The organism is Lactococcus lactis, assembly GCF_029023865.1.
In the GTDB taxonomy this organism is placed as follows: Bacteria; Bacillota; Bacilli; order Lactobacillales; family Streptococcaceae; genus Lactococcus; species Lactococcus lactis.
Genome location: NZ_CP118969.1, coordinates 1,901,359 through 1,959,029, shown reverse-complemented (window position 1 = coordinate 1,959,029; position 57,671 = coordinate 1,901,359). Strand labels below are relative to the sequence as shown.

Below are 57,671 nucleotides of genomic sequence, written 5' to 3'. Positions count from 1 at the left end.
AATTTCTGATAGTGAAGAAATGCTTGGCGAAGGTGGACTTGATGATGATATGAAAGAAATGCTCAAAGAAGAACTTTCATCAGCAAAATCACAAAAAGAGCTTTTGGAAGAAGAAATCAAAATTTTGCTTTTGCCAAAAGACCCAAATGATGGAAAAAATATTATTTTAGAAATTCGTGGAGCTGCTGGTGGTGATGAAGCTGCACTTTTTGCTGGTGATTTGTTGAATATGTACCAACATTTTTCTGAATCACAAGGTTGGAAGTTTGAAATTATGGAAGCAAACATCACCGGAATTGGTGGATATAAAGAGGTTTCAGCTTTAATTTCTGGTCCATCTGTTTATTCAAAATTGAAATATGAATCTGGTGCTCACCGAGTACAACGTGTTCCTGTAACCGAAACACAAGGGCGGGTCCATACATCAACGGCTACTGTTCTTGTTATGCCTGAGGTTGAAGAATTTGAGATGACAATCGACCAAAAAGATTTACGTGTGGATATTTACCATGCCTCTGGTGCTGGTGGACAGAATGTCAATAAGGTTGCTACTGCGGTACGTATGGTCCATTTACCAACTGGGATTAAAGTGGAAATGCAAGAAGAACGGACGCAACAAAAAAATCGGGATAAAGCTATTAAATTGTTGAATACAAAAGTCTTTGATTACTATCAACAAATTGAATTGGATAAGCAAAATGCAGAACGTAAATCAACTGTCGGAACTGGGGATCGTTCTGAGCGGATTAGAACTTACAATTTCCCACAAAACCGTGTGACTGATCACCGGATTGGCTTAACTTTACAAAAGTTGGATAGTATTTTATCTGGGAAAATGGATGAAGTGATTGATGCTTTGATTGTCTATGACCAAACTAAAAAATTAGAAGAATTAAATAAATAATAAATTTTGAATTTGAAGATTTTGTTATTCGAGAAGTGGGACATGAAAATAGGAAAATGCAAACTTCGAAAAAGGTGAATAATGTTTCAACAGATGTGACTATTTTTAAGGTCAAAGGCTTTGATTTATCTTTTGATTTACTTTATTGTAGGGGGGGAAATGGAGATGTTTGGGTAGTTGCTGAAAAGATGGAGTCTCTTTCTAAGCATTTGCACCGAGCGCAAAGAACTCGGATGTCAATTGAAAATTATAAAGAAAAGCAATATTGTCGACTTTGGCAAGAAGTAAAAAAAGATGAAGACTGGAGTCGGACCAATAAAAGTTTACCTTTGTCTGAATTGGGAAAATATAGTAAAAATCCTTTACGTCAATCTTTCTCAGAACTTGGAGCAAAACTTGGAACTTTAGAAGAGTTGGTTTCCGAAACAAATCAAAATCGAAAGCAGTATGCTTTGCTTTTTCCAGCTCAAGAAGTAAAAATCCCTTTATGTGCTTATCTTTTAACTCGAATTTCACCTCTTATTTAGTAGAGAATCTTGTAAAATAATGATTATTTATAAAAATTATTAGTAGTGAGGAACTTATTTTGATGAATGATGAAACAATCATGAATCCAACGATTGAAAAAATGTTGCTCCACGCATCAGTTCGTGATTTTAAAGAGAAGCCTTTGTCAGCTGATGTCAAGGAGTTGTTGCTAAAAGCTGCACAGTCTGGAGCTTCATCTAATTTTCTACAAGCTTATTCAATCATTGAGATAGCGGATAATGAATTACGTCGTGAACTGGCTAGGATATCAGGTTCAGATGATTATGTGAATCAAACAGGTGTTTTTTATATATTTGTGGCTGACTGGTATCGACAAGCTCAGATTTTACAGACGGAAAATAAGGACGTGAAGGCTCTCCAGAATATGGAAGCATTGACGGTTGCCATTGTTGATACTACAATTGCTGCACAGAATATGGCGATAGCTGCAGAATCTATGGGGCTTGGAATCTGTTATATTGGTGGGATTCGTAATGATATTGCTAAAGTGGCAGAGTTACTGAATTTACCAGAATTGACTGTTCCACTTTTTGGTCTTACAATTGGGATGCCAAAAACACGAAATGAAGTTAAACCACGTTTACCAAGAGCAAATATTTTGTCAGTTAATGCTTATAATCGTGTGACAGTGAGTGATTTACAGGCTTATAATGAACAAACTTCAGATTACTATGCCAATCGGAGTCATCATCAAAAGTCTACTGATTGGACGCAGGAAATGAGCAATTTTCTGACAAAGCCACGGCGTGAGGATGTTGCCAAATTTTTGAAAAAGCAAGGATTTACATTAAACTGAAAGATTGATTAAGCCTGATTTTATTGGGCTTTTTTGCTATACTTGGAAGAGTAATTTAAAAAGATATTAGAAAAATAATTAATATTGGAAAGTAGAAAAAGAAAAATGCTTTGGATTGAAGCTGTGCGAACTTTGTCAGCAGATTTAGAAGACCCTTTTGAGTTGGAATTTGTCTGGCGAAATTTACATGAACTTGATAAATTATCTTGGTTGAATTTGATGCGAGAAAAAATTACTGACCAAGAATTAAAATTACTGACAGAAGTGTCAGAACGTCTTCATCAAAATGAGCCTCCACAATATATAGTGGGTTGGGCAGAATTCCGTGATTTGAAATTGAAGGTCGATAAGCGTGTTTTAATTCCTCGTCCTGAAACTGAAGAATTAGTGGAAATGATTTTGGCTGAAAATGAGAATGATTCCCTCAAAATTTTAGATATTGGAACAGGGTCAGGAGCGATTGCCATTTCTCTAGCTCAAGCGCGTGAAAATTGGACAGTAAAAGCTTCTGATATTTCTAAAGAGGCACTAACTTTAGCAGCTGAAAATGCTGAAATAAATCAGGCTAATTTGGAATTCGTTCAATCAGATGTACTAGATAAAATTACTGACAGCTTTGATATTATCGTTTCTAATCCGCCATATATTGCTTTTGATGAAACTTACGAAATGGATAATTCTGTCATTAAATATGAACCTGATTTAGCGCTTTTTGCGGAAAATCAGGGATTAGCAATTTATCAAAAAATTGCTGACCAAGCGGTCAATCATCTGACCGATAATGGAAAAATTTATTTGGAAATCGGCTATAAGCAAGGGCAAGCTGTGCAAGCTATTTTTCAAGAAAAATTTACTGACAAGCTTGTTAGTATTCATCAGGATATATTTGGAAAAGATCGAATGATTAGTGTCAAGTGATAAAAGCTACTGTTGCAATATTTAAGGAGAAAAATGAATTCTTTAATTTTTGAACAAGTATTTCAGCAAAAAGAAGATTTTTTACCAATATTATTATTAGCTGATGATGGACCACATTTAGAAAATTATCTGGAAAATGGAGATTTATTTACTCTGTCTTTAAAAAATGGCAAGACCGTTGCCTGTGCTGTAGTCATAAAAAAACAAAAAAATACTTTTGAAATTGAGAATTTCGCGGTAGAAACTAGTTTTCAAGGACAAGGATTCGGTCAGCAAATGATGAAACAACTCATCACATATTTGAAAGAAAATTTAGCAGCTGATGAGCTAATTCTTGGAACAGATGATGTTTCAAACAATGTAGCTTTCTATGAAAAATGCGGCTTCACAATTACTCATAAAATTTCCAATTATTTTCTTGATAATTATGATCATCCTATTTTTGAAGGAAAAGTTCAGTTAAAAGATAAAATATATTTAAGAAAGAAGTTAAAATGAAAGTTGAAAATGATTTACGAACAATGTCCTCTTTTTTGCAAGTGCAATTAAAAGATATCAAAACTTTGGTTGAGTCAAACAAGATAGACCAAGCTAAAGAAAATTTGAAGTTCGTGCAAGGGGGACTCAATAATTTTGCTAACGAACTTGAAAAAGTCGAAGGTGGATTTTATGGTATTATTGGCTTTCTTTTTCGTCGTCCCTACAAAGTACCAGATGATTTGAAAAATATTAGAGAAAATCTTTTTATTGAAGCAAAAACATTACAAAAAGAACTAGACAAGCAGTCAGAAAAAGAGAATAATAATAAAAACCGCTTATCAGCTAGAGCTATCAAAGCACTAAAATCTGGTCAGTTAGCTATTTTACCGACAGAAACAGTTTACGGTCTCTTTGCAGATGCGATGAATGAAGAAGCAGTCCAAAAACTCTATTCAGTCAAAGGACGTCCAACAGAAAAAGCTTTAAATATGAATATTTCAAGCTTTGAAGATATTTTAAAATATTCAATCAATCAACCAGTTTATCTTCAAAAAATTGTGGAAGCCTTTCTTCCTGGCCCTTTAACTATTATTTTAGAGGCATCTAAAGATGTTCCTGAATGGATTCATATTGGAAAAAGTACTGTTGGTTTTAGAATGCCAAATATTGCAGTAACTAAAAAAATTATCAAAGAGGTCGGTGTTTTGGTCGGACCTTCTGCCAATTTAAGTGGTTCTAAAAGTCCAAGTTTCTTTGCCGATTTAAGTCCTGAAATTTTAGAAAATGCCGCAGTCGCTGTTCAAGATGATAGCATCTATGGACTAGATACAACAATCATCGATTTGACGCAAGAAAAACCAAAATTACTGCGTCAAGGGGCTGTTACTAAAGAAGAATTACTTAAAAAAGTTCCTGAACTTGGTCAAATTGAATAAAATAAGCTGAAAAAAGTAATCTAAAAATTTCCGAACATTCTTTGGCAATGATGAGATTTACAAGCCAACTTATTTCAAAAAAGAGCCTTTAGCCGATATAATAGTTTTAGAGTTGAAAGTTTGCTTGCGAAAGTAAACTAAAATTAACTGATTAAGTTTATAGCGCCAATGACTATAAAATTCTACTTATATTTTTTAAAATATCCCAAAAGACATACAAGGAGAACCAATGATTTTTGATAAAGAAGATTTTGAAAGTTTTGACCCAGAATTGTGGGCAGCCATTCATGCTGAGGAAATTCGTCAGCAACAAAATATTGAATTAATTGCTTCAGAAAATATTGTTTCAAAAGCAGTTATGGCAGCACAAGGTTCTGTTTTGACAAATAAATATGCCGAAGGTTATCCTGGGAAACGTTATTATGGCGGAACAGAAGCGGTTGATGTTGTAGAAAATTTGGCTATTGAACGAGCAAAAGAACTTTTTGGTGCAAAATTTGCCAATGTTCAACCTCATTCAGGTTCTCAAGCCAATGCGGCAGCTTATATGGCATTAATTCAACCTGGAGACACAGTCTTAGGAATGGATTTAAATGCTGGCGGTCACTTGACTCATGGAGCTTCAGTCAATTTTTCAGGAAAAACTTATCATTTTGTTCCTTATGGAGTTAATTCTGAAACTGAGCTTTTAGATTATGATGAAATTTTAAAAATTGCTAAAGAAGTTCAACCTAAACTGATTGTTGCTGGCGCTTCTGCCTATTCACGCCTGATTGATTTTGCTAAGTTCCGTGAAATCGCTGATAGTGTTGGAGCAAAATTAATGGTTGATATGGCACATATTGCTGGATTGGTAGCGACTGGTGCGCATCCTAATCCACTTCCTTATGCTGATGTCGTTACAACAACAACTCATAAGACACTCCGTGGACCACGTGGTGGAATGATTTTGACTAATGATGAAGCTTTGGCCAAGAAAATTAACTCTGCAATCTTCCCTGGAACTCAAGGTGGGCCTTTAGAACATGTCATTGCAGCAAAAGCAGTAGCTTTTAAAGAAGCACTTGATCCAGAATTCACAACCTATATTGAACAAGTCATTAAAAATACGCAAGCAATGGCTGAGGAATTTGCTAAAGTGGAAGGCTTACGATTGATAGCTGGTGGTTCAGATAATCATTTGCTTAATCTTAAAGTTTTAGACTTAGGAATTAATGGGAAAGAAGCTCAAGATTTATTGGATAGTGTTCACATCACACTCAATAAAGAAGCAATTCCTGATGAAACATTATCACCATTTAAAACTTCAGGGGTGCGAATTGGAGCAGCAGCGATTACTTCAAGAGGATTTAAAGAAGTTGAAGCGAAAAAAGTTGCACAATTGGTCTCAGAAGCTTTGGTTAATCACGATAATCAAGAAAAACTTGCGGAAGTTAGGAAAGCAGCTTTAGAACTGACTCGTCAATTTCCCTTATAATATCAAAAAATTAGACAAAGAAAATTTGTCTAATTTTTTAATGTTAAGCTAAATTTAAAAGAGAAGTGTTATAATAGAACATATATAAAAAATGACTGCAAAAAATAATGATATGTGCTAGTAAAGAATAAGAGCAGTCAGAAAATTTAGGTAAGTGAAATGTTTAAAAAATTAATTGGATTAATAGTACTGATACTTCTTGTATTCAGTGGTTTTTATGTTTACCGTATGCATGAAAATGTGAAACACGTAATGTCTTATGAGGCAGAGGTCAAAAAAAGCCTTAAAGCACAAGGATTGAGTGGTGATACAAAGTTGGCTTTGGCAATTATTTATACAGAAACTAAAGGAAAACAAGTTGATATTATGCAATCAAGTGAAAGCTTGAATGGCACAACAAATACTTTCTCAACAGAACAAGAAAGTATTAAACAAGGTATTTCTAATTTGTCAAAAGTTTTAGAATACGCTTCACAAAAAAAGGTCGACGCTTGGGCAGGAGTTCAGGCTTATAACTATGGGAAAGCCTATGTTGATTACATAGCTGCCCATGGTGGAAAGAATACTATCGCTCTTTCTAAGGATTATTCTCGTGATGTCGTTGCGCCAAGTTTAGGAAATACAACGGGTGAAACTTATTATCATTTGACTCTGGATTCATTGATTTATAATAAAGGAAAACTCTACTCTAATGGTGGGAATATTTTCTATGCCAAAGAGGTTGAATGGAACATGCTCTTACTTGATTTATTAAATTGGTAAATTACTGTTAAGATAGAAAAACACAGTTGACTGTGCTTTTTTGTCGAACAGTATTTTTTTATATTTGAATTATCAGAAAATTATACTATAATAGTGATTAATAAATAATTTGAGGAAGTGAAATCGATGATTTATAATTTTGGCGCAGGACCCAGTGTACTTCCAAAGGAAGTCTTGAAGAAGGTTCAAGAAGAACTGTTAGACTTTGAAAAAAGTGGTATGTCAGTGATGGAAATTTCGCATCGCTCCAAGGCTTTCCAAAAAGTAATTGATGAGGCTGAGAACGATTTGCGTGATTTGATGTCGATTCCTCAAAACTATAAAATTTTGTTTTTACAAGGGGGAGCTTCCAGTCAATTTTCAATGGTTCCAATGAATTTGGCAATTGGCAAAAAGGCTTATTACAATATTTCGGGCGCCTTTGGTGAAAAGGCTTATGATGAAGCGGTGAAATTGAGTCATTTCCTTGATTTAATACCGATTAGTTTGGGCTCAACTAAAAAAGATAATTATAATCATCTATTGAAAATTGATAAATCTAAAATTGATGAAAAAAATGGGGCCTATCTCCATTTGACAACGAATAATACGATTGAAGGAACAAGTATTTTTCCTGAAAATTTGCCTGAGTTTGCAAGCCTTCCTTTGGTTGCTGATATGAGTTCAAATATTTTGGCGGTTGATTATGATGTGAGTAAATTTGGCTTAATTTACGCTGGAGCTCAGAAAAATTTAGGTATTGCTGGTTTAACCATTGTCATTATTCGTGAAGACTTATTGAATGAAGCTGAAAGCCTCTCATCAATGATGGATTATCAGATTTTGGTTGAAAATGGCTCGATGTACAATACCCCGCCGACTTTTGCTATTTATGTGGCCGGGCTGGTTTTCAAATGGGTAAAAGCGCAAGGTGGCGTAAAAAAACTCGAAGAAATGAATCAGAGAAAAGCTCAATTGTTGTATGATTTAATTGACCAATCTGACTTTTATCAGAACCCAATCAAAAATAAAGATGAGCGGTCGATTTGCAATGTTGTTTTTACAAGTCCAAGCCAAGAATTGGATGAGCTATTCACCCAAAAAGCTGAAGAAAAAGGTTTCAAATCACTCAAAGGTCATCGTTCCGTGGGAGGAATGAGAGCAAGTATTTACAACGCTTTTCCTTTAGAGGGGGTTGTTGAATTAGTGAAATTTATGAAAGAATTTGAAGAGGGATATAAATGACTTATCATATCAAAACAATTGGAAATAATATCGACCAAATTGCATTAGATGAAATTGGCGAAGGCTTTCTTGTTAATCAAGTGTCAGAAGCTGAATCTGACGCATTTATTTGTCGGGCTCAGCCTTTCCACGATTATGAATTTTCCAAAGCGCTTTTGGCGATTGGACGTGCTGGTGCTGGTTTTAATAATATTCCGATAGAAAAGTGTGCTAGTAAAGGGATTGTAGTCTTTAATGCGCCTGGTGGGAATGCCAATGCGGTTAAAGAATTAGTTTTGTCAATGATGATTTTTGGAACGCGTAATTTAAAACCAGCAAACAAATGGTTGACTGGTCAAAAAGGCGATGATAATACCATTGATGGGGCGGTTGAACATGGGAAAAAGGCGTTTTCTGGTTCTGAAATTTCAGGAAAAACTTTAGGGGTAATTGGCCTTGGGAATATTGGTTCAAAAGTTGCCAATGATGCACAGCGTTTAGGAATGAAAGTTATTGGTTATGACCCTTATCTTTCAATTGAGCACGCTTGGAACTTGTCACATCATGTTAAAAGAGTGAATGATTTGGCTGAGATTTTTGAGAAGGCAGATTATATCACGGTTCATACGCCAGCGACGGATGAAACGACGAAAATGCTCAATTGGAAAAATTTATCTAAGTGTAAAAAGGGAGTGATTTTGCTCAATTATGCACGAGATGAGATTACGGATAAAGAAGCAGTGCTTAAAGCGATTGATGAGGGAATTGTCCGCTTTTTTGGAACGGATTTTGGTTCTGAAAAATTTTATCATCATCCACAAGTTTTTTTAACTCCTCATTTAGGTGGTTCAACGGCGGAAGCCAGTTTAAATTGCACAAGAATGGCTCTGGATTCTGTTCAAACTTATTTGAAAACTGGCGAAATTATTAATTCAGTCAATTTTCCACGTGTTTTGCAAGAGTTGAATACGCTTTATCGTGTGACCTTAATCAATAAAAATGTGCCTAATGTTGTGGCTCAAATTTCACTTGCGGTGGCAGCAGAAAATATTAATATTGCTAATATTGTTAATCGTGGTCAAGGAGATTATGCCTATACTTTACTTGATTTGGATGAAAAAGATGAAGGAAAGTTGGCGGCTTTAGTTTCACGTTTTGAGGCTGCTGATAATATTATTCGTGTTCGCTTAATTGAAAATCAGAGTATAGTTTAAAAAACGAATGGAAAAGGAAGAAAATGGCTGCAAAAGGATTACTTGTGATGGATGTGGATAGCACATTGATTGAAGAAGAGGTCATTGATCTCTTAGGGGGAAAAGCGGGTATGGGTGATAAGATTTCAGAAATTACGGCTGCCGCCATGTCTGGCGAAATTGATTTTAAGGAATCTTTGAGAGAAAGGGTGGCTTTGCTTTCTGGTTTGCCCACAACTATTTTTGACGATGTTTACAAAGAAATTCATTTAACTAAGGGTGCAACGGGATTAATTGAAACTTTGCATGCGAAAGGCTGGAAAGTTGGCCTTGTTTCTGGTGGTTTTCATGAAATAGTGGATAAAATCGCAAGAGATTTAAAAATAGATTATGTTTTTGCTAATCGTTTGTCTGTGGAAAATGGCCATTTGACTGGAAAAACTCATGGGACAGTTGTGGATAAAGATTTCAAAGTTGATAGGCTTAAACAATGGGCAAATGAAAATAAGTTGAATTTATCTGAGGTTATTGCTGTAGGTGATGGCGCAAATGATATTCCAATGCTAAATACAGCTGGTATTGGGATTGCCTTTTGTGCAAAACCTGCGGTCAAAGCTGCTGTTTCCTATCATATTGATAAGCGAAATTTACTGACCGTTTTGGAATTTGTGGATAAACTTGCTGATAAAGAATAAAATGTAAATGTAAAAAATTACTGACGGAATTTCCGTCAGTAATTTTTCTTATCTGCCGCTTCAATGCTCGTTTCAGTCGCATTGAACTGACAAGCTTTTTGTTAGTATTTTTTAATTTCTAATATTTGATATTGAAGTCTGTGAAATCAGGAAAATTTGCAGGGATTGATTTGACATCAGTGACTTTAGCAAAGGGTGAAAGACGTCCTTTACTTGATTTTTCCCCACGAACAATGGCAGTGAATTCTTCTAATTTTTTTTCGTCCTCTGTTTGCGCGAGAATTTCAACTGTACCGTCATCATTATTCCAAACACGCCCTAAAATGCCCAGTTCACGCGCACTTATGATAACAAAATAACGAAATCCGACGCCCTGAACGCGCCCAGAAACAATCATTTTTACTTTGAACATCTTAAGACCTCCTAGCTTTATGTTGTTGAAATGATAATAATTGAAACGTTTTCTTTTATTATAACATAAGCACCAGCAAGATTGACAAAAATCTGATAAAAGTTTCACTGCTTATGCTTTGCTGTCCAAACCAAAGGGATCTATGTTTTTCATAAGTCACAATCACTCAGTGGGAAATTATCCTTTTTAGATGAAAGAACTAGCATATCTGTAAGCCAGTAAAGTGGCGACAGCTATCTTACACTTCATTTGATTATCAATGCAATGGGATACTGGCAATGTAAAACTTTGTTTCGCCTTACTGGCTATGATATAATTGGAGAATGGAAATCATCAGTTCAAAAGATAATAAAAAAATTAAAGAAGCAAGAAAATTGCTGACAAAAAAATACCGCAAAAATTCATATCTCATCGAAGGATTTCATTTGTTGGAGGAAGCGCTGAAAGCTGGTCGTTCAATAAAGCAAATTTTTGTTGAAGAAAATAAACTGACTAAACTGACAGAAATGATTGGGTCTGAAAAATCACTGACAGACTTATCTGTAAATCTGGTCAGTAAAGAAGTGTTGAAATCTTTAGCTGACAGCGAAAGTCCACAAGGACTGATTGCTGAAGTGACAAAAATTGAAGAAGTCATTGATTTTTCAGCAGCAAAATTTTTACTTTTAGAAAACGTACAAGACCCAGGAAATGTAGGGACAATGATTAGAACAGCTGATGCGGCTGGATTTTCGGCTGTTATATTACTTGGCGAAACCGCAGATATTTACAGTCCAAAGGTCATGCGGTCTATGCAAGGCTCAAATTTTCATTTGCCTCTTGTACGAATGGCTAAAGAAGATTGTTTTGCTCAACTTAAAAAAGCAGGCATTTCAATATTGACGACCACGCTGTCAGCAAATTCTGTGTCTTATAAAATAATCAATGAACCACGTTTTGCATTGATTATGGGAAATGAAGGGGCTGGAGTTTCTGACGAAGCCATTAAAGCTGCTGACAAACTCGTTCATATTGACATGCCAGGACAAACAGAATCTTTAAATGTGGCTGTAGCAGCTGGAATTTTGATGTTTTCATTATAAAATTACTGACAGAAACTCCTAGCATATTCGTAAGCGCTCAAGCGCTAACGACTATCCTATGACAGAAATTTTCTCGGTGCTGTCAGTAAAAATGGAGGTGGATATGAAGATTTACACTGCAAAAATGGACCGCCCAATGGGTTATGTTCATCATGGAACAACTTATCCAATAAATTACGGATACATTGAAGGAATAATTGCAGGAGACGGCGAAGAACAAGATGTTTATATTTTGTCAAATTTGCCCGAAAACCAAAAAGCCCTTCAGACATTCACTGGAAAACTTATTGCTATTGTCCACAGAAAAGATGATGTTGAGGACAAATGGGTACTGACCAGTCCAACTGAAAATTTCACAAAATCAGAAATTGAAAAAGCAGTTCATTTTCAAGAGCAATATTTTGACAGTGAGATTGAAATGGTCAAATAAATAAAAAATTACTGACAGACATCAAAAAAGTTACTGACGGAAATTCCATCAGTTCAATGCGACCAACGTGAGCATGGAATCGGTGGATAAGAAAAGCTACTGACGAGATTTTCGTCAATAGCTTTTTCATTCCCATTTTCTTTTTGTCAGTAGATTTTACGGATTTAATCTTAGCTCAATCAGTTAAAGTGAGCCGCCAAAGTTTCCGCAAAGGCTTCGAGATGAGCTTCGTCTTCATCTTCAGGAGACAAGTCAACACGAACAAGTTCAGCTCCTTTTGTTGCGCCAGTTTTTTCAAATTGCGCTTCAAACATATCGACACAGATACAGAAGTCATCATAGAAAGTATCACCTGACCCGAAACAACCGTAAATTTTACCAGATAAATCAACCTCAGCTAATTCTTCATAAAAATCGACAATTTCGTCAGGTAATTCACCGTCACCGTAAGTGTAAGTTCCAACGATACAAAGATCAGCATCAGCCATCTCATCGGCATCAACAGAAGAACATTCGTCAAGTTCTACTTCAAAACCTAATTCTTCAAGTTTATCAGCGACAATATCGGCACAAGCTTCAGTATTTCCTGTCATACTTGCATATACAATTTTTGCTAATGGCATTTTTTCACTCTCCTATAAGATGCAAGGAGCCATACAATTTAGCGCTCCAAGCTCAGTTAATTGATTAAAGTTCATCTATCTATTATTGAGATAATTCAATTCAATTATATCAAAAAACAAGTGAAATCAAAGCTAAAAACTACGAATTTTATTTGTTGACCTTCTTTTGTGAAAGGAACATGGCTGGAATAGCAATCACAATTAAAACAATCGAAGAGACAAGAAAGCCAAGTTGATAACCATTAAGCGTGACCGCTTTTTCAACAGAAGTTTTTGCTCTTGCAATGACAGTCGGTGTTAAATTGGTGTGCATCGCCGCTAATTGATGTAGTTTAGTTGTCATCTGTTCAGCAATTTCAGACGTCACAACCGCCGTCACAACTGCCGAGATGACGGCTGAACCAAAAGATGAACCAACGTTTTGAATGATTCTTTGTCCTACTGATGCACCAGGGATATCTTGTTTGTCTAAACCAATGAAAATATCAGTCATCATTGGCATTTGCAAACCACCAATTCCCATTCCACGAACAAATAAAACCAATCCCAACCAAATCAAATTTGTATTTTCGTGAACAAAAATGAAAGGAATTGTTCCAAGAAGGGAAATAGCCAGGGAAACAAGTACTACAGGACGAGCTCCCATACGGTCAATCATCTTCCCAATCAATGGTCGTGTCACCATCATACCAATCCCTTGAGGAATCAACATTAGACCTGCTTCAACGGCTGTAAAGCCTTTTATATTTTGAAAGAAAAGTGGCAGTAAAAGCATAGGTCCATTAGAAGCAATTCCAGCTAAAAAGATTCCAATATTCGCTGCAGTGAAGTTTTTAGATTTGAAAAATCTGAGCGGAAGAACAGTATTATTTTTGCGAATGCGATTATAAATTCCGTAAATAACAAACAAGGCTAAGCCAATGATGACAAAAGTAATCATTTGACTATTGAAAAAATTTTTAGCATTAGTTGAACCCTTCATCATTCCGTAAATTAATCCCACAGAACCGCCAGCCAAAAGGAGTGTTCCAAACCAATCTAGTTTAGCTTTAGGGTTGAAAGGTTTGAAAGAACTTAGATAAAAATGATTAAGGAGGACTGCAATAATTACTACCGGAATATTAACATAGAAAATCCAGTGCCAATTTGCTCCAGATACAATTGCACCACCAAGTACTGGCCCGATAATTGGTCCAAGAATAATAGGAGTTGAGACAACAGCCATCAATTGACCAAGTTTATCTGGAGGCGTAATTTGCATTAGCAGGGTTGTCATCAGTAAAGTGATAAAACCAGCTGAAAATCCTTGAACAGCTCGGAAAATGATAAAACTATCAATATTCCAAGCAATTCCAGATAAAAAGCTAAAAAGTCCAAAACTAAGGAGTGACCACTGCATTACTTTTTTTCCATCAATGTGATTGACAACATAACCACAGACAGGGACGGCTACAGCAAGTGCAAGAACGTAGCCTGTAATTGCCCACTGAATCATGTCTAGTGAAGTATGTAAGTCACTTTGAAGTTTGTTGATTGCGATATTGACCATGGTTGAATCAAGCATTGGAGCAATAGCACCAATGGCTAAAATCCAAGCATTTCGCGTCAATTCTTTTGGCAATTTTTCTTTTTCATTCTTTTTTGATTTTGCCATGTTAATCCTTTCTTTCGTCTGAGCGAAAACTAAGTTATCAAAACTTAGGAATTATAATTTAAAAATAACATACATTTTGTATCTTAAATACAAAATTATTATAAACCTAAGAATAAGTTTTGTCAACAATAAGATTCTTTTTGTATCTAATTTGATTTGTTGGTATTAGATAAAGATGATGTTATAATAGAATTAAGAAACACGAGGTCTCTTATGTTTGAAGAAAAAGAAAAAAAATCACCTAATCATTCTCGAAGAAGAGGGGATGAACTTAAGAAAGCAATTTATAAAGCTGCAGTTCATATTTTAGAAAATGAAGGCTATGAAAAAGTAACCTTTCAAAATGTTGCAAAAGAAGCCAAAACCACACGAAGCGTACTTTATCGTTATTGGGATGATGTTTTTGACTTAATTTTTGAAGCTGTCCGTTTCAATATTTCACAAAATCCTGAGTGGCGAGGAAATGTGATAGACCAAGAAATTAACAGTGGGAGCTTGCGGCAAGATTTAATTGAACTTTTAACCTTTATGAGAGAGAATTTTAAACTCTATCCCAAAGGATTTCTGGCCTTCGTTTCATTTATGCAGTCACAAGGAAAAAATGTTCTTGAATCGACTGTTGGCAATGTCCTTCCAAGTAATCTGATTATTATGGAACGCTTGCTTGCAAGGGCTCAGGAAAGAGGGGAAGCGCGTGAAAAAATTGGGCAAACAGCTAAGCTTTTACCTTTCCAGATGACCCGTTATCATATGCTCCTTGAAGGTCAATCCATGAATGATAAGCAAATTAATGAATTGGTAGATGAAGTTTTACTGCCAATTTATATAAAAAACACCTAGTTATAGGGAAATTTATGGTAAAATAAAGTGTATTTATACTAAATAGACTGTTTTGGATTACAAAAAAATCTGTTCAGTTGAATTAGCATTCAAAGTAATTTTGAAAAGGCTCATGATTGTCGAAGAAAATTCTTATAGATAAAGTCATAAATACTATCTTATAAGGATTCAGTAACCCCAGTAAATGAAAATTTATTTTTCGATGAAGTATGAGTCACTTCAAAACATTAATTTAAATAAAAAGAACTGAGTTTTTCTCAGAACTTTAGAAGGAAAGAATAAATTGATTACATTAAAATCGCAACGTGAAATCGAGCAAATGGAACGTAGTAGCAAAATTTTGGCAGATATCCACATTGGGCTTCGTGAGTTGATTAAACCAGGGATTGACATGTGGGAAATTGAAGAATATGTCCGCAAAGTTTGTAAAGAAAAAAATGTTTTACCTTTACAAATCGGAGTGGATGAAGGAAATTATAATCCATTCCCTTATGCTACTTGCTGCTGTTTGAATGATGAAGTGGCTCACGCATTTCCACGTCATCAAATTCTTAAAGATGGTGATTTGATTAAGGTTGACATGGTTCTCGGGTTGGTTGAAGATGGTTCTGTTGATGTTTCAAAACTTAATTTTGACGATGCTGAATCAATGGTTAAATATCAAGAAGAATTCCGCGGTGGCGTTGCTGACTCTTGCTGGGCTTATGCTGTAGGCCAAGTTTCTGACGAAGTAAAAAACTTGATGGATGTGACCCGCGAATGTCTCTATCTTGGAATTGAACAAGCCAAAGTAGGCAACCGCATTGGTGATATTGGGTCAGCTATTCAAGAGTACGCTGAAAGTCGTGGCTATGGTGTCGTTCGTGACCTTGTAGGACATGGCGTTGGACCAACAATGCATGAAGAACCAATGGTGCCCCACTACGGACGTGCTGGACGTGGACTTCGTTTACGCGAAGGAATGGTCTTAACCATTGAACCAATGATTAACACTGGGGGTTGGGAAATTGACCATGATGGTGAACGTGGTTACGTTACACTTGACGGAAGTTTATCATGTCAATACGAACACCAGTTTGTTATCACTAAAGATGGTCCTGTGATTTTGACTTCTCAAGGCGAAGAACGGACTTATTAATAAGTAAAAGGAAAAACAGATGAGAGGAAAGATGAAAAAAGTTATACAAAAAATTGCTGAGCTAACGACAACTTTTATGACTTTTTTCAAAAGTTCAGAAATGAGTCTGTCTTCAATTGCTGTTGCCTATTACCTTTTACTTGCAATCTTTCCTCTAGGATTGATTGTCGGAAATATTTTACCCTTCTTACATATCAATACAACAGCTTTATTGAGCTTTTTGTCTGAGCAACTCCCAAGTGATGTTTACAAAGGAATTGAACCAGTCATTAATAATCTCTTAAATCAAAGAAATACAGGTTTACTTTCACTCTCTGTCTTGGCAGGTTTTTGGACCTTTTCAAGAGCCTTATCTGCTCTACAAATGTCAATGAATAAAGCTTATGAAGTCTTTAATCATCGAGATTTTATTGTCAGTCGAATTATCGGTTTAGCTGCCGGATTTGCGATTTTACTCTTTCTTTACTTTTCAATTGTTCTCTCTACTTTTGGACAATTAATTCTTGAACAAGTTCATCGCTTATTTCCTTTTGATGATCATCTCTACCGAACTTTACACAATATGACTTTACCAGCGATTGCTGTAGCGACCTTTCTATCTTTGATGATGCTTTATTTTATCCTACCAAATGTTAAAATAAGAAAATTGAGATACACCATGCCTGGAACAATATTTTCAACCTTTGTTCTTGTTTTTCTAACCAACTGGATTGCAAAATATGTTAGCTTTGCACTTCAGCGATTAGATGACTTGAAATTGATTGGGTCATTGGTTGTCTTTGCACTGATGATTTGGTTTATTTTCATCGCCCGCGTTTTGATTATTGGCGCCATATTAAATGCTGTTTATCAAAAAACAAAAGTTGGTAAGATTGAAACACGACGTGGTGAAATTGTTGAATTCATCAAGGAAATTAGAAAATAAAAAATACTAATAAAAATGAAAAAAAATACTGACAGAAAATCTGTCAGTATTTTTTTCATCTTGTCAGTAATTTTCTATCAGTAAAAAATTAGTTTATTCTGTTAAATTTTTATCTTTTTTGAAGACAAAGAATTTTGAATAAAGATAGTTAATAACAATAATTAAAACTTGAACGACGAGGTTAAGAGCAGCAACCATATTATTTTTAGAAAGTCCAAAAAGATTCATCAAAATATCAGGATGTTGATCAATGAACCACCAGTTAATAAAGATGGATAGGAGTAAAAGAACAATTCGTCCTGAAGTAAAATTGATGAAATCACGTAATAAGTTTGATGATTCATGTTTGAAAACAAAAAGTTTATTGGTAAAAAATGCAAAAATAATACTTGAAGCTTGAGCGGCAGTTTCTGAACCCCAGCCAGAATGCCAAGCTTGCCAAGTTAACCATTTGACAAAGGCATAAACTGCTGTTGCTAGGACTCCAAAAATGAGATATCTAACAGTTTCAGACTTAAAAAGATTCATGAGTTTTTTCATGAGGTAATTATATCACACTCTTTTAATAGACTCCACTAAAAGTAGCAATTTAACAGATGTTTCAAATAAAAAGGGAAATAGGGTATAATAACAAAATATATATAATAAAATCAGTGACAAAGAAAAGGAAATAATTTTTGAATCAAATGATGAAGAAATTGGTTATTTTATTGCTCATCAGTGGCTTAGTTTTAGTCACACCTCATGCTTTTGCAACAGCAGGAGGATTTCGAGGGGGAGGAAATAGAAGTACAAGAACTGGCGGTAATTTTGGAGGTGGAAATACTAACAGCCATTATAGTAATACTGGTTCTAATAGCTATACTCCTAATTCGAGTACATCTAGAATGGGGAGCAGGTATAATAGAGGAAGGATTTGGAAATGGCTGATTGTGCTTGCCGGTCTCGGATTTTATTTTATAAGAAATAGAGTTAAACTTCCCTTTAAAAAAAGAGGTTATTTTCAAGAAAAGACATTAAATGATTCAGCTTTGTCAGCAGAAATAGAAGCAATTTTTCTAAAAGTTCAAGATGCTTGGGATAAACATGACTTACGAGCTTTGTCCGAATCTTATGGTGATAATTTATATGAAAAACATGAAAAAATTCTCCAAAAGATGAGTGACAAAGGTCAAATTAATCACACGCGTAGTGTGGTTTTGGATGGAATCACGCGTTATAAAGAAGTAAAAGATAATCAATTTGAAGTTGACCTCTATTTTGTAGCTATTGACTACCTTGTTTCTGTTAATTCTGGTCAAACTATTGCGGGAAATACTCAGGAAAGACGGGCGTTTAAACAACGTTGGACTTTTAGTGGTCAAAAAGGGGCTCTTCGAGTTGAGAAAATGAAAGAATTTAAAATCTAATGATATTTAGTATAGATGTGAAGGGAGAAAAATGATTCTTTATTTATTAGTTTTATTAGCAGTTTGGAATCTTATTGTTTTTGTTTTTTATGCGGTGGATAAGTACAAGGCCCAATATCATCTGTGGAGAATTCCTGAAAAATTTTTACTTGCACAAGCACTTTTAGGTGGAGGGATTGGAGCAATTTTGGCTGGGCATCTCTGTCATCATAAAACTAGAAAATGGTATTTCAATCTCTCATTGTACGTGGGACTATTGGTTGATGCTGGACTTATCTTTTTAATTATCAAATTCTTTGCTAAATAAATCATCAAATTGAAAATCTTTTTAGAAAATAAAAAGCTTTTTTTATTAAGTATTATTCAACACAATCCATTGACATTTCTGGCTTAAAAATGTCATAATAGAGGCATGCCTAAACAACGATTTTATTCTTTTATGATTGGAACGGTACTTGAAGCTTGGATTTTCAGCTGGTCCTTCCTATCTGCTTCGTGGTTTTTAGCCACGTTTTTCGGCTTTCTTTTATTACGCCGAATCTTCCTTGCTTATCGCTTGGATAAATTTATACGTGATATGAAAATGTGATTTTTATCACAATTTTTATTATAAAAGTACTGACAAAGTTTTATAACGAAAAAATATTCTCTGTCAGTTGTTCTTATTTATGAAATAATAGGGGAGACTTACAATGGCGGTTTCAGTTCAAGATTTACTTGACAAAATTCATTTTCATGTGATTTACTCAACAGAAACAGCATTACAAAAAGAAATTACAACTTCAGAAATTATGCGCCCAGGTTTAGAAATGGCTGGGTATTTTGATTATTTCACACCCGAACGAATTCAACTTTTTGGGATGAAAGAATGGTCATACATGATGACTGTAGTTGGGGATAATCGCTATGACCTCTTGAAAAAAGTCATGGCTAAAGAAACACCGGTTGTTATTGTTGCACGTAATTTAGAAATTCCTAGTGAAATGGTGGCAGCAGCTAAAAAGTCTGACATTGTTTTACTTCAATCGCGTGAAGCAACCAGCCGATTGAACTCAGTATTGACCTCATTTCTTGATGAACGTTTAGCTGAAAGAACGACTGTTCATGGTGTTTTGATGGATATTTTTGGGGTCGGCGTTCTTATTCAAGGGGCTAGTGGGATTGGTAAATCAGAAACTGGTCTTGAGTTAGTCAAACGTGGCCACCGATTAGTTGCTGATGACCGTGTAGATGTTTTTCAACGGGATGCATTCACACTTTCTGGGGAACCCGCAGAAATTTTGCGCAATATGATTGAAATTCGTGGCGTTGGGATTATTGACGTGATGAGTCTTTTTGGTGCTGGTGCTGTTAAAGATTCAACGGATATTGATATGGCTATATATTTAGAATACTACGATAAGGAAAAAGCTTTTGACCGTTTGGGAAATGCACCGACTATTGTTGAATTTTCTGATGTTGAAGTCCCACAAACCCGCATTCCTGTAAAAACTGGGCGGAATGTGTCAGTAATTGTTGAAGCTGCGGTTATGAATTTTAGAGCTAAGCAAATGGGTTTCGATGCCACAAAAACTTTTGAAGACCGTCTCACTGATTTAATCAGTCATAATAAAGAATCATAAGATAAAACTTAGAAATTACTGACCGAAAATTCTGTCAGTAAATTTAGAAAACTGATAAAAAATATGAATAATCTATTTCCCTTTTTAGCTTTAAATAAGATTGCACTCCAATTAGGGCCGCTAGCCATTCACTGGTATGCTATTTTTATTGTGGGCGGTGCCGCATTAGCCGTTTGGCTCGCATGTAAAGAAGCCCCAAAGCGTAATATAAAAACCGATGATATTATTGATTTTGTTCTCTTTGCCTTTCCTTTAGGAATTGTTGGAGCGAGACTTTATTATGTCATTTTCCAATGGTCTTACTATAGTCAACATCCTTCACAAATCATTGCCATGTGGGATGGTGGCGGAGCCATCTATGGAAGCTTAATCGCTGGAGCAATTGTCCTCTTTGTCTTTAGCTACTATCGAATGATTCATCCGCTAGATTTGCTTGATATTACTATCCCGGGTGTTTTTCTTGCTCAGGCAATGGGACGTTGGGGGAATTTTGTCAATCAAGAAGCCTATGGAAAAATTGTTTCAAATTTAGACTGGCTACCTGCTTTCATTAGAAATCAAATGTTTATTGATGGTCATTATCGAATGCCTACCTTCCTTTTTGAAAGTATTGGTACACTAAGCGGTTTTATTCTGGTCATGGTCTTTAGGCATCGAATTAAAGGATTAAAACGTGGGGATATTTTTAGTTTCTACCTCGTCTGGTATGGAGCCGTTCGTTTTATTGTTGAGGGAATGCGAACAGATAGCCTAATGTTAGGACCTGCTCGTGTGTCACAATGGCTTTCAGTTTTATTAGTAATTGTAGGACTTGTTCTCTTTATTTATCGCAGAATGAAAAAAAATGTAAGTTATATTAGAAAATAGCGAAACAATTTGTTATAATTAAGTCAAATAGAATCGCTTTCATCAAAATGAAAGAAGATTGAAAAAATGGGTGCTGATTTATACCCGAATAAAGAGGAGGAAACGTGGGAAATATTGCATTATTGATTATCGCGATAGCATTTGCTGTATTGGTGGTCTTCTTAGTTATTGTATTACATAAAGTTTCTAAGGTTGTTGAAGAAGCCAACCGTACGGTTAAATTAGTTTCTAGCGATGTAGATGTCTTACTTCATCAAGCTGATGGCATAATGACTAAAGCCAATACCTTGCTTGATGATGTTAATGGGAAAGTCGCCACGATTGACCCTTTGTTTACAGCGGTTGCTGACTTGTCTGAAAGTGTTTCAGACATCAATGCTTCAAGTCGTAAACTTGTGACACGTCTTAATAGAGGTTCAACAAAACGAAAAACAACCTCAGCTTCAGCAGTAGTTTTGGCAAAAACAGCCAAAAAATTCTTTGTTAAAAAAGATAAAACTGAAGCGGGTGTAAAAGTAAATTAAACTTGCTTACGAAAGAAAGGACTTAACCGATGTCAAAAAAAACAGGATTTCTAGTTGGTGCTTTAGTTGGTGCCGCAGCTGCTCTATTTTTAGCTCCTAAAAAAGGAAGCGAACTCCGCGAAGGGGCTGGAAAAATTTATGATGATTTAAAAGAAAATCCTCAAGAAACATTGACTGGAATGAGAGATACTGCTCTTGATTTCTCAGCTGAAAAATTTAATGAGATCAAAGAAAAATTTGATTCAGGTGAAATTTCAGCTGACAAGGCCAAAGAATTTTTGCTTTCAAAACGTGATTTAATTATGGAAAAAGTTGACTCAGGTGAACTGTCTAAAGATTCAGTTGTTGATTTCTTCAATGATACTAAAGATGCTGTCGTTGAAAAAATTAATTCAATGAAAGACAGTGGAGAAGAACTCTTTGATGAAAATGAATCAGACATCTCAGAAGAAGCCGCAGAAGTTGTGGCTAAGTTCAGTGATGCCAAAGATGAAGTGAAAGAAGATATTGATACTGAGTCTCTTGCTGAAGAAGCGAAAAAAATTGCTGACAAAGCCAAAGAATTAACAAATTTTCCTGACGAAAAAGAATAAAATTTAAAATCTGTCTTTAAGGCAGATTTTTTTGTCATGTAAAATATTTACATACTTAACTATGGTAATTGGAAATAAATTGCGTTATACTATATATTATAGAATATAAAGAAATACTCTGGAGGATTTCAAATGGCACAAGCAAACTTTGGTGTTGTCGGAATGGCTGTAATGGGGAAAAACCTTGCACTCAACGTAGAGTCACGTGGTTATACCGTTGCAATTTACAACCGTACGACTTCAAAAACTGAAGAAGTTTATAAAGAACATCAAGATAAGAATCTTGTTCTCACTAAAACACTTGAAGAATTTGTTGGAAGTCTTGAAAAACCACGTCGTATCATGCTCATGGTTCAAGCAGGAGCAGCGACAGATGCGACAATTAAATCACTTTTACCACTCTTGGATAAAGGCGATATCTTGATTGATGGTGGAAATACTCATTTCCCAGACACAATGCGTCGTAATGCTGAACTTGCAGACTCAGGTATTAACTTCATCGGTACAGGAGTTTCTGGTGGTGAAAAAGGTGCGCTTTTAGGCCCATCAATGATGCCTGGTGGTCAAAAAGAAGCCTACGATTTGGTTGCACCAATTTTTGAACAAATCGCAGCTAAAGCTCCTCAAGATGGTAAACCATGTGTGGCTTACATGGGAGCAAACGGTGCTGGACATTACGTTAAAATGGTTCACAACGGAATTGAGTACGGCGATATGCAATTGATTGCTGAATCTTATGATTTGTTGAAACGTGTTCTTGGTCTTAGCAATGCAGAAATTCAAGCCATTTTTGAAGAATGGAATGAAGGCGAACTTGATAGCTACCTCATTGAAATCACTAAAGAAGTATTGAAACGTAAAGATGATGAAGGCGAAGGCTACATCGTTGATAAAATTCTTGATAAAGCAGGAAACAAAGGAACTGGTAAATGGACTTCAGAGTCTGCCCTTGACCTTGGTGTACCACTTCCATTGATTACAGAATCAGTATTTGCTCGTTACATTTCAACTTATAAAGATGAACGTGTTAAAGCAAGCAAAGTTTTATCTGGACCAGCGGTTAATTTCTCAGGCGATAAAAAAGAAGTCATTGAAAAAATCCGCAAAGCGCTATATTTCTCAAAAATTATGAGTTATGCTCAAGGATTTGCTCAACTTCGTAAAGCTTCAGAAGAATTTGATTGGGACTTGCCTTACGGTACAATTGCACAAATTTGGCGTGCTGGATGTATCATTCGTGCAGAATTCCTCCAAAATATTACTGATGCTTTCGACAAAGATAGCGAACTTGAAAACCTCTTGCTTGATGACTACTTTGTAGACATCACAAAACGTTATCAAGAAGCTGTTCGTGATGTAGTTTCACTTGCTGTTCAAGCAGGAATTCCAATTCCAACATTCACATCAGCAATTAGCTACTACGATAGCTATCGTTCTGAAAATCTTCCAGCTAACTTGATTCAAGCCCAACGTGATTACTTCGGTGCTCACACTTATGAACGTACAGACAAAGCTGGAATCTTCCACTACGACTGGTACACGGAAGATTAAGTTGAAAAATAATTAATTAAAAGCTAGAATTTTCTAGCTTTTTTTCTTATAAATTTTGCAGTATTATTTAGACCATTTTTTAACAAAAAATCAAGAAATTGTTATATGATTTAGGTAATCGAATGTGAATTATTTACTTTGATAAATTTTATGGAACTAGAGAAAGTTGAGGAAATTAGAATGGGTTATGAATCTAATCGCTCATTTAATAAAGCAACAGGTGCCGGTTTCATCATCGCAATGGGAATTGTTTATGGCGACATCGGAACGAGCCCTCTTTACACAATGGAATCAATTGTCCAAGGCCAAGGGGGGCTTGAGCGAATCTCAGAAACGTCAATTATTGGGGCACTTTCGCTCATTATCTGGACGCTGACATTAATTACAACAGTCAAATATGTGTGGATTGCTTTAAAAGCGGATAATAATCATGAAGGCGGAATTTTTTCATTATTTACTCTCGTTCGCAAGTATGCAAAATGGTTAATTATTCCGGCAATGATTGGTGGTGCTGCTTTGCTTTCTGACGGAGCCTTAACACCTGCCGTAACGGTTACGTCAGCAATAGAAGGCTTGAGGTCAATTCCAGCTTTTCATGAAGCTTTTGGTCAGCAGAAATTACCGATTGTTATTATTACTTTAGCGATTTTAGCGGTCTTATTTTTAATTCAACGATTTGGAACTTCAATCGTTGGTAAAGTGTTTGGACCAGTCATGTTTATTTGGTTTAGTTTTCTTGGAATTACGGGTTTGATTAATCTCTTTGGTGATTTTTCTGTTCTTCAAGCAATTAATCCTTATTGGGCAATTCATTTACTTTTAAGCCCAGAAAATAAAGCTGGAATTTTTGTTTTAGGTTCAGTCTTTCTGGCAACGACGGGCGCAGAAGCTCTTTATTCCGATTTAGGACACGTTGGTCGGGGAAATATTCATGTCAGTTGGCCTTTTGTTAAAGTTTGTATCATCCTATCCTATTGTGGGCAAGGGGCTTGGCTTTTACAAAATCGCGGAAAATCATTAGGAGATATCAATCCATTTTTTGCTGTCCTTCCTCAAAATTTAATCATTTTTTCAGTAATTTTAGCAACCTTGGCGGCAATTATTGCCTCACAGGCATTGATTTCTGGTTCATTTACTCTTGTGTCAGAAGCTATTCGTCTTAAACTCCTTCCTCGATTAAGAATTTTTTATCCAGGAGAAACTTTCGGACAATTATATATTCCAGCCGTAAATTTGGGACTCTGGTTGGCAGCGAGTTTTATTGTTGTCTATTTCCAAAGTTCTGCTCACATGGAAGCGGCTTATGGTTTAGCAATCACAGTAACCATGCTTATGACAACAACATTGTTAACTGTCTATTTAAGTCACTATCAAAAAGTTAAAAAAGTATTGGTTGGCCTATTTTTCACCGTCTTTATCTTTATTGAAGGCTTGTTTTTTGCAGCTTCCGCTGTAAAATTTATGCATGGCGGTTATGTCGTTGTGATTATTGCTGCCATGATTCTATTTGTTATGGCAATCTGGCATAAATCTGATCAGCTTTTTTATAAATATCTTAATTCTTCAAATCTTAATGATTATAAAGAACAAATGGACAAACTCCGCAAAGATGAAACTTACGACCTTTATCATACGAATGTTGTTTATTTAACGGCTAAAATGGATAAAGAATGGATTGACCGTTCAATCTTGTATTCTATTTTGTATAAGCGTCCTAAAAAAGCTAAAGTTTACTGGTTTGTGAAGGTTAATGTTACAGATGAGCCTTATACTTCTGAATACGAAGTGGATATGCTAGGAACTGATTTTATTGTCTGTGTTAATCTATATCTCGGTTTTCATATGCGTCAAGAAATTCCTAGGTATTTACGGACGATTGTGACCAACTTGATGGAGTCAGGACGATTACCACAACAAAATCAAACTTATAGTATTACACCAGGACGAAAAGTTGGGGATTTCCGTTTTATTATTTTAGAAGAAAAACTAATTAATGCAAGACAAATGCCTGGATTTGAACGATTTGTTCTTCAAACAAAAGAGCAAATTAAAAAAATTACAGCTTCGCCAGCACGTTGGTTTGGTCTTCACTTTTCAGAAGTGACGGTTGAAACTGTTCCTTTGGTTCTCTCGGATGTTAAAAATTTGGAAATTCACGAACGAATTTCAGAAGAAAATCAAGGAGAAGCATAATAAAATAAAATCAATCAAAAGATAGCTTACTGTTGCTATCATCGCTTTTGTGATGATTACTGTATTATATATAAAACTGTGAGAAATAAATAAATATAATTTCCCGCAGTTTTTTTTGAATAAACAGGGGATAATCTGCTATAATAAAGCTATTAAAAAACGAGCTACGCTTCGTTTTATTTTATTTGACTATTTTCGTTGAAGAAAGTTGAGGAGTTACAAAAGTGGGTCAAGTACACTTACATAATCGGTCGTTTAATAAAGCGACATCTGCAGGGTTCCTGATTGCATTAGGGATTGTTTACGGTGATATCGGAACAAGTCCACTTTATGCCATGCAGGCCATTGTTCGAGGACAGGGAGGGTTAGCAAATCTTTCTGAAAGCTTTATTTTGGGGGCTGTTTCTCTTGTAATTTGGACTTTAACATTGATTACAACTGTTAAATATGTTCTGATTGCTTTGAAAGCAGATAACCATCATGAGGGGGGAATCTTTTCACTCTTTACCCTTGTGAGACGGATGAGAAAATGGCTGATTATTCCAGCGATGATTGGTGGGGCGACATTATTAGCGGATGGAGCATTGACTCCTGCGGTGACGGTCACGTCAGCCATCGAGGGTTTAAGAGGAGTAACACATGTTTACTCAAATCAGACGGCAGTCATGGTAACAACTTTGATAATCCTGGCCTTTCTCTTTTTGATTCAAAGGTTTGGAGCAAGTTTGGTTGGTCGTTTATTTGGACCAATTATGTTTATCTGGTTTGGCTTTTTGGGTGTAAGTGGATTGATTAATTCTTTTCTTGACTTATCAATTTTAAAAGCAATTAATCCATATTATGCAATTCACTTATTGTTTAGTCCAGAAAATAAAGCTGGTTTCTTTATCTTGGGTTCTATTTTCTTGGTAACGACAGGGGCAGAGGCACTTTATTCTGACTTAGGACACGTTGGGCGTGGAAATATTTATGTCAGCTGGCCATTTGTTAAGATTTGTATTATCTTATCTTACTGTGGACAAGGAGCTTGGCTTTTAGCTCACCGTGGTGAACACATTGAAAAACTTAATCCTTTCTTTGCTGTTTTACCTGATAATATGGTTATTTATGTCGTTATCTTATCAACATTGGCGGCGATTATCGCCTCTCAAGCACTGATTTCGGGTTCATTTACTTTGGTGTCTGAAGCGATTCGTTTGAAACTTTTGCCATTGTTCAAAATTTATTATCCAGGGCAAACTTTGGGACAACTTTATATCCCAGCAGTTAACTTTGCTCTTTGGGTAACGACTTCATTCTTTGTTTTGTATTTTAAAACTTCAGAACATATGGAAGCCGCTTATAGCTTGGCCATTACCATCACTATGTTGATGACAACAACACTTTTGACTTATTTCTTAATTCAAAAAGGAACGCCAAAAATTGCAATTGCAATTATTTCTATCGGTCTCTTTTGTATTGAAGGCTCATTCTTTGCTGCTTCTCTTGTCCAATTTATCAACGGAGCATATATTGTGGTTCTGATTGCCTTGGCAATTATCTTCGTGATGTTCATCTGGAACAAGTCACACAAGATTGTCATGAAATATATCAAATCATTGAATATTAATGAGTATAAAAATCAACTTAATGCTTTGCGTCATGATGAATCTTATGATTTATATCAAACAAATGTGGTTTATTTAACAAGCAAAATGGACCATGAATGGATTGACCGTTCAATCTTATATTCAATCTTGGATAAACGACCAAAACGTGCAGAATGTTATTGGTTTGTAAATGTAAAAGTTACTGACGAGCCTTATACTTCTGAGTATAAAGTAGACATGATGGATACTGACTTTATTGTTCGTGTGAATCTCTATCTTGGATTCCGTATGCGTCAAGAAGTTCCGCGTTATTTAAGAACAATTGTGACGGATTTGATGGAATCAGGACGCTTGCCACGTCAGCATCAACATTACAGTATCACTCCAGGACGTAAAGTTGGAGATTTCCGCTTTGTCGTTGTTGAAGAAAAGCTAATGAATGCACGTCAAATGCCAGGTTTCGAGCGTTTTGTTCTTCAAACTAAAGCACAAATCAAGAGAATTACGGCTTCCCCAATTCGTTGGTTTGGTCTTCAATTCTCGGAAGTAACTGTTGAAACAGTTCCCTTGGTTCTTTCAGATGTACGTAATTTGGAAATTCATGAACGATTGGAACAGGTGGATGAAGCAGAAGCTTCAGCAACTCATTAAAGAATATAAAAAAACTTACTGACAAAATTTCTGTCAGTAAGTTTTTATTTCTGTCAGTAAAATTTTTAACGAGCAAGTCGTTTTCTAGCGGCTTCTTTTCGTTTTTGAGCGATAAATTCGGCCTTGTCAGCAGAAGGAAGATAACCTTTTTTCTTGGCAATTAACAGGGCTGTACCTGCAACAAGAATTTCGACAGATTTTCCAATGAGATAGCCTTGTATAAATTTATTTTTCATTTAGTGGACTCCTTTATATTTTATTTAAAAATTGCTCTATCTTCATTATAAATCAAAAAATGTGAAAACGCTAACGAAGCACATTTTAAAAAGAAAGACTCTTTAATAATTAACTGGTTAAGGTTAAGATTAGGTGCATGTGATATATTAGTAGCAGTTGTAATAAATAAATGATAAAGAAAGAAGGTAAGAAATATGACAATTATAGGTGTAAAAATTGACAAAAAGTTTATGAGGGATTTACTCATACTTATTTTAGGTGTCGGACTTTATGTACTCTCAGTTCAGTTATTCGTCATCCCTAATCGTCTAGCAAGTAATGGTGTCGCTGGTTTTTCTGTACTTATGGATTTTGTTTTTGGCATCAACCCAGCCTTGACTTTCTTTTTGGTAAATGTACCACTTTTCATTTTCGGAGGACGTTCGCTTCCGCGGAGAATTTTACTACTGAGCATTCCTGGAGCGCTTGCCATGAGTGGTTGGTTAATGATTTATGAAGCATTAGGAGTTACTGGGTTCCAATTCTCACATGTTATTTTTGCTGGAATTTTCGATGGACTTCTTTCAGGATTCGGGGCAGGATTAGTTATTATTTCTGAAGGAACATTTGGAGGATCAATCTTATTGAGCCGAATTTTGGAGGAGCAATGGAACTTTAAAATTGACAAGGTTTTGTTTATGGTCGATGTGGTCGTTTTAAGTGTTTCCTTATTAACATTCTTGTCACTTCCAAACTTTGCGGTCACACTACTCTCATGCTATATCTTTAGTAAAATGACTCTGATTGTGGGACGTGAAGATTATCGGAAATCTTTAATGAATCGTGGAAAAAGAATTTATCAAAAAGTTTTTGCTGCATAAAAACTTTAAGAATAATAGAATAAAAATTACTGACAGAAATTGAGCTGTCAGTAATTTTTACTTGTCAGTGCTTGAATTTACAGGCTATTTCTGAAATAATAGAGAATGAAAATGGTGAGAGTGAGTCATAAAAAATAAATGAAAAATAATAAAGTTTTAGTGGTTGTCGGGCCTACAGCTGTGGGGAAAACAGCACTTGGCATTGATTTAGCAATCAAATTTAATGGTGAAATTATTTCTGGTGATTCTCAGCAAGTTTATCAAGGATTAGACATTGGAACTGCTAAGGTGACTATGGCTGAACAAGCTCAAGTTCCTCATCATTTGATTGATGTACGTAAATGGACAGAAAATTTTTCGGTTCATGATTTTGTCATTGAAGCTAATCAATTAATTAAAGAAATTCTTGACCAAGGAAAAGTGCCAATTATCGTCGGAGGAACTGGCTTATATATTCAATCTCTTATCGAAGGTTATCATCTTGGCGGACAGGAAAATCATGAGGAGATGATGAAACTTCGTGAAGAATTATCTCTTTTATCTGATGAGGAATTGTTTGCAAAAGTGATTAAAATAAATCCAGAAGTTCCTGAGTTAAATCGTAGACGGGCGATTCGTTTTTTGGAGCTGCAAGCTTTCGGCTCTCAAGATGAAAATTTGGGTTCTGATTATGATTTTTTGCTTATAGGATTAAATGCTGACAGAAAAGTGCTTTATGATCGAATTAATCAACGGGTTGATCAAATGATGCGTGAGGGCTTATTAGATGAAGCTAGAACTTTGTATGAGCAAGCACCAGAAGTTCAAGCGGCAAAAGGGATTGGTTATAAAGAATTTTTCCCTTATTTTTCAGGGGACATTAGTTTGGAAGAAGCTGTTGAGTTGGTCAAAAGAAATTCAAGACGCTATGCCAAGCGACAATTGACTTGGTTTAAAAATCGAATGTCTGTCGAATTTGAAGATGTTTTTTCAAAAAATTATCCTGACCCAGTTTTTGATAAAGTCAGTCAGTTTTTGAACTGACGCATTTCCTTAAAAATGTTATAATGAAAAAGATTGAAAAAAGGACTTTATAAGTAAATTTTATTAAAAATGGAGAGAAAAAATGACTGATAAAAAATGGATTGATTTGGGAATGAAATATGGTGGCTTCATGGCTCAAGACCATATCTTTTTAGAAAATAGATTAGCTGCCTTGACCAATGTAAAAGATAAAAGACTTTTGGTGACTCCACCAGCATCAGTTTTAAATGCTTATTTTGCTGAACTTTATCAAAAACGCTCACCGAAAGATGCAACAGATTATTTCTTTGAACTTTCTAAAGCTTTTGATATTTTTGAAGAAAATCCAGATTTTCAACTTGAAGGAAAAAATGGTTATGAAAATTTCAGATTTATTCGACTCAATCTTTCTGGAAAATCATTTGGTTTTTCATATAAAAATGACGCAGAAGAAGCAATTATTTTCAGTGAATTTCCGGTAAAAGTGACAGCCGAATTGATGTTTGAAATTGCACAGATTTTCCCGCATTATCTATTAGTGGAAGAAGACGGAAAATTGACAATGAAACCTGCTCAATTTCAAAGTGAATTTGAGAAAGTGAAAGACCTAACAGCACTAACAGAACAAGCAGAAAATGGGGAATATATTCGCTTAGCCGGCTATAATATTGAAGATTTATTAGAACAAGCCGAAGAAATTGGCTTCTTAAGTCCTTTATGCTTTGGGCGTGACGGACGTAAACACTTTATCTATATTACAAAAGGTTTTTAATCGTTAGTTAATAAACTATCAAAAAAATTGCATTTATCTTTGATAAGTGATAGACTATGTGAAAACGGTTACTGGCGATGCTGTCAGTAATTAATAAGACTGAATTTTTCATAATTACTGACAGAAAAGTTTGTCAGTAACTTTTGGTCAAATATAAGGAGGAACTTTTATGATTTTTATTCCACTCGTTGTTTTAGCAATTATCCTGCTCATTTTAATCTTTAGTTTGAGTACAATTGTATTTGTTGTTAAACAACAAACTGTTGCAATTGTTGAACGTTTTGGGAAGTATCAATTTACTGCAAACCCTGGTTTTCATTTGAAACTTCCTTGGGGAATTGATCGGATTGCTGCTCGAGTTCAATTGCGCTTATTACAAACAGAGATGACAGTTGAAACTAAAACTGCGGATAATGTTTTTGTTACGATGAATATTGCAACGCAATATCGAGTAAACGAACAATCCATCAAAGATGCATACTATAAGTTAATGAATCCAGGTGAACAAATTAAGGCTTATATTGAAGATGCCCTTCGTTCAGCAGTACCAAAATTGACTTTGGATGATGTTTTTGAGAAAAAAGATGAAATCGCTCTTGAAGTTCAAAAAACAGTTGCTGAAGAAATGCAAACTTACGGTTATATTATCGTAAAAACATTGATTACTAAAGTAGAACCTGATGCTGAAGTTAAGCAATCTATGAATGAAATCAATGCGGCACAACGTAAACAAGATGCCAGCCAAATGTTGGCAAATGCTAATAAAATTCAAGTTGTAACTGCCGCTGAAGCAGAAGCTGAAAAAGACCGTCTGCATGGGGTAGGGATTGCTGAACAACGTAAGGCTATTGTTGACGGTTTGGCTCAACAAATTACCGAAATCAAAAAGCTTGGTGTGGCGCTTGATGAAGAACAAATTATGGCGATTTTGTTAACTAACCAATATTTAGATACCTTGAATCAATTTGCTGCAGGTGGAAATTCAACCATTTTCCTTCCAAGCGGAGCTGAAGGAGCAGAAAGTTTAAGGACTCAGATTTTATCAGCCATTAAAGCAGGTAAATAAAGTAAAAATGGAAAGCTATCGATGGATAGCTTTTTTTATTATAGCAAGCTTCTTCTTGCAATTTTTTTTGAAATTAGGTAGAATAAAGTGATTGTAGCGCGTCCGTAGTGTAATGGATATCACGTAAGATTCCGGTTCTTGAGATGGGGGTTCGATTCCCTCCGGACGCATTTAATTAAGTAAATAAACCGCTCGGTTGAGCGGCTTTTATTGTTTTTGTGCTAAACATGTGCCAATGACTGCGTTTGATAGAATCCTAAATATGTTATAATAAGATATTGACTCGAAGGTAAAATGACTAGGTTTTAAATTTAAAAAATAGTTAGAATGAAACCGAGAGTTTTTTGATATTATCATTTTACAGGAGGGCTTTTATGAATCAAGAGAAATTTATTAAGTATTTAAGTTGGGTAGCGACTGGGATGTCGGTAATGATGTATGTGTCATATCTTCCGCAAATTGCTAACAATCTTAGTGGAATCAAAGGAAATCCTATTCAGCCCCTTGTTGCTGCAATTAATTGTACACTTTGGGTCACTTATGGAATTGGCAAAAAGCCTAGAGATTTAGCTTTGGCAACGGCAAACTTTCCAGGTATAATTTTTGGATTGGTCACATTTTTTACTGCCCTTTGATGATGAAAAAAATGATTAATTGGACATGTGTGTGGCCATTATCAGAGATAAATAAATAATAAATTTAAAAAAAATAAAAAAATTACAGCTGAGACTAGAAATTTCAGAAAGTCTGTGTTATAATATATTTCGTCGTGAAAATGACGCTTTAAGCATGACTCGTTAGCTCAGTTGGTAGAGCATTTGACTTTTAATCAAAGGGTCGCTGGTTCGAGCCCAGCACGGGTCACTAATTTATTGAAGAAAAGATTGTGGGGAAGTTTCACAATCTTTTCTTGTTTTGGAAAATAATTCTCATTTTTGAGAAAATAAAGTTTTAATTTGCCTTAAGGTGAGTTGAAACTGATGGAGGTTCAATGGAAATCCAATTTTTAGGGACTGGGGCTGGTCAGCCTTCTAAATCAAGAAACACTCAGGCAATTGCCTTGAAAATGCTTGATGAGCGCAATGAAATTTGGCTTTTTGACTGTGGTGAAGCAACGCAACATCAAATTTTAAATACGACAATTAAGCCACGAAAAATTACTAAGATTTTTATTACACATTTACATGGGGATCATATTTTTGGCTTGCCTGGTTTTTTGTCTAGTAGGAGTTTTCAAAGTTCAGATGAACAAACTGATTTGGAGCTTTATGGCCCTGTGGGAATTAAAGATTTTGTTTTGACCGCTCTTAGAATCTCGGGTTCACGCTTAGCTTATCGTATCAATTTTCATGAAATTGATTCGGCTGGAAAAATCTTTGAAGATGATAGTTTTGAAGTCCATACAGATTTGCTTGACCATACTATTTTCTGCTTGGGTTATCGCGTCGTAGAAAAAAATCTAATAGGTGAACTCGATGCCAATGCTTTAAAAGAAGCTGGGCTTCCTTTCGGACCCCTTTTTGGTAAAATAAAAAAAGGTGAGATTGTTCAGTACGAAGGAAAAACTTTCGATCCTAAAGATTATATCGGAGCGGATAAAGCTGGTAAAATAGTCACGATTTTAGGTGATACAAGAAAATCGAATGTTGCAGTACGCTTAGCTTATGGAGCAGACTTATTGGTTCATGAGGCAACTTATGAAGCAAATGAAAGTAAAATGGCAAAAGCACATGGTCATTCAACGACGAAACAAGCAGCAGACGTCGCCAAAGAAGCCGGAGTTAATCGATTGTTATTGACTCATATTAGTGCACGCTATGTTGGACCTTTGGTTGGACAATTGGTGCGTGAGGCACAAACTGTTCATTCCAACACTTTTGTGGTTAAGGATTTTTACGAGGAAAAAATTGGTTAGAAATATTGTAATTACAGGTGCAACTGGTGATATTGCTAAAGAAATTGTCAAATCTTTATCTAAAGAAAATGACCATTTAATTTTGGTTTCACGTAGCCGTAAGGCTCTGATTGAACGCTATGGTCAGCTTGAAAATGTTACATTACTGACCAATGATGAACTTTTGACTAATGAACAATCTTTTGTTGTGGATATTTTGATTAATAATGCTGGTTTTGGTATTTTTAAAGAATTCACTGAACTTACTGATGGGGAAATTACAGAACAGTTTGTCATTAATACGTTAATGCCAATCCAGTTGACCAGATTATTAGAACCGAAAGTTCAATTGATTAATATTGCTTCAATTGCTGGAAAGTTACCAACAGGTAAATCATCAATTTATGCTGCCTCTAAGGCGGCTTTGATTACATTTTCAGATGCTTTGCGTATGGAAAATCCACAATTAATTGTGACAACTGTGAATACTGGACCTGTAAAAACCAAATTTCACAAAGATAATGGAGATTATCTGGAAAAGGTGGGGAAAAATGCAATTTCAGCATCTAAAGTTGCTGACAAAGTTGTGAATAACTTGGGAAAAAGGAAAAGAGAAATCAATTTACCTTGGACTTTATCCACAGCGGCCAAATTGCGAGCTATTTTTCCTTCGCTTTTTGATTTTATCTCTGCCAAATTTTTTAATTTCAAATAGAATTTTTTACTGATAGAAGCTTAATGCTATTTCTGTCAGTAAATTATAGAAAAGTTTAGGATTTTATTAAATAAAAGAAAAATAATCTCTAAACTTAGCCATTTTTTTCGAGTAATTTATGCTAAAATAATTGAATTGAGCATAGAAAAGATAAAGAGAATTAAAATGATAAAAGCAAAATATGATTGGAAAGTGGCTGATACAGCCATTTCCGAAGATTTTCTAAAGATAGCGAAAAAACATAAATTAGATGAATTGACAAGTCGCGTGCTTTATCAAAGAGGAGTTCATGCAGAAGCTGAAATTGAGCAATTTTTAAAGCCAAGTTTAGAAAATTTACATGACCCTTTTCTACTTCATGATATGGAAAAAGCAACAGGGCGTATTTTATCAGCAATTGAGCAAGGTGAAAATATCTTAATTTATGGTGACTATGATGCTGACGGAATGACTGCAGCATCAGTCATGAAGTCCGCTCTGGATGAATTAGGAGCTGAGGCTCAAGTTTATTTACCCAATCGTTTTACTGACGGTTACGGGCCAAATCTTGACGTTTATCAGTACTATATTAAGAATGAAAATATCAATCTTATTATTACTGTAGATAATGGGGTTGCTGGCTTGGAGGCAATTACCTGGGCACAGGAAAATGGAGTGGATGTAATTGTTACCGACCATCACTCAATTCCTGACCAACTTCCCCCTGCTTATGCCATTGTCCACCCCGAACATCCTGACAGTCAATATCCTTTCAAATATTTGGCAGGAGTTGGTGTCGCCTTCAAAGTTGCCTGTGCTCTTTTAGAATATGCACCCAGTGAAATGCTTGATTTAGTTGCAATTGGTACAATTGCTGACATGGTCAGTTTGACTGATGAAAACCGAATTTTAGTGGCTCATGGTCTAAAAGTTTTGGCCCAAACAGAGCGTGCCGGCCTACAAGAATTAATGAAGTATGCTGGGGTTGATTTTGATAAAATCACTGAGGAAACGGTTGGTTTTCAAATTGCTCCCCGTTTAAACGCTTTGGGACGTCTCGATGACCCAAACCCAGCCATTGAATTGCTGACAGGTTGGGATGAAGATGAAGCGCATGAAATTGCCAAAATGATTGACCAAAAAAATTCAGAGCGAAAAGAAATTGTGGAAAAAATTCACAATGAAGCTCTGAGTATGCTGACAGATGAACCTGTTCAGATTTTATATCATAAGGACTGGCATAAAGGTGTCTTAGGAATTGTTGCGGGTCGCTTGCTAGAAGCCATACATAAGCCAGTAATCATGCTGGCCCAAGAAGATGGGATTTTGCGTGGGTCTGCTCGGTCAATCGAAAATTTTGATATTTTCAAGGCATTAAATGCCCATCGTGAACTTTTTATTGCTTTTGGTGGTCATAAACAAGCCGCAGGGATGACTTTAAGTCTGGAAAACGTAGAAGCAGTTAAAAAGGCGATGATTGATTATATCGTGGACAATCATTTAGATATGTCTAAAAAAAGTCCCTTAGAAATTGCTGACCGTTGCCACTTAGACGATATTTCGCTCTCAACAATCACTAATTTAGCAAAATTGGCTCCCTTTGGCATGGATAATCCTAAGCCTCGATTTTTAATCGAAGATTATAAGGTGATTCAAAGCCGAAGTATGGGGAAAGACAATGCTCATCTTAAATTAAAAATTCAGGAAGAAAAGCAACAAATTGATGCCGTTTATTTCCAACATGGTTCAGAAGAATTGGAATTCGAACAGGCACAAACAAAATTAGTCGCAACACTTTCAAGTAATAGTTGGAATGGAAATACGAGTCTTCAATTAATGATTGAAGATGCTGATTCAGTTGGTGTCGAACTTCTTGATATAAGAAGTAAACAACTTCCTATCCCAAAAGAGGCTAATATTTTTTCTCAAAATCAGCTAAAACATGGTATAATGGAAGATGTGCTTGTCATCGAAGAGACACCTGGAGATTTAGCAGGTTTGTCAGTATTAAAAGAAGCTGTCAGTAAAGCAGCGTCGGATGATTTTAAAATGATTTATTTTAAAAATAAAATCACTGATAGCTATTATTTAACAGGAAGTGGAACACGAGAAGAATTTGCAAGACTTTATAAAGCAATTTATCAATTTCCAGAATTTGATATTCGCTATAAATTAAAATCACTTGCGGATTATTTGAAAATCCCTCATCTCTTGCTTGTCAAGATGATAAAAATCTTTGAGGAACTTGAATTTGTCAGCATTGACAATGGCTTAATGACCGTTAATAAGACGGCCGATAAACGCGAAATTTCTGAGAGTACAATTTATCAAGAACTAGAAAAAATTGTAAAAATGCAAGAACTTTTTGCTTTAGCACCCGTCAAAGAAATTTATCAAAATTTATTAGAAAAATAATTTCGTTTTTATAAAAAGTTACTGACGAAATCAGCTATACTCATAATAATAAAGCTGTCAGTAAAAATAACGAACTTATGTTAGAAAAAAGGAGCACTGACAATTCTGTCAGTAACAAAAACATGGAATTAAAAGACTATATTGCAACAATTGAAAACTATCCTAAAGAAGGCGTAGTTTTTCGCGACATCAGCCCTTTGATGGCAGACGGAAATGCCTATAACTATGCTGCTACCGAAATTGTTCAGTATGCAAGAGATAAAGAAATAGATATGGTTGTAGGTCCAGAAGCACGTGGTTTCATCATTGGATGTCCAGTTGCTTTTGCACTTGGTGTAGGATTTGCCCCAGTTCGTAAGCCTGGTAAATTACCTCGTGAAGTCATTGAAGCAACTTACGAAAAAGAATACGGAACAGACACACTCACAATGCATTCAGATAGCATCAAACCAGGACAACGTGTCTTGATTGTTGATGATTTGCTTGCAACTGGTGGAACAATTGCTGCTACAATTGAACTTGTTGAAAAAATGGGTGGAATTGTTGTCGGATGTGCGTTCCTTATCGAACTTGATGAACTTAAAGGTCGCGAAAAAATCGGAGATTACGATTATAAAGTTCTAATGCACTATTAATTTCTTTACTGTCGGTAGCCAATAAATGTTATTAGTATTCTTTTGATAAAAACAAGAGAGTATAGTTAAGCTAAAAGCAAGTAAACAGAGGTTTTTTGGCGTAAAATATTGACAGCAAGCTAATTTTGATATACACTATAAAAAGAAAATCCACATAGCGTTCGTTTTTTAGGAAATGAGCCTATATTTTATATTAGGAAAAGAGAGAGTAAAAACTTGAAAATTACAGCCTTAGAAGGACAAAAAATCTCAGAACTTTCAATGATTGAAGTTGCTCATGCTTTATTGGAGCAAAATGGCAAAGAAATGCAATTCTCTGAAATCATCAGAGCGATTCAAGATTATTTGGAAAAATCAGATGATGAAATTAAAGCTAGTATTTCTCGTTTTTATACAGAAATCAATACAGACGGAAGTTTCATTCCATTAGGAAATAATATCTGGGCACTTCGTTCATGGTACGCCATTGATGAGATTGACGAAGAAGTTATCGCTCTTGATGAAATTGAAGACGAAGAAGAAGAAAAACCAGCTAAAAAACGTAAAAAAGTCAATGCTTTTGGTATCGAAGACGAAATCGATCCAGAAGATGAAGAAGGCGCAAAAGAAACAACTGAAGAAGACATGTCATACGATACTCAAGCAGAAGACGAAGATAAAGATGACGTCGCTGCTTATGACGCAGAACTTGCGGAAGTTGAACTTGATAATGTAGATGAAGAAGTTGACATCGATGTAGAAGACGATGAAGATGATTCAGACGATACTGATGAAGACTAAAACACATAAAAAGTGAGGCATCAGCCTCACTTTTATGAATATTCTCTTTTTATTTGTAAAAAATTAAAAGAACGGTTACAATTAGGAAAAGTAAAATTTTATTATTGAGCGAAAGCTAATCATAAGGAGAAAAAATTTGGTGGACAAAGAAACAACTGAATTTTCTCGAGGAAGTTTTAAAGAAAAAATACTTCGCCAACTTGAAGAAAATGCAGCGAAACAAGCAGAAACTAAGTTCCCAGACCCTGAAGATTTCGAACGTCCCAGCAGGAGTGACTCAGAAGAACCTGAGCGAAAAATCGAACCAAGGAAAGTTGATCTTGAGCCTTTCAAACTTCCCGTCTTTGATTTTCCAGCAGCGGATGAAAACGAAGAAGAACCTTTTGTAGAAAATGAAAACCTTTCAGAAGAAGGCGATTCATTGCGTCAAAATTTAGATGGAGTGGTTTCTGAGGAAATTCAAAACCAAGATATTCCTCCTCAATTTTCAAGAAGTGAATCAAAAGTTCAAGATGAAAAGGTTGAACAAGAACAATTTTCAGAAAAAAAAGAATCAGAAAAAATGGTTAAACATCAACCTTCAAGAAGAACCAACAGTTCTTCTAAAAAAACTTCTTCTAGCAAGAAAAATAAGAATAAGAACAAAAATAAGAAAAAGAAAAAAGTAACAGCAGGAAAAATCATTGCTGTGATTGTTGTTCTTTTAGTTTTAGTTGTTGGAGGAACTGGTTGGTATGGCTATAACTTTGTAAAATCTGGCATTCAACCTTTGGATTCTAAGAATGCAACAGCTAAGTCAATCAATATTCCTGCTGGTTCAAGTAGTAAGCAAATTGGTGAAATTTTGCAAAGACAATCCATTATTAAAAATGGAATGGTTTTTCAGTATTATACAAAATTTAAAAATTATTCAGAGTTTAAAAGCGGCTACTATAATCTTGCACCAAACATGAGCTTATCTACAATTGCTAGTAAACTTGAAGAAGGCGGAACAGAAAAACCTGTTGCTCCAACTTTAGGTAAAATTTTAGTTCCTGAAGGCTATACGCTAACACAAATTGCTAAAGCTGTGACAGTTAATAGTGGAAGCAATGAAAAGAATGCAAAAACGCCATTTTCTGAAGCAGACTTCATGAAAACCGTTCAAGACCCAACCTTTATCGCTAAAATGGTTAAGGCTTATCCTAAACTGTTCGCAAGCTTGCCAACAAAAGATTCAGGAATCAAATATCAGTTAGAAGGTTACTTGTTCCCAGCGACTTATGATTACACAAAATCATCGACAGTTGAATCAGTCATTGAAAATATGATTCAAGCAGCCAATACTCAACTCACTCCTTACTATGATACAATCGCTCAAAAGAATTTGACTGTCAATGAAGTTTTGAGTTTAGCAGCTTTGGTTGAAAAAGAAGCCAACAATGATGATGACCGACGCAACGTTGCTGGAACCTTCTATAATCGTATGAATGCTGGAATGACTTTGGGTTCTAATCTGTCAATTCTTTATGCCGAAGGTAAACTTGGTGAAAAAACAAGTCTTTCAGAGGATGCTAATATTGACACCAACCTAGATTCGCCATATAATTTGTACACAAATACTGGATTTGGCCCTGGCCCTGTTGATAGTCCAAGTTTGTCATCTATTAAAGCAGTACTTGATCCTGCTCAAAATGACTACTTCTATTTTGTTGCTGATGTGACAACAGGAAAAGTTTATTTTGCGAAAACATTAGCTGAACAAAATGCAAATGTTCAAAAATATGTGAATGATAAGATAAGTAGCTAAGCTATCATTAATTTAGATTTGATTAAAAAAGAAAAAAGTTTACAAAAAAGGAAAGAAATATAATGGAAAAAACATTCCCAATGACCCAAGAAGGGCTTGATAAATTAAAATTAGAACTTGAAAATTTAAAACTTGTGAAACGTCCAGAAGTCATTGACCGTATCAAAGTTGCTCGTAGCTATGGTGACCTTTCAGAAAACTCAGAGTACGAAGCAGCTAAAGATGAACAAGCCTTTATCGAAGGACGTATCTCAACTGTTGAAACAATGATTCGTTATGCTGAAATTGTTGATAACGCAAAAATTGCTAAAGACGAAGTAGCACTTGGTAAAAACGTAACTTTTGTTGAAGTTGGCGAAACTGACGAAGAATCTTATCAAATTGTTGGTACTGCTGAAGCTGATCCATTTTCAGGAAAAATTTCTAATGAATCACCAATTGCTCGAGTTTTGATTGGAAAAAAAGTTGGAGACATCGTAAATGTACCACTTCCAGTTGGCGAAATGACAGTTAAAATTGTAAAAGTTGACTAATTATTTTAGAATATAATAAGTAAAAAAGCCGTCAGTAACGGTTTTTTTATTTTTCAACGCTTAAGTCTGTCAGTAAGTTAAAATTGCTATTTTTGGTAAAAATAATATTTTTCAGGTATAATAGTCAGTAATAGTCAAAGATTATTTAGAAAATGGATGAAAGAAAGGATGGAGCGATGGCAGGTCAAAAAAATACATCAGATATTATCGAAGCTTATCTGAGAAAGCTTTTAGAAGAAGCACAAGTCATTGAAATTAAACGAGCGGACTTAGCCAATCAATTTGATGTCGTGCCGAGTCAGATTAATTATGTGATAAAAACACGATTTACGGCCTCAAAAGGCTTTGATGTGGAATCAAAACGTGGTGGCGGTGGATACATCAAAATTGTGAAGTATCAATATTCTGCTCGTCATGAATTCTTAACGGCTCTTTACCAGAAAGTTCCAGCTAATCTCTCAAGTAAAGCTGCCCATGATATCGTTCAACTTCTCTTTGATGAGAAAGTACTGACAGAACGTGAGGGAAATCTACTTTTGTTAGTCATTACTGACGGAGCCATTAGTCCCTTTACTCGTGGTATAATGATGAAAAGTATAATAAACAGATTGGACCGTGACGATGAAATTTGAAAATATAAAATATACACCAACGCTTGACCGAATTTTAGAAAAAGCGGAAGAGTATGCTCACCAATATCAATATGGCACCATTGAAAGTGCTCATTTACTAGCTGCAATGGCAACGACCTCAGGCTCAATTGCTTACAGCCTTCTTGCAGGAATGAATGTTGATTCTTCTGACTTACTGATTGATTTAGAGGATTTATCAAGTCATGTTAAGGTCAAACGTTCAACTTTACGTTTTTCACCTCGTGCAGAAGAAGTGATGACTGCGGCAAGTTTTTTAGCAATTCATAATAACTCAGAAGCCGTTGGAACAGAACACTTGCTTTATGCCCTACTTCAAGTAGAAGATGGATTTGGTCTTCAACTTCTGAAATTACAAAAAATCAATATTGTATCTTTGCGAAAAGAGCTTGAGAAAAGAACTGGACTCAAAGTTCCAGAAAGTAAAAAAGCTGTGACTCCAATGTCAAAACGTAAGATGGCAAAGGGAGTTGCAGAAAATTCAACGACGCCAACGTTAGACTCTGTATCCTCAGATTTAACCGAAGAAGCTCGCTTGGGTAAACTTGACCCAATGATTGGACGAGAAGCTGAAATTGACCGTTTGATTCATATTCTCAGCCGCAGAACAAAAAATAATCCTGTCTTAGTTGGAGAGCCCGGTGTTGGGAAATCAGCAATTATTGAAGGTTTGGCTCAAAGAATTGTCAATGGTCAAGTTCCAATTGGTTTGATGAATAGTCGAATTATGGCCTTGAATATGGCGACTGTTGTTGCTGGGACAAAATTTAGAGGTGAATTTGAGGATCGTTTGACAGCTATTGTTGAAGAAGTTAGCAGTGATCCAGATGTCATTATTTTCATTGATGAATTACACACAATCATCGGTGCTGGTGGCGGTATGGATTCTGTCAATGATGCCGCAAATATTTTGAAACCAGCGCTTGCTCGTGGTGATTTTCAAATGGTCGGAGCAACAACCTATCATGAATATCAAAAATATATTGAAAAAGATGAAGCTTTAGAACGCCGTTTGGCGAGAATAAATGTTGACGAGCCAAGTCCAGATGAAGCGATTGCTATCTTGCAAGGCTTACGTGAAAAATTTGAAGACTATCATCAAGTGGAATTTACTGACCAAGCCATTAAAAGTGCTGTAATGCTCAGTGTCCGTTATATGACTAGCCGAAAATTGCCTGACAAAGCCATTGATTTACTTGATGAAGCTGCAGCAGCAGTGAAAATTTCTGTCAAAAATCAACAAACAAAACGTCTTGATTTAGAAAAAGAATTAGCGGAAGCTCAAGAAGAATTATCAGAAGCTGTCATTAAACTTGATATCAAAGCGTCTCGTACAAAAGAAAAAGCAGTTGAAAAAATTGCTGACAAGATTTATAAATTCTCAGTAAAAGAAGATAAACGTCAAGAAGTTACTGACCAAGCTGTTGTTGCTGTTGCCTCAACACTGACAAGTGTTCCAATCACACAAATGACTAAGTCTGAAAGTGATCGTTTAATCAATCTTGAAAAAGAATTACACAAACGAGTTGTTGGACAAGAAGAAGCTATTTCTGCCGTTTCAAGAGCCATTCGTCGGGCACGTTCCGGTGTTGCTGACAGCCGTCGTCCAATGGGTTCTTTCATGTTCCTTGGACCAACAGGGGTCGGTAAAACCGAACTTGCTAAAGCACTGGCTGACAGTGTGTTTGGTAGTGAAGATAATATGATTCGTGTTGACATGAGTGAATTCATGGAAAAACATTCGACTTCACGCTTGATTGGAGCTCCTCCAGGGTATGTAGGTTATGATGAGGGTGGTCAATTGACAGAACGCGTTCGTAATAAACCTTATTCTGTTGTTCTTTTAGATGAAGTCGAAAAAGCTCATCCTGACGTTTTCAACATCATGTTGCAAATTCTAGATGATGGCTTTGTGACTGATACTAAAGGTCGTAAAGTTGATTTCAGAAATACAATTATTATCATGACTTCAAACTTGGGAGCGACTGCTCTTCGTGATGATAAGACAGTTGGTTTTGGCGCTAAAAATATCACAGCTGATTATTCAGCCATGAAATCAAGAATATTAGAAGAGCTTAAACGTCATTATCGTCCTGAGTTTCTTAATCGAATTGATGAAAATATTGTTTTCCACTCATTGGAAAGTCAAGAGATTGAACAAATTGTTAAAATTATGAGTAAATCTTTGATTAAACGTCTGGCAGAACAAAATATTCATGTTAAACTCACACCGTCAGCGGTGAAATTAATTGCTGAGGTAGGTTTTGACCCAGAATATGGTGCACGTCCGCTCCGCAAGGCTCTTCAAAAAGAAGTTGAAGACCTTTTAAGTGAACAATTGCTCTCTGGTGAAATCAAAGCAGGTAATCATGTTTCAATTGGGGCATCTAATAAAAAAATTAAAATCGCTCAAATTGTTTGAGATGAAAGCTGTTTCATGTTATAATTAAATTAGAAATAAAGGAAAGGACAGTTCGAAAAGATTCAGAAGTCCTGAAAATTCCAAAAGTTTAAGGGCTTCATTGAAACAAAAAGAACTGTTGAAGAGGTACTCTTATGATCAAATTTAATATCCGTGGCGAAAACGTCGAAGTGACTGATGCAATCCGCGCTTATGTTGAAGATAAAATCGGAAAACTTGATAAATATTTCAACGATGGTCATGAAGTAACAGCCTATGTTAATCTTAAAGTTTACAGCGAAAAACGAGCTAAAGTTGAAGTAACTCTTCCAGCTAAAAATGTCACTTTACGTGCAGAAGATACTTCACAAGATATGTATTCTTCAATTGATTTTGTAGAAGAAAAACTCGAACGTCAAATTCGTAAATATAAGACACGTATGAACCGTAAACCACGCAATGCTGTCCCAACAGGACAAGCTTTTGGCGATGAGTTTGCACCATTAGAAAAAGCCGATGAAGTTGCTGAGGATCACGTAGATATTGTACGTACTAAGCATGTTGCTTTAAAACCAATGGATGCCGAAGAAGCAGTGCTTCAGATGGATATGTTGGGACATGATTTCTACGTCTTTACAGATGCTGATAGTAACGGAACCCACGTCGTTTACCGTCGTACAGATGGTCGTTATGGTTTAATTGAAACAGAATAAAAAAATAAGGATAGATTTTTCTATCATTTTTTATGAATGTTCAGATAAAAAATCAAAATGTAAGCGCAAAACCTTTTGAAGTTTAGCTTTGCGAAGATTTTCACTTGAAAAATCTTTCAAAAAATAGTAAAATCAAAGATGTATTAAGAGTGCAGACGCACTTAAAAATAATAAGGAGACTAAAATGTCAATTATTACTGATATTTATGCTCGCGAAGTCCTTGACTCACGCGGTAACCCAACACTTGAAGTTGAAGTTTACACTGAAGACGGTGCATTCGGTCGCGGTATGGTACCTTCAGGTGCTTCTACTGGTGAACATGAAGCGGTTGAACTTCGTGATGGCGACAAATCTCGCTACAACGGACTTGGTACTCAAAAAGCTGTTGACAACGTAAACAACATCATCGCTGAAGCTATCATCGGTTATGAAGTTACTGACCAACAAGCTATTGACCGTGCAATGATCGCTCTTGACGGTACTGAAAACAAAGGTAAATTGGGAGCTAACGCTATCCTTGGTGTTTCTATCGCTGCTGCTCGTGCTGCTGCTGATGAACTTGGTGTTCCACTTTACAACTACCTTGGCGGATTCAACGCTAAAGTATTGCCAACTCCAATGATGAACATCATCAATGGTGGTTCTCACTCAGACGCTCCAATCGCTTTCCAAGAATTCATGATCGTACCAGTTGGTGCACCTACATTCAAAGAAGCGCTTCGTTGGGGTGCTGAAATCTTCCACGCTCTTAAGAAAATTCTTAAAGCTCGTGGACTTGAAACAGCTGTCGGTGACGAAGGTGGATTCGCTCCTAAATTCGACGGAACTGAAGACGGTGTAGAAACTATCCTTAAAGCAATCGAAGCAGCTGGTTACAAAGCTGGTGAAGATGGCGTTATGATCGGTTTCGACTGTGCATCATCAGAATTCTACGAAAACGGTGTTTACGACTACACTAAATTCGAAGGTGAAGGCGGTAAAAAACTTTCAGCTTCTGAACAAGTTGACTACCTTGAAGAGCTCGTTTCTAAATACCCAATCATCACTATTGAAGATGGTATGGACGAAAACGACTGGGATGGATGGAAAATCCTTACTGAACGTCTTGGTAAAAAAGTTCAACTCGTTGGTGACGATTTCTTCGTTACAAACACTAAATACCTTGAACGTGGTATCCGTGAAAATGCTTCAAACGCTATCTTGATCAAAGTTAACCAAATCGGTACTTTGACAGAAACTTTCGAAGCTATTGAAATGGCTAAAGAAGCTGGTTTCACAGCAATCGTTTCTCACCGTTCTGGTGAAACTGAAGATTCAACAATCTCAGATATCGCTGTTGCAACTAACGCTGGTCAAATCAAAACTGGTTCACTTTCACGTACAGACCGTATGGCTAAATACAACCAATTGCTTCGTATCGAAGACCAATTGGCTGAAGTGGCTCAATACAAAGGTCTTAAAGCATTCTACAACCTTAAAAAATAAGGTTTACCAACGAATGATTTAGATTTAATCCTTCTCTTTATTTAGAGAAGGATTATTTTTTATAAAAAATATTCTATGAAAAAACTACTAGTAAGCTAGTAGTTTTTATTTTATTTAGATTTTTGATAAGAGTCCATCTTCAATCTTATAAATACTGTCACTATTTTTAATCATTCTTTGGTCATGAGTGACCATGATTGTTGCTTTATTCTTCAAATGAGCTTCTTGTCTTAATAATTCAACAACCTGATAAGCATGCTCAGTGTCTAAACTTGCTGTTGGTTCATCGGCCAAAATTAAATTTGGTTCATTAAAGAGAGCACGAGCAATAGCTGCCCTTTGTCTTTCACCACCAGAAAGATCACTAGGATGTTTATCTTTTAAGTCTAAAATATCAAGTGATTTAAGAAGTTCAATCCCTTTTTTAGAAGTTAGTTTTTCGTGATTGATTTTATCAATAAGGAGAAATTGTTCTTCAATAGTCAAATAAGGAATCAAATTAGAACTTTGGAGGATGAAACCTATTTCTTTAAATCTAAGTTTAGAACGTTTTTTTTCTGACAATGGTGTAAAATCTAAGCCATTGATTGAAATGTTCCCAGAAGTTGGACTTTGTAAACCACCTGCAATTGTGAGAAATGTACTTTTGCCTGAACCGGAGGGACCAATAATTGAAACAAATTCTCCTTGATTGACTGCTAAATCGATTCCTTTGAGTGCCTGAATCTCATTATGACCACTACCAAAAGATTTTTTTACATTTTCCATTTTAAGAATTGTTTTCATTTTTAACCTCCAATTGCTTTCGTTGGGTCAATTTTACGGATAGTAATGATTGAAAAAAGTGACCCAATAATTGATACGATGATGAGAATTAAAGCATAGAGCAACCAGTTTGTAAGACTAATTTCAAATGGCATTGCATCGGGTAAGATAAAGCTAGTTCCATAACTTGCTATAAAAGCAACGAAGACGCCAACTAAACTAATGATAAAGCTTTGACCAAGTAAAGAGTTCATTATTATGCGATTTGAAATTCCTTGAGCTTTCATTATGCCAAAAATCGGAACTTTTTGAAGAGTTATAACATACATAAAGACTCCAATAATCAACAGTACAATCAGAAATAAGAAGTAAATCATTGCGCTGAGTGTCATATTTTGAGCAGAATAACCTGGAATATCGTTAATTAAATCAGAAATAGACAGGACTTTATATTGATTTGAAATAGAAGAATCAATCTTAACTTTTCCAGATTTTACAACGACAGCATTAACAGAAGAAGTTGAAGTGCTTTTTTCACCAAACTTTATCTGATTCAAAGCGGAAAACGAAGTATAGATAACAGGCGAGGCAGAATAAGAAGAGGATTTTGAAATTCCGACAATTTTTATTTTAATATTATTATTTCCCACGGAAACTTCTTGACCGATTTTATATCCTTGATTTGCCAGCTTTTTTGAGATAATCATTTCTAAATGATTGTCAGTAAATTTTTTTCCCTCAAGAACTTCTGGCATGATTTTAGACTTATCAGGCAGGGCAATAATAGCAATATTGTCTCGCTCGCTCTTTGATTTGCGCATAGAAGTAGAAAACAATGATAATTCTGAACCATTTTCTATATGAATATTACTTAAATCATCAGAAGTAATTTGTGAAGCAGAAATAATATTATTTGAACTTGTTGATAAAACGACTTTTTCGGCCTTCCAATCAAGGACGGCTTGTTTAAATTGACTGGCAAGTCCTACAGATAGTCCGGACAGTATAAAGACTACATAAGCGATTAAAAAAATAATAGCTCCGATTAAGGTGTAACGAGGTTTATTATAACGTATTTCTCTTAGTGCTAAAAACATAAAATCTCCTTTCAGTTTTTTCTGTCAGTAATATAATTAAGTAAACCTTCGGTGACTAATTTGATTTCTTTATCATAATTTTCAATAAAAGTTTTCTCAGTCCAATTTTCACTGAATAATCTATAAACGAGATTATGAACAACTGATTTTAATACTTGTGAAACTGGATTATTATTTTCACTAGCTGGGACGGTTGCTGAACTTTTAGGTTTCCAATCTCTTTCAAGTTCATAAGTCCAATCTAAAAAGCGATATTTATAAAGTTGGTATTGGGGAGAATCAATTAAATTTTCAAGAAGGAGATATTTGTATTTATCTAGAGCCTCTTCAATGGAATAATCTTTTAATAAATTAAAAAATAAATCATGGATTTCAAGGGTTTCTTGCGAGAGGACATAGAAATAGGCATCTTTTAAATCTTCAAAATACTGATAAAAACTCCCTCTCGGAATATCAAGAGCTTTTACGATGTGCATAATTTTTGCCTCGTGAAAAGAATGAGTCTGAAATTCATTTAAACAGGCATCATATACGCGATTGCGTTTTTCGTCAGATAGACTGAAATAGGTTGATTTAGGCATTTTTTCTCCAATTCATTCAATTTATGACACTGTGTCATTTATTAAATTCTAACAAATTAATTGATTAACATCAATTAATTAATTTTTTTAAGCAAAAAAACTACTGACAGTTTTGTCAGTAGTTTTGATAATAAATTTGCTGATGTATAAGTGGCTGACAGTTCTGTCAGTAAAATTAGGAACACTTATTTAGCCAATTCTCTTTCAAGAGCTAATCGTTGAACTTTCATTGTTGCTGTACGAGGAATTTCATCGTATGCCATAAGAATAGGTTCATTTAAAAATGGCAAATCAACAATTGAAGCCCACCAAGCTGACCAATCCATTTCCGCATTTTCAGCTAGAGCCAAAATAGGTTGTGGTTTACCAGATTTATCACGAATAATCACAACTTCATCTAAGAAGTCGTGTTGGTCTAACAGAAGATCTTCAATTGCCAAATTAGATTCAATTTTATCAATTAAATCAACTTGTCTGTCATGTAAAAAGAGAATTCCGTCTTCATTCATGAGACCCCAATCGCCAGTATCCCACCAGTCACCATAGACTTCTTTATTAAAACGTTCTTCTTCTTTATAGTAAGTCAAAGCTCTTCCTTTTGAGAGGAAGTGGATTCTTCCAGGCGTACCTGCAGGACATTCATTTCCATCTTCATCGGCAATACGTGCTTTAGATAATCCAGGCATACCAATCCCCATTTCACGGGCATTAGTGTCTGCTAAAGTTGATAAACGGTGCTTTTTCCAAATCATTGGGCCACATTCAGACTGTCCATAAATTTGTAGGAAAACTGGCTCTTTTTGTTTAGAGGCAGAAAGAAAAGTGTGCATTGTTTCTTTATTAATTGCATCAAAAGTTGAGTGAAGGTAACGAATTGAAGCAAAAATCTCAGGTTCTTGCTTTGCAAGATTCGCTAGACGAACAAAATCGTTTGGATGTGTTTCAAAAGCATAAGGCTGATGTTTAGCAAAAAGATTGACAAGATTATCTTTTGATAAATCATTGAGGGGCATAAGGCCAAACCCAAAGGTCATTGCTGATGAAACCCCTATATTGAAACGAGAATGAACAGGAGAAATATGGAAAGCTAAAATTTCTTCCTTATCAGGCATCCAATCCATTACAGTTCTTTGAAGCACCCAACGCCAACCCATTGAATTAGCAGAGTGAGCGATTAATTTTGGTACACCAGTTGTTCCAGAAGTATGAGTGAGATAAGCAATCTCATCACTGGCCAATTGCTGACTGTCAGCAATTTGAGTAGGTTTTTCCAAAGCAAATTTACTGACAGAAAGTTTTTTAGAATCTTCAAGATTCTTCATTTCATTTACAGTTTTGTCAGTAACTTGGTCATAAATGAGCCAAGGATTGCCTAAACGTCCAGCTAAAATATCCATTGTTTCGGCAGGAAGATGATAAGAAATCATTGCTGGAACAGCGCCTAGATAAGAAACAGCAACAGCTAAAAGATAGGTATCAAAAGCACTTGATTTAAAAATAATGACTTTATCCGATTTTTTGATTCCCAACTCAGATAAGAGACTTGCCTTATCAACAATTGCTTGATGAGTCTTTTGGTAAGTCGTTTCAAGAGCTAGTTCAGGGAAAGCTCCAACAGCCTCATCAAAGATAATTGGGCTATCAGGAAACTGTTCAGCTGATTTTTTAAAGTTTAGATACAAATTTAGGGGTTCGTGTTTGAATTTCAAAAAAAATCTCCTCAAGTTAATAAGTTTATTATATCACAAAGTATTCTTTAGACCAATAGTTAATGTAAATGTTTTCTTAAGTCGTAGAGAATAAAATACTCGGAAAAAAAGTCTAAAATCTGCTACAATTAAAGGGACACTAAGAGGATTCCAATCCTCTTTTATCAGGAAAAGAAGGGATAGATAGGAAAATGATTAAAAATTATGAACTATCCAACGAAAAAAAATTAATTTCAACCTCTGAAATGAAGAATTTCACCTATGTTCTCAATCCAACACGTGAAGAAATTGGGAATATTTCTGAATACTATGACTTCCCTTTTGACTATTTATCAGGAATTTTGGATGATTATGAAAATGCCCGTTTTGAAACAGATGATAATGATAATAATCTGATTCTCTTACAATATCCTGCACTTTCTAATTATGGAGAAGTTGCGACTTTTCCATATTCTTTGGTTTGGACTAAAAATGAATCGGTTATTTTAGCACTTAATCATGAGATTGATAATGGCTTAATTTTCGAGCGTGAATATGATTATAAACGCTACAAACATCAAGTTATTTTTCAAGTGATGTATCAAATGACACACACTTTCCATGATTATTTGAGAGATTTCCGAACAAGACGTCGCAGACTTGAACAGGGAATCAAAAATTCAACAAAGAACGACCAAATTGTTGATTTGATTGCCATTCAAGCAAGTTTAATTTATTTTGAAGATGCCTTGCACAATAATATGCAAGTACTTCAGGATTTTATTGATTACTTGAGAGAAGATGATGAAGACGGTTTTGCTGAAAAGATTTATGATATTTTTGTCGAAACAGACCAAGCTTATACAGAAACCAAGATTCAGCTCAAGTTACTAGAAAATCTCCGAGATTTGTTCTCAAACATTGTCTCTAATAACTTGAACATTGTCATGAAAATCATGACATCAGCTACTTTCGTTCTAGGGATTCCAGCAGTAATTGTTGGTTTTTACGGAATGAATGTTCCAATTCCTGGTCAAAATTTTAATTGGATGGTTTGGCTTATTTTAGTTCTAGGAATTTTATTATGTGTTTGGGTCACTTGGTGGTTACATAAAAAAGATATGTTATAAAATGGAGAAAAATCTCCATTTTTTTGCTCTTTGTGAAAAAATTAATTAGTGATTGTAGATTATGAAGTTAGCAATGTTTGTTAAAACTATTTTGTGAATTATTTATGAAAACGTTTTAAAAAAGTATAACAGATATTAAAATAATTGGAACTGTATTAGTAAAGAATCTGTAATTTCTCTTGAATTCTGTTTGCTATTCTCAAACTGTATGATATAATGAAGTTGTAATTTGAAACAGAAAGAACAAAGGAGATTTCAAAATGAAAACCGAAGTTACGGAAAATATCTTTGAACAAGCTTGGGATGGTTTTAAAGGAACCAACTGGCGTGATAAAGCAAGCGTTACTCGCTTTGTACAAGAAAACTACAAACCATATGATGGTGATGAAAGCTTTCTTGCTGGGCCAACAGAACGTACACTTAAAGTAAAGAAAATTATTGAAGATACAAAAGCTCACTATGAAGAAGTTGGTTTTCCCTTCGATACTGACCGCGTAACCTCTATTGATAAAATCCCTGCCGGATATATCGATGCTAATGATAAAGAACTTGAACTCATCTATGGGATGCAAAATAGCGAACTTTTCCGCTTAAACTTCATGCCAAAAGGTGGACTTCGTGTTGCTGAAAAGATTTTGACAGAACACGGTCTCTCAGTTGACCCAGGCTTGCATGATGTTTTGTCACAAACAATGACTTCTGTAAATGATGGAATCTTCCGTGCTTATACTTCAGCAATTCGTAAAGCACGTCATGCTCATACTGTAACAGGTTTGCCAGATGCCTACTCTCGTGGACGTATCATTGGTGTCTATGCACGTCTTGCCCTTTACGGTGCTGATTACCTTATGAAGGAAAAAGCAAAAGAATGGGATGCAATCACTGAAATTAACGAAGAAAACATTCGTCTTAAAGAAGAAATTAATATGCAATACCAAGCTTTGCAAGAAGTTATAAACTTTGGTGCTTTATATGGTCTTGATGTTTCACGTCCAGCTATGAACGTAAAAGAAGCAATCCAATGGGTTAACATCGCTTATATGGCAGTATGTCGTGTCATTAATGGAGCTGCAACTTCACTTGGACGTGTTCCAATCGTGCTTGATATCTTTGCAGAACGTGACCTTGCTCGTGGAACATTTACTGAACAAGAAATTCAAGAATTTGTTGATGATTTCGTTTTGAAACTCCGTACAATGAAATTTGCTCGTGCAGCTGCTTATGATGAACTTTATTCTGGCGACCCAACATTCATCACAACATCTATGGCTGGTATGGGTAATGACGGACGTCACCGTGTCACTAAAATGGACTACCGTTTCTTGAACACACTTGATACAATCGGAAATGCTCCAGAACCAAACTTGACAGTCCTTTGGGATTCTAAACTTCCTTACTCATTCAAACGTTATTCAATGTCTATGAGCCACAAGCATTCTTCTATTCAATATGAAGGTGTTGAAACAATGGCTAAAGATGGATATGGCGAAATGTCATGTATCTCTTGTTGTGTCTCACCACTTGATCCAGAAAATGAAGAAGGACGTCATAACCTCCAATACTTTGGTGCGCGTGTAAACGTCTTGAAAGCAATGTTGACTGGTTTGAACGGTGGTTATGATGACGTTCATAAAGATTATAAAGTATTCGACATCGAACCTGTTCGTGACGAAATTCTTGACTATGATACAGTTATGGAAAACTTTGACAAATCTCTCGACTGGTTGACTGATACTTATGTTGATGCAATGAATATCATTCATTACATGACTGATAAATATAACTATGAAGCAGTTCAAATGGCCTTCTTGCCTACTAAAGTTCGTGCTAACATGGGATTTGGTATCTGTGGATTCGCAAATACAGTTGATTCACTTTCAGCAATTAAATATGCTAAAGTTAAAACATTGCGTGATGAAAATGGCTATATCTACGATTACGAAGTAGAAGGTGATTTCCCTCGTTATGGTGAAGATGATGATCGTGCTGATGATATTGCTAAACTTGTCATGAAAATGTACCATGAAAAATTAGCTTCACACAAACTTTACAAAAATGCTGAAGCTACTGTTTCACTTTTGACAATTACATCTAACGTTGCTTACTCTAAACAAACTGGTAATTCTCCAGTGCATAAAGGAGTATTCCTTAATGAAGATGGTACAGTAAACAAATCTAAACTTGAATTCTTCTCACCAGGTGCTAACCCATCTAATAAAGCTAAGGGTGGTTGGTTGCAAAACCTTCGCTCACTGGCTAAATTGGAATTCAAAGATGCAAATGATGGTATTTCATTGACTACTCAAGTTTCACCTCGTGCACTTGGTAAAACTCGTGATGAACAAGTGGATAACTTGGTTCAAATTCTTGATGGATACTTCACACCAGGTGCTTTGATTAATGGTACTGAATATGCAGGTCAACACGTTAACTTGAACGTAATGGACCTTAAAGATGTTTACGATAAAATCATGCGTGGTGAAGATGTTATCGTTCGTATCTCTGGTTACTGTGTCAATACTAAATACCTCACACCAGAACAAAAACAAGAATTAACTGAACGTGTCTTCCATGAAGTTCTTTCAAACGATGATGAAGAAGTAATGCATACTTCAAACATTTAATTCTTAAAATTTAATGAATATTCGGTCTGTCAGTTTTACTGACAGACTTTTTTTACGAAAAAATTAATCATAATAGTTAAAAACTATTGTTTTTAGTTTAAGAAAGTTAAATTTTATGCTAAAATAGATGAATGAAAATGGTAATTGGATTGACAGGCGGAATTGCGAGTGGGAAATCAACGGTGGTTGATTTTTTGATTTCTGAGGGTTATCAAGTGATTGATGCTGACAAAGTTGTCCGTCAATTACAAGAACCTGGCGGAAAACTTTACAAGGCAATAGTAGAAACTTACGGTTTAGATTTTATTGCTGACAATGGACAGTTAAATCGTGAAAAATTAGGAGCTTTAGTTTTTTCTGATCCAAAAGAGCGCGAGAAATTATCAAACTTACAAGATGAAATTATTCGTACAGAATTATATGATAGACGTGATGACTTATTAAAAAAAATGACTGACAAGTCTGTCAGTAAAAATTTTGATTCAAAGAGTCAAGGAAAAAATCTGTCAGTAAATAAGCCAATATTTATGGATATTCCGTTATTAATTGAATACAATTATACCGGATTTGATGAAATATGGTTGGTCAGCTTACCTGAAAAAATACAATTAGAAAGACTGATGGCAAGAAATAAGTTTATGGAAAAAGAAGCTAAAAAACGAATTTCCTCACAAATGCCATTGTCAGAAAAACAAAAAGTCGCTGATGTCATTCTGGATAATTCTGGAACGATTGAAGCACTAAAAAAACAAATCCAGCGAGAACTAGCTAGGATAGAAGAACAGAAATAGAGGTGAATCGCACGAAAACAGTTAATTGGAAAAGGAATTTATTTATAACATGGATTGGCTGCTTTTTTGTAGGTTCATCATTTTCACTCGTCATGCCCTTTCTCCCCTTGTATATTCAAGGACTGGGCGTAAGCGGTGGAAATGTTGAACTTTACTCAGGGTTAGCTTTTTCTTTGCCAGCCTTAGCTTCAGGGTTAGTTGCCCCCATTTGGGGACGTTTAGCTGATGAACATGGGCGTAAAGTGATGATGGTACGTGCCAGTATCGTCATGACCCTAACAATGGGAGGAATAGCTTTTGTCCCTAATGTTTGGTGGTTACTTGGATTACGTTTGCTAATGGGATTTTTCTCAGGCTATATCCCTAACTCAACAGCAATGATTGCTTCACAAGCTCCAAAAGATAAATCAGGCTATGCCCTTGGAACATTAGCAACAGCAATGGTTTCTGGAACACTGATTGGTCCTTCACTTGGTGGGTTATTAGCTGAGTGGTTTGGCATGGCAAATGTCTTTTTGATTGTCGGCGCTCTATTAGCCCTAGCAACTTTACTAACCATTTTCTTTGTTCATGAAAACTTTGAACCAATTGCTAAGGGTGAAATGTTATCTAGTAAAGAAATTATTAATAAAGTCAGTAACAAACAAATTCTTTTTGGATTATTAGTGACAACATTTATTATTCAAATCACCTCGCAATCTATTGAACCATTTGTGACCTTGTATATCAAAACCCTGACGACAAGCACGAACAATTTGATGTTCATTTCAGGTTTAATTGTGTCAGCAGTTGGATTGTCGGCAATGTTATCATCAAGTTTTCTAGGACGTTTAGGAGATAAATACGGTTCGCATCGTTTAATTTTGATTGGACTTGTTTTTACATTTATTATTTATTTACCAATGGCCTTTGTGCAAAGCCCACTCCAACTTGGGATATTACGCTTCCTTCTTGGTTTTGGAACTGGTGCTTTGATGCCGTCAGTAAATTCGTTGCTTTCAAAAATTACTCCCAAAGAAGGTGTCAGCAGAATTTTTGCTTACGCACAAATGTGTTCTAATTTAGGAATGGTAACCGGTCCATTGGTTGGATCAGCAATTGCAGGTTATATTAGTTATCGAGCAGCAATTGTAGGGACAAGTCTTTTTGTCATTGTTAATATTATTTGGTCCTTTATTAATTTCCGAAAATATCTGCGGAAACGGAGTATTATGGAATGAGAGTAAAAATCACATTAATTTGTAGTTCTTGTGGGAATAAAAATTATATTAGTAGTAAAAATAAAGCAACCCATCCGGAAAAAGTTGAAACAATGAAGTTTTGTCCCAAAGAACGAATTGTTACACTTCATCGTGAAGGTTAGACAGCAAGAATTATCTTGCTGTTTTTTTATTTATAATAAGTTTTTACTATGTACACTTATTAAGAATTGTGATAATATTATATAATAAAGTAAACAATATTTCATTAGAGGTGTTTTATGCAAAAAAAGACATTATTTTTTCATTATAATAGCAGTTGATGGAGACAGATAAAAAATTTTAATCATAATTTTGTGGACTATTTATAAAAGAAAAAATTCAGTTTAAAAAATATATTCGGAAATACCTTATCTTTGGGTGGTAGAAACTTATAAGCACTTTGAAAATCTTTATAAATTATTCAACTCATGCTATAATAATATGAATGAGGAAAAAAAGATAATGAATTTAAATAAGAATAATTTTTTAAACTACTCTATATTGATTCCATACCTAATTCTTGCAGGAATTGGTATTGTGATGGTTTTTTCAACCACGGTTCCTGATCAGTTACAAAAAGGATTAAATCCTTATAAATTAGTAATTAACCAAACAGCATTCGTATTATTGAGTCTCATTATGATTGCAGTGATTTACCGTCTGAAACTTAGAGCCCTTAAGAATAGAAAAATGATAGGAACAATAATGGTTATTTTGATTCTGTCATTAATATTTTGTAGAATAATGCCTTCCAGTTTTGCTCTGACAGCACCCGTAAATGGAGCCAGAGGTTGGATTCATATTCCAGGAATCGGAACGGTGCAGCCAGCAGAATTTGCCAAAGTTTTTATTATCTGGTATTTAGCCTCAGTTTTTTCAACAAAACAAGAAGAAATTGAAAAACGTGATATAAATGAGATTTTTAAAGGAAAGACGCTCTTTCAGAAACTGTTTGGTGGTTGGCGATTACCCGTAGTTGCCATTTTATTGGTTGACCTTATCATGCCTGACCTAGGTAATACTTTGATTATTGCTGCAGTTGCTTTGATAATGATTGGAGCCAGCGGTATATCTTGGCGTTGGTATTCCGGCTATTCAAAATTAATTCTATCTTTGATGGCCATTTTCTTAGGATTTCTTTTCATTGTAGGTGGAAATATCATTCCAAGTTTCTTACCCATCGCTTATATCAATAAACGATTTGAAGCTTTTGTTAATCCTTTTACAGACTTAGCCAATTCTGGACACCAGCTAGCTAATTCATACTATGCTATAGTTAATGGCGGTTGGACAGGACGTGGCTTAGGAAATTCGATTCAAAAAAATGGTTTCTTACCAGAAGCTCAAACTGACTTTATCTTTCCAATTGTCGTGGAAGAATTAGGAATCATTGGCGGAATTATTATTCTAGCTATTCTCTTTTTCTTGATAAGCAGAATGTTAATTGTTGGAATTCGTGCTAAAAGTGCCTTTAACTCACTCATTATGATTGGGGTATCTGGTTTATTGTTAGTTCAAGTCTTTGTCAATGTGGGTGGAGCAATCGGAATTATTCCAGAAACAGGAGTAACCTTCCCCTTCCTATCACAAGGAGGGTCGTCCTTCCTTGTCTTATCGTTGGGAATTGCATTTGCATTAAATATTTCAGCTGATGAGAAACGAAGAGAAGTTTCTGAGCTCTCAAATCATTATAGTAGCAGTGTCCCAACTTATGAAAACGATTGACAATTGTCAGTCGTTTAAAAGTGTATAAAAGATTTTTATAATTTATGAAAGAGTGAAAGGTAATGACCAATTACCTTTCCAAGCAAG

The 57,671-nt window shown here is 35.4% G+C and carries 58 protein-coding genes and 2 tRNA genes (1 of these 60 running past the window's edge); 50 read left to right on the top strand and 10 right to left on the bottom strand.

What is annotated here, in order from left to right:
• The 11 genes from prfA to serB all read left to right on the top strand — a co-directional run.
• Nucleotides 1–904, top strand: partial view of a peptide chain release factor 1 gene (prfA, locus tag PYW37_RS09665; RefSeq protein WP_003129495.1) — the 3' portion only. Its footprint begins 170 nt before the window's first position; 904 of the gene's 1,074 nt are visible here — the last part of the coding sequence; its start codon lies beyond the left edge, outside the window; the stop codon is at nt 902–904.
• A complete protein-coding gene (locus PYW37_RS09660) occupies nt 904–1,431 on the top strand; it encodes a hypothetical protein (RefSeq protein ID WP_025016868.1) in 528 nt (175 codons plus the stop codon). The genes prfA and PYW37_RS09660 overlap by 1 nt, the downstream gene beginning before the upstream one ends.
• A gap of 62 nt (nt 1,432–1,493) precedes the next feature.
• Nucleotides 1,494–2,249, top strand: a complete 756-nt coding sequence (gene nfsA, locus PYW37_RS09655; RefSeq protein ID WP_023189530.1) for an oxygen-insensitive NADPH nitroreductase — start codon at nt 1,494–1,496, stop codon at nt 2,247–2,249.
• Nucleotides 2,250–2,354: 105 nt separating this feature from the next.
• Nucleotides 2,355–3,167: a peptide chain release factor N(5)-glutamine methyltransferase gene (gene prmC / locus PYW37_RS09650; RefSeq protein ID WP_023189531.1), complete on the top strand. Its 813-nt coding sequence runs from the start codon at nt 2,355–2,357 to the stop codon at nt 3,165–3,167.
• Nucleotides 3,168–3,200: 33 nt separating this feature from the next.
• Nucleotides 3,201–3,665, top strand: coding sequence for a GNAT family N-acetyltransferase (locus tag PYW37_RS09645; RefSeq protein WP_012897311.1), 465 nt, complete (start codon nt 3,201–3,203; stop codon nt 3,663–3,665).
• A gap of 332 nt (nt 3,666–3,997) precedes the next feature.
• Nucleotides 3,998–4,582, top strand: coding sequence for an L-threonylcarbamoyladenylate synthase (locus PYW37_RS13320; protein WP_032943445.1), 585 nt, complete (start codon nt 3,998–4,000; stop codon nt 4,580–4,582).
• 229 nt (nt 4,583–4,811) lie between these two features.
• Nucleotides 4,812–6,059, top strand: a complete 1,248-nt coding sequence (gene glyA / locus PYW37_RS09635) for a serine hydroxymethyltransferase (protein WP_021723141.1) — start codon at nt 4,812–4,814, stop codon at nt 6,057–6,059.
• Between the two features lie 159 nt (nt 6,060–6,218).
• The gene (locus tag PYW37_RS09630) at nt 6,219–6,821 is read left to right on the top strand and encodes a lysozyme family protein (RefSeq protein WP_021723140.1); all 603 of its coding nucleotides are present in this window, start codon (nt 6,219–6,221) and stop codon (nt 6,819–6,821) included.
• Between the two features lie 126 nt (nt 6,822–6,947).
• Entirely contained in the window at nt 6,948–8,045 is a 1,098-nt protein-coding gene (serC, locus tag PYW37_RS09625) for a phosphoserine transaminase (RefSeq protein ID WP_023189532.1), read from the top strand.
• The gene (locus PYW37_RS09620; RefSeq protein ID WP_023189533.1) at nt 8,042–9,238 is read left to right on the top strand and encodes a phosphoglycerate dehydrogenase; all 1,197 of its coding nucleotides are present in this window, start codon (nt 8,042–8,044) and stop codon (nt 9,236–9,238) included. The genes serC and PYW37_RS09620 overlap by 4 nt, the downstream gene beginning before the upstream one ends.
• Before the next feature lie 23 nt (nt 9,239–9,261).
• Nucleotides 9,262–9,912: a phosphoserine phosphatase SerB gene (gene serB / locus PYW37_RS09615; protein WP_023189534.1), complete on the top strand. Its 651-nt coding sequence runs from the start codon at nt 9,262–9,264 to the stop codon at nt 9,910–9,912.
• A gap of 118 nt (nt 9,913–10,030) precedes the next feature.
• On the opposite strand, the gene PYW37_RS09610 is transcribed toward serB, so the two are convergent.
• Complete coding sequence (locus PYW37_RS09610) at nt 10,031–10,324, bottom strand: acylphosphatase (protein ID WP_023189535.1); 294 nt, start codon at nt 10,322–10,324, stop codon at nt 10,031–10,033.
• 323 nt (nt 10,325–10,647) lie between these two features.
• On the opposite strand from PYW37_RS09610, the gene PYW37_RS09605 reads away from it, so the two are divergent.
• Nucleotides 10,648–11,406, top strand: coding sequence for a TrmH family RNA methyltransferase (locus PYW37_RS09605; protein WP_025016865.1), 759 nt, complete (start codon nt 10,648–10,650; stop codon nt 11,404–11,406).
• A gap of 58 nt (nt 11,407–11,464) precedes the next feature.
• On the top strand, nt 11,465–11,836 hold the full coding sequence (locus PYW37_RS09600; protein ID WP_023189537.1) for an inorganic diphosphatase: 372 nt from the start codon (nt 11,465–11,467) through the stop codon (nt 11,834–11,836).
• On the opposite strand, the gene PYW37_RS09595 is transcribed toward PYW37_RS09600, so the two are convergent.
• The 3 genes from PYW37_RS09595 to PYW37_RS09585 all read right to left on the bottom strand — a co-directional run bounded on the left by PYW37_RS09595 (nt 11,829) and on the right by PYW37_RS09585 (nt 14,113).
• A complete protein-coding gene (locus PYW37_RS09595; RefSeq protein ID WP_023189538.1) occupies nt 11,829–11,966 on the bottom strand; it encodes a hypothetical protein in 138 nt (45 codons plus the stop codon). The two genes, PYW37_RS09600 and PYW37_RS09595, sit on opposite strands and share 8 nt — an antisense overlap.
• Before the next feature lie 49 nt (nt 11,967–12,015).
• A complete protein-coding gene (locus PYW37_RS09590) occupies nt 12,016–12,459 on the bottom strand; it encodes a flavodoxin (RefSeq protein WP_003129515.1) in 444 nt (147 codons plus the stop codon).
• A 148-nt stretch (nt 12,460–12,607) separates the two neighbouring features.
• Nucleotides 12,608–14,113, bottom strand: a complete 1,506-nt coding sequence (locus PYW37_RS09585) for an MDR family MFS transporter (protein ID WP_025016864.1) — start codon at nt 14,111–14,113, stop codon at nt 12,608–12,610.
• A 213-nt stretch (nt 14,114–14,326) separates the two neighbouring features.
• Here PYW37_RS09585 and PYW37_RS09580 point away from each other — a divergent pair, with 213 nt between their 5' ends.
• The 3 genes from PYW37_RS09580 to PYW37_RS09570 all read left to right on the top strand — a co-directional run bounded on the left by PYW37_RS09580 (nt 14,327) and on the right by PYW37_RS09570 (nt 17,016).
• The gene (locus PYW37_RS09580; protein WP_003129518.1) at nt 14,327–14,953 is read left to right on the top strand and encodes a TetR/AcrR family transcriptional regulator; all 627 of its coding nucleotides are present in this window, start codon (nt 14,327–14,329) and stop codon (nt 14,951–14,953) included.
• Nucleotides 14,954–15,236: 283 nt separating this feature from the next.
• A complete protein-coding gene (locus tag PYW37_RS09575) occupies nt 15,237–16,091 on the top strand; it encodes a methionyl aminopeptidase (RefSeq protein ID WP_025016863.1) in 855 nt (284 codons plus the stop codon).
• A gap of 31 nt (nt 16,092–16,122) precedes the next feature.
• Nucleotides 16,123–17,016 (top strand): YihY/virulence factor BrkB family protein, encoded by an 894-nt coding sequence (locus PYW37_RS09570; RefSeq protein WP_010905463.1) that lies wholly within the window; start codon nt 16,123–16,125, stop codon nt 17,014–17,016.
• A 93-nt stretch (nt 17,017–17,109) separates the two neighbouring features.
• Here PYW37_RS09570 and PYW37_RS09565 read toward each other — a convergent pair whose 3' ends face one another.
• On the bottom strand, nt 17,110–17,556 hold the full coding sequence (locus PYW37_RS09565) for a GtrA family protein (RefSeq protein WP_003129522.1): 447 nt from the start codon (nt 17,554–17,556) through the stop codon (nt 17,110–17,112).
• Nucleotides 17,557–17,702: 146 nt separating this feature from the next.
• On the opposite strand from PYW37_RS09565, the gene PYW37_RS09560 reads away from it, so the two are divergent.
• From PYW37_RS09560 to PYW37_RS09515, 10 genes are all read left to right on the top strand, one after another.
• Nucleotides 17,703–18,425, top strand: coding sequence for a TIM44-like domain-containing protein (locus tag PYW37_RS09560; RefSeq protein WP_232238911.1), 723 nt, complete (start codon nt 17,703–17,705; stop codon nt 18,423–18,425).
• 31 nt (nt 18,426–18,456) lie between these two features.
• On the top strand, nt 18,457–18,732 hold the full coding sequence (locus PYW37_RS09555; RefSeq protein ID WP_025016862.1) for a DUF1294 domain-containing protein: 276 nt from the start codon (nt 18,457–18,459) through the stop codon (nt 18,730–18,732).
• A gap of 105 nt (nt 18,733–18,837) precedes the next feature.
• Nucleotides 18,838–19,014 carry a DUF3272 family protein gene (locus PYW37_RS09550; RefSeq protein ID WP_023189594.1) on the top strand — a complete coding sequence of 59 codons (177 nt, stop codon included), beginning with the start codon at nt 18,838–18,840 and terminating at the stop codon, nt 19,012–19,014.
• Nucleotides 19,015–19,117: 103 nt separating this feature from the next.
• Nucleotides 19,118–20,047: an HPr(Ser) kinase/phosphatase gene (gene hprK, locus PYW37_RS09545; protein WP_003129528.1), complete on the top strand. Its 930-nt coding sequence runs from the start codon at nt 19,118–19,120 to the stop codon at nt 20,045–20,047.
• Nucleotides 20,048–20,110: 63 nt separating this feature from the next.
• Nucleotides 20,111–20,914 (top strand): prolipoprotein diacylglyceryl transferase, encoded by an 804-nt coding sequence (gene lgt, locus PYW37_RS09540; protein ID WP_023189595.1) that lies wholly within the window; start codon nt 20,111–20,113, stop codon nt 20,912–20,914.
• Nucleotides 20,915–21,018: 104 nt separating this feature from the next.
• Entirely contained in the window at nt 21,019–21,438 is a 420-nt protein-coding gene (locus PYW37_RS09535) for a DUF948 domain-containing protein (RefSeq protein ID WP_003129531.1), read from the top strand.
• A gap of 29 nt (nt 21,439–21,467) precedes the next feature.
• Nucleotides 21,468–22,031, top strand: coding sequence for a YtxH domain-containing protein (locus tag PYW37_RS09530; RefSeq protein WP_015425946.1), 564 nt, complete (start codon nt 21,468–21,470; stop codon nt 22,029–22,031).
• A 132-nt stretch (nt 22,032–22,163) separates the two neighbouring features.
• Nucleotides 22,164–23,582 (top strand): NADP-dependent phosphogluconate dehydrogenase, encoded by a 1,419-nt coding sequence (gene gndA, locus PYW37_RS09525; protein WP_003129534.1) that lies wholly within the window; start codon nt 22,164–22,166, stop codon nt 23,580–23,582.
• Between the two features lie 180 nt (nt 23,583–23,762).
• Complete coding sequence (locus tag PYW37_RS09520; protein WP_025016861.1) at nt 23,763–25,775, top strand: KUP/HAK/KT family potassium transporter; 2,013 nt, start codon at nt 23,763–23,765, stop codon at nt 25,773–25,775.
• Nucleotides 25,776–25,999: 224 nt separating this feature from the next.
• The gene (locus PYW37_RS09515; protein WP_003129537.1) at nt 26,000–28,015 is read left to right on the top strand and encodes a KUP/HAK/KT family potassium transporter; all 2,016 of its coding nucleotides are present in this window, start codon (nt 26,000–26,002) and stop codon (nt 28,013–28,015) included.
• A gap of 65 nt (nt 28,016–28,080) precedes the next feature.
• Here PYW37_RS09515 and PYW37_RS09510 read toward each other — a convergent pair whose 3' ends face one another.
• Nucleotides 28,081–28,251, bottom strand: coding sequence for a DUF3042 family protein (locus PYW37_RS09510; RefSeq protein ID WP_011675764.1), 171 nt, complete (start codon nt 28,249–28,251; stop codon nt 28,081–28,083).
• A 195-nt stretch (nt 28,252–28,446) separates the two neighbouring features.
• Between PYW37_RS09510 and PYW37_RS09505 the strand changes: the two genes are divergently transcribed.
• The 18 genes from PYW37_RS09505 to eno all read left to right on the top strand — a co-directional run bounded on the left by PYW37_RS09505 (nt 28,447) and on the right by eno (nt 45,942).
• Nucleotides 28,447–29,112 (top strand): YitT family protein, encoded by a 666-nt coding sequence (locus PYW37_RS09505; protein WP_003129540.1) that lies wholly within the window; start codon nt 28,447–28,449, stop codon nt 29,110–29,112.
• 138 nt (nt 29,113–29,250) lie between these two features.
• Nucleotides 29,251–30,135 (top strand): tRNA (adenosine(37)-N6)-dimethylallyltransferase MiaA, encoded by an 885-nt coding sequence (miaA, locus tag PYW37_RS09500; RefSeq protein ID WP_025016860.1) that lies wholly within the window; start codon nt 29,251–29,253, stop codon nt 30,133–30,135.
• An 82-nt stretch (nt 30,136–30,217) separates the two neighbouring features.
• Nucleotides 30,218–30,886 carry a hypothetical protein gene (locus tag PYW37_RS09495; RefSeq protein WP_023189600.1) on the top strand — a complete coding sequence of 223 codons (669 nt, stop codon included), beginning with the start codon at nt 30,218–30,220 and terminating at the stop codon, nt 30,884–30,886.
• A gap of 169 nt (nt 30,887–31,055) precedes the next feature.
• Nucleotides 31,056–31,952 carry an SPFH domain-containing protein gene (locus PYW37_RS09490; RefSeq protein ID WP_003129543.1) on the top strand — a complete coding sequence of 299 codons (897 nt, stop codon included), beginning with the start codon at nt 31,056–31,058 and terminating at the stop codon, nt 31,950–31,952.
• A 98-nt stretch (nt 31,953–32,050) separates the two neighbouring features.
• Nucleotides 32,051–32,122, top strand: a tRNA-Arg gene (locus PYW37_RS09485).
• A gap of 204 nt (nt 32,123–32,326) precedes the next feature.
• The gene (locus tag PYW37_RS09480) at nt 32,327–32,587 is read left to right on the top strand and encodes a SemiSWEET family transporter (RefSeq protein ID WP_023189601.1); all 261 of its coding nucleotides are present in this window, start codon (nt 32,327–32,329) and stop codon (nt 32,585–32,587) included.
• Nucleotides 32,588–32,743: 156 nt separating this feature from the next.
• Nucleotides 32,744–32,816 (top strand) — tRNA-Lys (locus tag PYW37_RS09475).
• A gap of 127 nt (nt 32,817–32,943) precedes the next feature.
• Complete coding sequence (gene rnz, locus PYW37_RS09470) at nt 32,944–33,867, top strand: ribonuclease Z (protein ID WP_025016859.1); 924 nt, start codon at nt 32,944–32,946, stop codon at nt 33,865–33,867.
• Nucleotides 33,860–34,561 (top strand): SDR family NAD(P)-dependent oxidoreductase, encoded by a 702-nt coding sequence (locus PYW37_RS09465; RefSeq protein WP_015425952.1) that lies wholly within the window; start codon nt 33,860–33,862, stop codon nt 34,559–34,561. Before rnz ends, PYW37_RS09465 begins: the two co-directional genes overlap by 8 nt.
• Nucleotides 34,562–34,726: 165 nt before the next feature.
• On the top strand, nt 34,727–36,955 hold the full coding sequence (gene recJ, locus PYW37_RS09460; RefSeq protein ID WP_023189603.1) for a single-stranded-DNA-specific exonuclease RecJ: 2,229 nt from the start codon (nt 34,727–34,729) through the stop codon (nt 36,953–36,955).
• A gap of 122 nt (nt 36,956–37,077) precedes the next feature.
• Nucleotides 37,078–37,590, top strand: coding sequence for an adenine phosphoribosyltransferase (locus tag PYW37_RS09455; protein ID WP_012897343.1), 513 nt, complete (start codon nt 37,078–37,080; stop codon nt 37,588–37,590).
• A gap of 216 nt (nt 37,591–37,806) precedes the next feature.
• Nucleotides 37,807–38,370, top strand: coding sequence for a DNA-directed RNA polymerase subunit delta (gene rpoE / locus PYW37_RS09450; RefSeq protein ID WP_012897344.1), 564 nt, complete (start codon nt 37,807–37,809; stop codon nt 38,368–38,370).
• A gap of 136 nt (nt 38,371–38,506) precedes the next feature.
• On the top strand, nt 38,507–40,159 hold the full coding sequence (gene mltG / locus PYW37_RS09445; protein ID WP_025016858.1) for an endolytic transglycosylase MltG: 1,653 nt from the start codon (nt 38,507–38,509) through the stop codon (nt 40,157–40,159).
• 59 nt (nt 40,160–40,218) lie between these two features.
• The gene (gene greA / locus PYW37_RS09440) at nt 40,219–40,692 is read left to right on the top strand and encodes a transcription elongation factor GreA (protein ID WP_025016857.1); all 474 of its coding nucleotides are present in this window, start codon (nt 40,219–40,221) and stop codon (nt 40,690–40,692) included.
• 176 nt (nt 40,693–40,868) lie between these two features.
• A complete protein-coding gene (locus PYW37_RS09435; protein ID WP_010905471.1) occupies nt 40,869–41,324 on the top strand; it encodes a CtsR family transcriptional regulator in 456 nt (151 codons plus the stop codon).
• Complete coding sequence (locus PYW37_RS09430; RefSeq protein WP_044009625.1) at nt 41,314–43,764, top strand: ATP-dependent Clp protease ATP-binding subunit; 2,451 nt, start codon at nt 41,314–41,316, stop codon at nt 43,762–43,764. The genes PYW37_RS09435 and PYW37_RS09430 overlap by 11 nt, the downstream gene beginning before the upstream one ends.
• Nucleotides 43,765–43,898: 134 nt before the next feature.
• A complete protein-coding gene (gene hpf, locus PYW37_RS09425) occupies nt 43,899–44,456 on the top strand; it encodes a ribosome hibernation-promoting factor, HPF/YfiA family (RefSeq protein ID WP_003129564.1) in 558 nt (185 codons plus the stop codon).
• A 184-nt stretch (nt 44,457–44,640) separates the two neighbouring features.
• Complete coding sequence (gene eno, locus PYW37_RS09420) at nt 44,641–45,942, top strand: surface-displayed alpha-enolase (protein WP_010905473.1); 1,302 nt, start codon at nt 44,641–44,643, stop codon at nt 45,940–45,942.
• 114 nt (nt 45,943–46,056) lie between these two features.
• On the opposite strand, the gene PYW37_RS09415 is transcribed toward eno, so the two are convergent.
• The 4 genes from PYW37_RS09415 to PYW37_RS09400 form a co-directional block, all read right to left on the bottom strand.
• The gene (locus PYW37_RS09415) at nt 46,057–46,728 is read right to left on the bottom strand and encodes an ABC transporter ATP-binding protein (RefSeq protein WP_010905491.1); all 672 of its coding nucleotides are present in this window, start codon (nt 46,726–46,728) and stop codon (nt 46,057–46,059) included.
• Between the two features lie 2 nt (nt 46,729–46,730).
• Nucleotides 46,731–47,804: an ABC transporter permease gene (locus PYW37_RS09410; protein WP_025016856.1), complete on the bottom strand. Its 1,074-nt coding sequence runs from the start codon at nt 47,802–47,804 to the stop codon at nt 46,731–46,733.
• 11 nt (nt 47,805–47,815) lie between these two features.
• On the bottom strand, nt 47,816–48,385 hold the full coding sequence (locus PYW37_RS09405) for a TetR/AcrR family transcriptional regulator (protein ID WP_023188929.1): 570 nt from the start codon (nt 48,383–48,385) through the stop codon (nt 47,816–47,818).
• A 185-nt stretch (nt 48,386–48,570) separates the two neighbouring features.
• Nucleotides 48,571–50,094 (bottom strand): class I adenylate-forming enzyme family protein, encoded by a 1,524-nt coding sequence (locus tag PYW37_RS09400; protein ID WP_023188928.1) that lies wholly within the window; start codon nt 50,092–50,094, stop codon nt 48,571–48,573.
• Nucleotides 50,095–50,285: 191 nt separating this feature from the next.
• On the opposite strand from PYW37_RS09400, the gene PYW37_RS09395 reads away from it, so the two are divergent.
• The 6 genes from PYW37_RS09395 to PYW37_RS09370 all read left to right on the top strand — a co-directional run bounded on the left by PYW37_RS09395 (nt 50,286) and on the right by PYW37_RS09370 (nt 57,584).
• Nucleotides 50,286–51,203 carry a magnesium transporter CorA family protein gene (locus tag PYW37_RS09395; RefSeq protein WP_003129577.1) on the top strand — a complete coding sequence of 306 codons (918 nt, stop codon included), beginning with the start codon at nt 50,286–50,288 and terminating at the stop codon, nt 51,201–51,203.
• A 260-nt stretch (nt 51,204–51,463) separates the two neighbouring features.
• On the top strand, nt 51,464–53,827 hold the full coding sequence (gene pflB / locus PYW37_RS09390) for a formate C-acetyltransferase (RefSeq protein WP_023188927.1): 2,364 nt from the start codon (nt 51,464–51,466) through the stop codon (nt 53,825–53,827).
• A gap of 131 nt (nt 53,828–53,958) precedes the next feature.
• On the top strand, nt 53,959–54,618 hold the full coding sequence (gene coaE, locus PYW37_RS09385) for a dephospho-CoA kinase (RefSeq protein ID WP_025016855.1): 660 nt from the start codon (nt 53,959–53,961) through the stop codon (nt 54,616–54,618).
• A gap of 2 nt (nt 54,619–54,620) precedes the next feature.
• Nucleotides 54,621–55,838, top strand: coding sequence for a multidrug efflux MFS transporter (locus PYW37_RS09380; RefSeq protein WP_012897350.1), 1,218 nt, complete (start codon nt 54,621–54,623; stop codon nt 55,836–55,838).
• Nucleotides 55,835–55,981: a 50S ribosomal protein L33 gene (gene rpmG / locus PYW37_RS09375; RefSeq protein ID WP_003129585.1), complete on the top strand. Its 147-nt coding sequence runs from the start codon at nt 55,835–55,837 to the stop codon at nt 55,979–55,981. The genes PYW37_RS09380 and rpmG overlap by 4 nt, the downstream gene beginning before the upstream one ends.
• A 340-nt stretch (nt 55,982–56,321) precedes the next feature.
• Nucleotides 56,322–57,584 (top strand): FtsW/RodA/SpoVE family cell cycle protein, encoded by a 1,263-nt coding sequence (locus tag PYW37_RS09370; protein ID WP_012897351.1) that lies wholly within the window; start codon nt 56,322–56,324, stop codon nt 57,582–57,584.
• Nucleotides 57,585–57,671 lie beyond the last annotated feature (87 nt).

Bases quoted from the DNA above. Each gene is read 5' to 3' on its own strand.
- nfsA (WP_023189530.1), top strand. From the start codon at position 1,494: ATGAATGATGAAACAATCATGAATCCAACGATTGAAAAAATGTTGCTC.
- prmC (WP_023189531.1), top strand. From the start codon at position 2,355: ATGCTTTGGATTGAAGCTGTGCGAACTTTGTCAGCAGATTTAGAAGAC.
- PYW37_RS09645 (WP_012897311.1), top strand. From the start codon at position 3,201: ATGAATTCTTTAATTTTTGAACAAGTATTTCAGCAAAAAGAAGATTTT.
- glyA (WP_021723141.1), top strand. From the start codon at position 4,812: ATGATTTTTGATAAAGAAGATTTTGAAAGTTTTGACCCAGAATTGTGG.
- PYW37_RS09630 (WP_021723140.1), top strand. From the start codon at position 6,219: ATGTTTAAAAAATTAATTGGATTAATAGTACTGATACTTCTTGTATTC.
- serC (WP_023189532.1), top strand. From the start codon at position 6,948: ATGATTTATAATTTTGGCGCAGGACCCAGTGTACTTCCAAAGGAAGTC.
- PYW37_RS09620 (WP_023189533.1), top strand. From the start codon at position 8,042: ATGACTTATCATATCAAAACAATTGGAAATAATATCGACCAAATTGCA.
- serB (WP_023189534.1), top strand. From the start codon at position 9,262: ATGGCTGCAAAAGGATTACTTGTGATGGATGTGGATAGCACATTGATT.
- PYW37_RS09610 (WP_023189535.1), bottom strand. From the start codon at position 10,324: ATGTTCAAAGTAAAAATGATTGTTTCTGGGCGCGTTCAGGGCGTCGGA.
- PYW37_RS09605 (WP_025016865.1), top strand. From the start codon at position 10,648: ATGGAAATCATCAGTTCAAAAGATAATAAAAAAATTAAAGAAGCAAGA.
- PYW37_RS09600 (WP_023189537.1), top strand. From the start codon at position 11,465: ATGACAGAAATTTTCTCGGTGCTGTCAGTAAAAATGGAGGTGGATATG.
- PYW37_RS09595 (WP_023189538.1), bottom strand. From the start codon at position 11,966: ATGAAAAAGCTATTGACGAAAATCTCGTCAGTAGCTTTTCTTATCCAC.
- PYW37_RS09590 (WP_003129515.1), bottom strand. From the start codon at position 12,459: ATGCCATTAGCAAAAATTGTATATGCAAGTATGACAGGAAATACTGAA.
- PYW37_RS09585 (WP_025016864.1), bottom strand. From the start codon at position 14,113: ATGGCAAAATCAAAAAAGAATGAAAAAGAAAAATTGCCAAAAGAATTG.
- PYW37_RS09580 (WP_003129518.1), top strand. From the start codon at position 14,327: ATGTTTGAAGAAAAAGAAAAAAAATCACCTAATCATTCTCGAAGAAGA.
- PYW37_RS09570 (WP_010905463.1), top strand. From the start codon at position 16,123: ATGAAAAAAGTTATACAAAAAATTGCTGAGCTAACGACAACTTTTATG.
- PYW37_RS09565 (WP_003129522.1), bottom strand. From the start codon at position 17,556: ATGAAAAAACTCATGAATCTTTTTAAGTCTGAAACTGTTAGATATCTC.
- PYW37_RS09560 (WP_232238911.1), top strand. From the start codon at position 17,703: ATGATGAAGAAATTGGTTATTTTATTGCTCATCAGTGGCTTAGTTTTA.
- PYW37_RS09555 (WP_025016862.1), top strand. From the start codon at position 18,457: ATGATTCTTTATTTATTAGTTTTATTAGCAGTTTGGAATCTTATTGTT.
- PYW37_RS09550 (WP_023189594.1), top strand. From the start codon at position 18,838: ATGCCTAAACAACGATTTTATTCTTTTATGATTGGAACGGTACTTGAA.
- hprK (WP_003129528.1), top strand. From the start codon at position 19,118: ATGGCGGTTTCAGTTCAAGATTTACTTGACAAAATTCATTTTCATGTG.
- lgt (WP_023189595.1), top strand. From the start codon at position 20,111: ATGAATAATCTATTTCCCTTTTTAGCTTTAAATAAGATTGCACTCCAA.
- PYW37_RS09530 (WP_015425946.1), top strand. From the start codon at position 21,468: ATGTCAAAAAAAACAGGATTTCTAGTTGGTGCTTTAGTTGGTGCCGCA.
- gndA (WP_003129534.1), top strand. From the start codon at position 22,164: ATGGCACAAGCAAACTTTGGTGTTGTCGGAATGGCTGTAATGGGGAAA.
- PYW37_RS09520 (WP_025016861.1), top strand. From the start codon at position 23,763: ATGGGTTATGAATCTAATCGCTCATTTAATAAAGCAACAGGTGCCGGT.
- PYW37_RS09510 (WP_011675764.1), bottom strand. From the start codon at position 28,251: ATGAAAAATAAATTTATACAAGGCTATCTCATTGGAAAATCTGTCGAA.
- PYW37_RS09505 (WP_003129540.1), top strand. From the start codon at position 28,447: ATGACAATTATAGGTGTAAAAATTGACAAAAAGTTTATGAGGGATTTA.
- miaA (WP_025016860.1), top strand. From the start codon at position 29,251: ATGAAAAATAATAAAGTTTTAGTGGTTGTCGGGCCTACAGCTGTGGGG.
- PYW37_RS09495 (WP_023189600.1), top strand. From the start codon at position 30,218: ATGACTGATAAAAAATGGATTGATTTGGGAATGAAATATGGTGGCTTC.
- PYW37_RS09490 (WP_003129543.1), top strand. From the start codon at position 31,056: ATGATTTTTATTCCACTCGTTGTTTTAGCAATTATCCTGCTCATTTTA.
- PYW37_RS09480 (WP_023189601.1), top strand. From the start codon at position 32,327: ATGAATCAAGAGAAATTTATTAAGTATTTAAGTTGGGTAGCGACTGGG.
- rnz (WP_025016859.1), top strand. From the start codon at position 32,944: ATGGAAATCCAATTTTTAGGGACTGGGGCTGGTCAGCCTTCTAAATCA.
- recJ (WP_023189603.1), top strand. From the start codon at position 34,727: ATGATAAAAGCAAAATATGATTGGAAAGTGGCTGATACAGCCATTTCC.
- PYW37_RS09455 (WP_012897343.1), top strand. From the start codon at position 37,078: ATGGAATTAAAAGACTATATTGCAACAATTGAAAACTATCCTAAAGAA.
- PYW37_RS09435 (WP_010905471.1), top strand. From the start codon at position 40,869: ATGGCAGGTCAAAAAAATACATCAGATATTATCGAAGCTTATCTGAGA.
- PYW37_RS09430 (WP_044009625.1), top strand. From the start codon at position 41,314: ATGAAATTTGAAAATATAAAATATACACCAACGCTTGACCGAATTTTA.
- hpf (WP_003129564.1), top strand. From the start codon at position 43,899: ATGATCAAATTTAATATCCGTGGCGAAAACGTCGAAGTGACTGATGCA.
- eno (WP_010905473.1), top strand. From the start codon at position 44,641: ATGTCAATTATTACTGATATTTATGCTCGCGAAGTCCTTGACTCACGC.
- PYW37_RS09415 (WP_010905491.1), bottom strand. From the start codon at position 46,728: ATGAAAACAATTCTTAAAATGGAAAATGTAAAAAAATCTTTTGGTAGT.
- PYW37_RS09410 (WP_025016856.1), bottom strand. From the start codon at position 47,804: ATGTTTTTAGCACTAAGAGAAATACGTTATAATAAACCTCGTTACACC.
- PYW37_RS09405 (WP_023188929.1), bottom strand. From the start codon at position 48,385: ATGCCTAAATCAACCTATTTCAGTCTATCTGACGAAAAACGCAATCGC.
- PYW37_RS09395 (WP_003129577.1), top strand. From the start codon at position 50,286: ATGATTAAAAATTATGAACTATCCAACGAAAAAAAATTAATTTCAACC.
- pflB (WP_023188927.1), top strand. From the start codon at position 51,464: ATGAAAACCGAAGTTACGGAAAATATCTTTGAACAAGCTTGGGATGGT.
- coaE (WP_025016855.1), top strand. From the start codon at position 53,959: ATGAAAATGGTAATTGGATTGACAGGCGGAATTGCGAGTGGGAAATCA.
- rpmG (WP_003129585.1), top strand. From the start codon at position 55,835: ATGAGAGTAAAAATCACATTAATTTGTAGTTCTTGTGGGAATAAAAAT.
- PYW37_RS09370 (WP_012897351.1), top strand. From the start codon at position 56,322: ATGAATTTAAATAAGAATAATTTTTTAAACTACTCTATATTGATTCCA.